General features: G+C 55.1%; 42 protein-coding genes, 1 other RNA gene, 3 pseudogenes and 1 riboswitch (2 of these 47 running past the window's edge). Of the genes and pseudogenes, 15 read left to right on the top strand and 31 right to left on the bottom strand.

The window, feature by feature from the left end; translation table 11 throughout:
• Positions 1-419 carry the 5' end (the start) of a 3-isopropylmalate dehydratase large subunit gene (gene leuC / locus ABA45_RS10095; protein ID WP_048385828.1) on the bottom strand. 1,000 nt of this gene lie to the left of the window's left edge, so the window shows 419 of its 1,419 coding nt (coding positions 1-419); its start codon is at positions 417-419; its stop codon lies beyond the left edge, outside the window.
• A gap of 222 nt (positions 420-641) precedes the next feature.
• On the opposite strand from leuC, the gene ABA45_RS10100 reads away from it, so the two are divergent.
• Positions 642-1,529 (top strand): LysR family transcriptional regulator, encoded by an 888-nt coding sequence (locus ABA45_RS10100; protein WP_048388940.1) that lies wholly within the window; start codon positions 642-644, stop codon positions 1,527-1,529.
• A 63-nt stretch (positions 1,530-1,592) separates the two neighbouring features.
• Here ABA45_RS10100 and ABA45_RS10105 read toward each other — a convergent pair whose 3' ends face one another.
• From ABA45_RS10105 to ABA45_RS10150, 10 genes are all read right to left on the bottom strand, one after another.
• Positions 1,593-2,765, bottom strand: a complete 1,173-nt coding sequence (locus ABA45_RS10105; protein WP_048385829.1) for an MFS transporter — start codon at positions 2,763-2,765, stop codon at positions 1,593-1,595.
• A 141-nt stretch (positions 2,766-2,906) separates the two neighbouring features.
• Positions 2,907-4,001, bottom strand: coding sequence for a chorismate synthase (gene aroC / locus ABA45_RS10110; protein ID WP_048385831.1), 1,095 nt, complete (start codon positions 3,999-4,001; stop codon positions 2,907-2,909).
• 47 nt (positions 4,002-4,048) lie between these two features.
• Entirely contained in the window at positions 4,049-4,951 is a 903-nt protein-coding gene (prmB, locus tag ABA45_RS10115; protein WP_048388943.1) for a 50S ribosomal protein L3 N(5)-glutamine methyltransferase, read from the bottom strand.
• A 79-nt stretch (positions 4,952-5,030) separates the two neighbouring features.
• Entirely contained in the window at positions 5,031-6,290 is a 1,260-nt protein-coding gene (locus ABA45_RS10120) for a patatin-like phospholipase family protein (protein WP_048385833.1), read from the bottom strand.
• A 4-nt stretch (positions 6,291-6,294) separates the two neighbouring features.
• The gene (locus tag ABA45_RS10125; RefSeq protein ID WP_048385835.1) at positions 6,295-7,158 is read right to left on the bottom strand and encodes a DUF4892 domain-containing protein; all 864 of its coding nucleotides are present in this window, start codon (positions 7,156-7,158) and stop codon (positions 6,295-6,297) included.
• Positions 7,159-7,226: 68 nt separating this feature from the next.
• On the bottom strand, positions 7,227-8,147 hold the full coding sequence (locus ABA45_RS10130; protein ID WP_048385837.1) for an alpha/beta fold hydrolase: 921 nt from the start codon (positions 8,145-8,147) through the stop codon (positions 7,227-7,229).
• 8 nt (positions 8,148-8,155) lie between these two features.
• Entirely contained in the window at positions 8,156-8,506 is a 351-nt protein-coding gene (locus ABA45_RS10135) for a PilZ domain-containing protein (RefSeq protein ID WP_048385839.1), read from the bottom strand.
• 134 nt (positions 8,507-8,640) lie between these two features.
• Positions 8,641-9,663, bottom strand: coding sequence for a DNA polymerase (locus tag ABA45_RS10140; protein ID WP_048385841.1), 1,023 nt, complete (start codon positions 9,661-9,663; stop codon positions 8,641-8,643).
• Complete coding sequence (locus ABA45_RS10145) at positions 9,572-11,809, bottom strand: transglutaminase TgpA family protein (protein WP_053076165.1); 2,238 nt, start codon at positions 11,807-11,809, stop codon at positions 9,572-9,574. The genes ABA45_RS10140 and ABA45_RS10145 overlap by 92 nt, the downstream gene beginning before the upstream one ends.
• Positions 11,806-12,855 (bottom strand): DUF58 domain-containing protein, encoded by a 1,050-nt coding sequence (locus tag ABA45_RS10150; RefSeq protein WP_048385845.1) that lies wholly within the window; start codon positions 12,853-12,855, stop codon positions 11,806-11,808. The genes ABA45_RS10145 and ABA45_RS10150 overlap by 4 nt, the downstream gene beginning before the upstream one ends.
• A 101-nt stretch (positions 12,856-12,956) precedes the next feature.
• Between ABA45_RS10150 and pabB the strand changes: the two genes are divergently transcribed.
• Positions 12,957-14,360: an aminodeoxychorismate synthase component I gene (pabB, locus tag ABA45_RS10155; protein WP_048388945.1), complete on the top strand. Its 1,404-nt coding sequence runs from the start codon at positions 12,957-12,959 to the stop codon at positions 14,358-14,360.
• Between the two features lie 77 nt (positions 14,361-14,437).
• On the opposite strand, the gene thrH is transcribed toward pabB, so the two are convergent.
• The 6 genes from thrH to ABA45_RS10185 form a co-directional block, all read right to left on the bottom strand.
• The gene (gene thrH, locus ABA45_RS10160) at positions 14,438-15,052 is read right to left on the bottom strand and encodes a bifunctional phosphoserine phosphatase/homoserine phosphotransferase ThrH (protein WP_048385847.1); all 615 of its coding nucleotides are present in this window, start codon (positions 15,050-15,052) and stop codon (positions 14,438-14,440) included.
• Between the two features lie 120 nt (positions 15,053-15,172).
• On the bottom strand, positions 15,173-16,150 hold the full coding sequence (gene cysB, locus ABA45_RS10165; RefSeq protein ID WP_048385849.1) for an HTH-type transcriptional regulator CysB: 978 nt from the start codon (positions 16,148-16,150) through the stop codon (positions 15,173-15,175).
• Positions 16,151-16,268: 118 nt separating this feature from the next.
• Positions 16,269-18,398, bottom strand: coding sequence for an ATP-dependent DNA helicase DinG (gene dinG, locus ABA45_RS10170; protein WP_048385851.1), 2,130 nt, complete (start codon positions 18,396-18,398; stop codon positions 16,269-16,271).
• Entirely contained in the window at positions 18,398-19,162 is a 765-nt protein-coding gene (locus ABA45_RS10175; RefSeq protein ID WP_048385853.1) for a general secretion pathway protein GspB, read from the bottom strand. The genes dinG and ABA45_RS10175 overlap by 1 nt, the downstream gene beginning before the upstream one ends.
• A gap of 3 nt (positions 19,163-19,165) precedes the next feature.
• Positions 19,166-20,950, bottom strand: a complete 1,785-nt coding sequence (locus ABA45_RS10180; RefSeq protein ID WP_048385854.1) for an ExeA family protein — start codon at positions 20,948-20,950, stop codon at positions 19,166-19,168.
• A gap of 63 nt (positions 20,951-21,013) precedes the next feature.
• Positions 21,014-21,862, bottom strand: a complete 849-nt coding sequence (locus ABA45_RS10185; RefSeq protein ID WP_048385855.1) for an MlaA family lipoprotein — start codon at positions 21,860-21,862, stop codon at positions 21,014-21,016.
• 41 nt (positions 21,863-21,903) lie between these two features.
• Between ABA45_RS10185 and ABA45_RS10190 the strand changes: the two genes are divergently transcribed.
• Positions 21,904-22,311: an acyl-CoA thioesterase gene (locus ABA45_RS10190; protein ID WP_048385856.1), complete on the top strand. Its 408-nt coding sequence runs from the start codon at positions 21,904-21,906 to the stop codon at positions 22,309-22,311.
• A gap of 58 nt (positions 22,312-22,369) precedes the next feature.
• Here ABA45_RS10190 and ABA45_RS10195 read toward each other — a convergent pair whose 3' ends face one another.
• From ABA45_RS10195 to ffs, 14 genes are all read right to left on the bottom strand, one after another.
• A complete protein-coding gene (locus ABA45_RS10195) occupies positions 22,370-23,491 on the bottom strand; it encodes a beta-ketoacyl-ACP synthase III (protein ID WP_048385857.1) in 1,122 nt (373 codons plus the stop codon).
• Positions 23,492-23,573: 82 nt separating this feature from the next.
• A complete protein-coding gene (hrpA, locus tag ABA45_RS10200) occupies positions 23,574-27,569 on the bottom strand; it encodes an ATP-dependent RNA helicase HrpA (RefSeq protein ID WP_084708320.1) in 3,996 nt (1,331 codons plus the stop codon).
• Positions 27,550-29,226, bottom strand: a complete 1,677-nt coding sequence (locus ABA45_RS10205; RefSeq protein ID WP_048388949.1) for an AMP-binding protein — start codon at positions 29,224-29,226, stop codon at positions 27,550-27,552. Before ABA45_RS10205 ends, hrpA begins: the two co-directional genes overlap by 20 nt.
• 191 nt (positions 29,227-29,417) lie before the next feature.
• On the bottom strand, positions 29,418-30,596 hold the full coding sequence (locus ABA45_RS10210; protein ID WP_048385858.1) for a vWA domain-containing protein: 1,179 nt from the start codon (positions 30,594-30,596) through the stop codon (positions 29,418-29,420).
• Between the two features lie 110 nt (positions 30,597-30,706).
• The gene (locus tag ABA45_RS10215; RefSeq protein WP_048385860.1) at positions 30,707-31,549 is read right to left on the bottom strand and encodes an AAA family ATPase; all 843 of its coding nucleotides are present in this window, start codon (positions 31,547-31,549) and stop codon (positions 30,707-30,709) included.
• 17 nt (positions 31,550-31,566) lie between these two features.
• A complete protein-coding gene (locus tag ABA45_RS10220) occupies positions 31,567-33,825 on the bottom strand; it encodes a VWA domain-containing protein (RefSeq protein WP_048385862.1) in 2,259 nt (752 codons plus the stop codon).
• Positions 33,826-33,897: 72 nt separating this feature from the next.
• Complete coding sequence (locus ABA45_RS10225) at positions 33,898-34,236, bottom strand: hypothetical protein (RefSeq protein WP_048385864.1); 339 nt, start codon at positions 34,234-34,236, stop codon at positions 33,898-33,900.
• Complete coding sequence (locus ABA45_RS10230; protein WP_048385867.1) at positions 34,236-34,685, bottom strand: YcgN family cysteine cluster protein; 450 nt, start codon at positions 34,683-34,685, stop codon at positions 34,236-34,238. Before ABA45_RS10230 ends, ABA45_RS10225 begins: the two co-directional genes overlap by 1 nt.
• Entirely contained in the window at positions 34,682-34,978 is a 297-nt protein-coding gene (locus ABA45_RS10235; protein ID WP_048385869.1) for a YcgL domain-containing protein, read from the bottom strand. Before ABA45_RS10235 ends, ABA45_RS10230 begins: the two co-directional genes overlap by 4 nt.
• Positions 34,975-36,123, bottom strand: a complete 1,149-nt coding sequence (locus tag ABA45_RS10240) for a ribonuclease D (RefSeq protein ID WP_048385871.1) — start codon at positions 36,121-36,123, stop codon at positions 34,975-34,977. Before ABA45_RS10240 ends, ABA45_RS10235 begins: the two co-directional genes overlap by 4 nt.
• Positions 36,124-36,147: 24 nt before the next feature.
• Positions 36,148-36,750 carry a recombination mediator RecR gene (gene recR / locus ABA45_RS10245; protein WP_048385873.1) on the bottom strand — a complete coding sequence of 201 codons (603 nt, stop codon included), beginning with the start codon at positions 36,748-36,750 and terminating at the stop codon, positions 36,148-36,150.
• A gap of 23 nt (positions 36,751-36,773) precedes the next feature.
• Positions 36,774-37,097 (bottom strand): YbaB/EbfC family nucleoid-associated protein, encoded by a 324-nt coding sequence (locus ABA45_RS10250; protein WP_048385874.1) that lies wholly within the window; start codon positions 37,095-37,097, stop codon positions 36,774-36,776.
• Positions 37,098-37,101: 4 nt separating this feature from the next.
• Positions 37,102-39,078 carry a DNA polymerase III subunit gamma/tau gene (dnaX, locus tag ABA45_RS10255; protein WP_048385876.1) on the bottom strand — a complete coding sequence of 659 codons (1,977 nt, stop codon included), beginning with the start codon at positions 39,076-39,078 and terminating at the stop codon, positions 37,102-37,104.
• Between the two features lie 198 nt (positions 39,079-39,276).
• An RNA gene (gene ffs, locus ABA45_RS18570) (signal recognition particle sRNA small type) lies at positions 39,277-39,373 on the bottom strand.
• A gap of 175 nt (positions 39,374-39,548) precedes the next feature.
• Between ffs and prsK the strand changes: the two genes are divergently transcribed.
• From prsK to ABA45_RS10315, 12 genes and pseudogenes are all read left to right on the top strand, one after another.
• Positions 39,549-41,624 (top strand): XrtA/PEP-CTERM system histidine kinase PrsK, encoded by a 2,076-nt coding sequence (gene prsK / locus ABA45_RS10260; protein WP_048385879.1) that lies wholly within the window; start codon positions 39,549-39,551, stop codon positions 41,622-41,624.
• Positions 41,625-41,792: 168 nt separating this feature from the next.
• On the top strand, positions 41,793-43,172 hold the full coding sequence (gene prsR, locus ABA45_RS10265; protein WP_084708321.1) for a PEP-CTERM-box response regulator transcription factor: 1,380 nt from the start codon (positions 41,793-41,795) through the stop codon (positions 43,170-43,172).
• Between the two features lie 155 nt (positions 43,173-43,327).
• Entirely contained in the window at positions 43,328-45,757 is a 2,430-nt protein-coding gene (locus tag ABA45_RS10270; protein ID WP_048385881.1) for a tetratricopeptide repeat protein, read from the top strand.
• 194 nt (positions 45,758-45,951) lie between these two features.
• Positions 45,952-46,034, top strand: a riboswitch (cyclic di-GMP riboswitch).
• A 41-nt stretch (positions 46,035-46,075) separates the two neighbouring features.
• Entirely contained in the window at positions 46,076-46,798 is a 723-nt protein-coding gene (locus ABA45_RS18295; protein ID WP_053076166.1) for a PEP-CTERM sorting domain-containing protein, read from the top strand.
• A 1,060-nt stretch (positions 46,799-47,858) separates the two neighbouring features.
• Positions 47,859-48,500 carry a PEP-CTERM sorting domain-containing protein gene (locus ABA45_RS19385; RefSeq protein ID WP_048385883.1) on the top strand — a complete coding sequence of 214 codons (642 nt, stop codon included), beginning with the start codon at positions 47,859-47,861 and terminating at the stop codon, positions 48,498-48,500.
• Positions 48,501-48,617: 117 nt separating this feature from the next.
• Positions 48,618-49,328: pseudogene (locus tag ABA45_RS10285) on the top strand (exosortase/archaeosortase family protein).
• Between the two features lie 855 nt (positions 49,329-50,183).
• Positions 50,184-51,552 (top strand): annotated as a pseudogene (ltrA, locus tag ABA45_RS10290) (group II intron reverse transcriptase/maturase).
• Positions 51,553-52,551: 999 nt separating this feature from the next.
• Positions 52,552-52,650: pseudogene (locus ABA45_RS19780) on the top strand (PEP-CTERM sorting domain-containing protein); the annotation flags it as partial.
• Positions 52,651-52,767: 117 nt separating this feature from the next.
• Positions 52,768-54,216, top strand: coding sequence for an exosortase/archaeosortase family protein (locus ABA45_RS10300; protein ID WP_048385887.1), 1,449 nt, complete (start codon positions 52,768-52,770; stop codon positions 54,214-54,216).
• Positions 54,213-55,151, top strand: a complete 939-nt coding sequence (locus ABA45_RS10305) for a phosphotransferase (protein WP_227506006.1) — start codon at positions 54,213-54,215, stop codon at positions 55,149-55,151. Before ABA45_RS10300 ends, ABA45_RS10305 begins: the two co-directional genes overlap by 4 nt.
• 44 nt (positions 55,152-55,195) lie before the next feature.
• Positions 55,196-56,602 (top strand): mannose-1-phosphate guanylyltransferase/mannose-6-phosphate isomerase, encoded by a 1,407-nt coding sequence (locus ABA45_RS10310; RefSeq protein WP_048388958.1) that lies wholly within the window; start codon positions 55,196-55,198, stop codon positions 56,600-56,602.
• A 33-nt stretch (positions 56,603-56,635) separates the two neighbouring features.
• Positions 56,636-57,671, top strand: the 5' portion of a protein-coding gene (locus ABA45_RS10315) for a glycosyltransferase (protein ID WP_084708322.1). 107 nt of this gene lie beyond the right edge of the window; only the first 1,036 of its 1,143 coding nucleotides appear in the window; its start codon is at positions 56,636-56,638; its stop codon lies off the right edge, out of view.

Genomic DNA, 57,671 nt, shown 5'->3' on the forward strand with positions numbered 1-57,671 from the left:
GCGCCGTGGGTCGAGGTATGGGAATCACCGCAGACAATGGTCATACCGGGCAAGGTTGCACCCTGCTCGGGCCCGATCACGTGCACTATGCCCTGGCGCTGGTCTTTAATCTTGAATTCGAGAATGCCGAACTCGTCGCAGTTGCTGTCCAGGGTTTCTACCTGAATGCGCGACACCGGGTCTACAATGCCGTCGATTCCCATGGCGCGGTCAGTGGTAGGCACATTATGGTCGGGCGTTGCCAGATTGGCATCAATCCGCCAAGGCTTTCGGTTGGCCAGGCGCAGACCTTCAAACGCCTGCGGCGACGTCACTTCGTGCAGCAGGTGGCGGTCAATGTAAATAAGCGCAGAGCCGTCATCACGCTGTTTTACCAGATGATCGTCCCACAATTTGTCGTACAAGGTTTTACCCGCCATGATCGCTCTCTCATCGTTTTTGGGTTTTAAACAAAACTCATCGCCGTAGGTGCGGCTATTCGCTTTAGAATTCTGATTGTTTAAACAGTTTAAAGTGCCTGACCAATAACCTCAATTCATGTTTTTTATACATAGCATTCCTGTTTGGAATACTATTAAGTAGAATGAAACGCTTCAAGGTGTTCTAAAAAGCACTTTTAGCCGACGGCAGTCATGGTACTTATGGATTCCAACACATTGCGCGCCTTTCTGGCCATTGTTGACCAGGGCTCGTTCTCTGAAGCCGCCGAGCAGCTGCACATTACCCAACCTGCCATTAGTAAGCGGCTGGCCGCTCTGGAGGTCCAGCTCGGCGCCGAACTGGTTGATCGCAGCCAGCGCCAGCTTAAGTTAACCGACGCCGGCGCTCGGCTACTGCCCCATGCCAGGCGAATTCTGGATGAAATCCACAACGCCCGAATTGCCCTGTCGCCAAGCACCCGCGAAGTTGCTGGTGAACTACAGATTATTGCCAGCCATCACATTGGCCTGCACCACCTGCCAAGCTGGCTGCGGCGTTTCAAACGCGACCATCCGCAAGTCACCCTTGATCTTCAATTTATGGAATCAGACGCCGCTTACGCCCAGATGCGCAAACGCGGCGCCGAACTGGCGTTTGTGACCCTGAGCGATGGTATAGACTCGAACTTTAAGGTATACGCCCAATGGCCAGACCCAATGGCGTTTGTGGTTGGGCCGGAGCATCCGCTGGCAGCGCTGGAACAGCCTACTCTGGCGGACTTGTCTGGCCACGCGGCGCTATTGCCAGACACCAGCACGGGAACTTACCGGTTAGTCAGCCGGCTATTTATGGAGGCCAACCTGCCGTTAAGCTCACAAATGCCCACAAATTACCTGGAAACCCTGAAAATGATGACCAGTGTGGGTCTTGGCTGGAGCGTCTTGCCAGTGCGCATGCTGGACAGCAGCCTGCGGGTAGTGCCGGTGGCACATTCAGTGGCGCGGCTGATGGGTGCTATTGGCCTGTCAGGAAGAAACTTGAGCGGTGCCGCCCAAGCTCTGCTGGCGATTGTGGAACAACAGGAAGAAGCCCGGCGCGGTAACCGTTAAAGCAGGGGACAGACTTGAAGTCTGTTCCCTATCCTCAGATTTCCGGCAAAGCGGGGACGGATTTCAAATCTGTCCCCTACCTCTCTCCAGCTCAGGCGGCGGGGGCGGTGGTCGCAAACCGCGCCAGGCCGCGGCGAACGCCAAGGCGGTGACAACCGCGCTGCCCAGAAAGGCCGCGGAGGTATCAATGCCGTCTACCAGGAACCCCGCACCCCAGGCACCCAAAGCCCCACCGGCACCAAATGTTAAACCGCTATAAAGTGCCTGCCCCTGGCCATGGTGATGGCGGCCAAAAAAGCCTTGAATGTACTGCACCGACACCGCATGTAACGCGCCGTAAGACGCCGCATGCAACAGCTGGGCAAATATCAGCACAGGCAGCACCGACGCCATTTCCGCAATCAGCAACCAGCGCAGCAGGCTCAGCAGCAACGCCGCCAGCACAATGTTTCGCACGCTGAAACGCGCGCCCAGGCGATGCATTACCATAAACAACACAATTTCGGCGATGACCCCCAGTGACCACAACAGACCAATGGCCAGCTTGCCGTAATCGTGCAACTGCAGGTGAATACTGAAAAACGTGTAGTAAGAGCCGTGGGCCACTTGCAGCAAAAAGTTCATGACAAAAAACGCAATTACCGCAGGATGAGTCAAAATGGCCTTCAAGCTGCCCCTCGGGGACTTTTGGATGCGAACGATTTTTTCAACCGGAAGCATCCAGGCCGACACCGCAATGCCGGCAAACAGCGGAATCAGCAACATCGGCAAATAGCGAATATCCACCCATTCCAGAAGTACGCCAATCAACGCCACGGCGGCAATAAAACCCACCGAACCCCACAAACGGATTTTGCCGTATTGGTTCCGCTGCGAACCCAGAACCTGAAGGGTGATGACTTCGTAAAGAGGGAGCACCGCGTTCCAGAAAAAAGTGAACGCCAACATAACCAGCAGCAGGCCAGTGAAACCGGGCTCTAAGAACACGCCAGCAAAACACAGAGAACCGGTGATGGTTCCGAAGCGAACCAGGCGCACTCTTTGCCCTGTGCGATCGCCCAAATAGCCCCACACGCTGGGAGCCACAATTTTGGTAAGCTGGATGGTCGCCATCAAACTGGCGATTTGCAGATAAGAAAAGCCGCGGCCATCAAGGTAAAGCGACCAGTAAGGCAGCATGCCGCCCAGCAGGGCGAAGAACCAGAAATACAAATTCGACAGGCGCCAGTGCGTCACTGTTATCCCTTACCTTTGATTCGCGCCGCTACCTTTCAGTACCATTTTCAAGCCAGTAGGGACAAATTTGAAATCCGTCCCTGATGAGCGAGGAATGGGGACGGATTTCAAATTTGTCCCCGATGTCTCATCTCTGGAGCATTAAAGCTGAGGCAGTACCGGGGTGGTTACCCGCACGTCGGCGTTCTGGCCGCGATGGCGCAAATAGTGGTCCATTAGCACAATGGCCATCATCGCCTCGGCGATGGGCGTCGCGCGAATGCCCACGCAGGGGTCGTGGCGGCCGGTGGTGATAATCTCGACCGGGTTGCCGTCAACATCAATACTCCGGCCCGGCAAGCGCAGGCTGGAGGTCGGCTTGAGCGCGATGCTTGCCAGAATAGGCTGGCCGGAGGAAATACCCCCCAGAATGCCACCGGCTTGATTAGACAAAAACCCTTCCGGTGTCATTTCGTCACGGTGTTGAGTACCTTTTTGGTCAATACAACCAAAGCCGGCACCAATTTCAACGCCTTTTACCGCGTTAATGCTCATCAAAGCGTGGGCAAGGTCTGCGTCTAGCCGGTCAAACACCGGCTCGCCCAGCCCCGGTGGTACGCCTTCGGCTACCACGTTAATACGGGCCCCAATAGAGTTGCCTTCTTTGACCAACGCCTTCATGTAGGCTTCCATTTCCGGCACTTTGCTGGAATCCGGGCAGAAAAACGGATTCTGGTGCACTTGCTCCCAATCCAGGGTCTCGGCTTTTATCGGGCCTAATTGGCTCAGATAGCCACGCACGGTAATGCCTAGGCGATGCAGCAGGAATTTCCGCGCTACGGCGCCGGCGGCCACACGCATGGCGGTCTCGCGGGCCGAAGAGCGTCCACCACCGCGATAATCCCGCTCACCAAATTTGTGGTGATAGGTGTAATCGGCATGGGCCGGGCGAAACTGGGTGGCAATTTTTGAATAATCTTTAGAGCGCTGATCGATATTTTCAATCAGCAGACCAATAGGCGTGCCGGTGGTGCGGCCTTCGAATACGCCGGAAAGAATGCGCACTTCATCGGCTTCGCGGCGCTGGGTGGTGTAGCGCGACGTGCCCGGTTTGCGGCGATCAAGATCGTACTGCATGTCTTCTTCACACAGCTCCAGTCCCGGCGGACAGCCATCAATCACACACCCCAGAGCGGCCCCGTGGCTTTCACCAAACGTGGTCACCGTGAACAGCTTGCCAAATGTGTTTCCAGACATAATTCAGTATCTTATCAAGTTGTTATAAAAAAAGTGTAAAGATTTTTTCAGCTGTTCAACAGATATTTACGCAAGTCTTTAGCGACAATAGCGAGCACACCGTCGCCGCCGTTTTCAAACTCCAGCCAGGTCAGCGGCAGCTGAGGATAGGCCGCATCCAGCTCTGGCCAGCTGTTACCAACTTCCACAATTAACAGGCCGTTGTCGGTCAGCCGATCAGCCGCTCCGGCCAATATGCGATGGGCAATCTCCAGGCCGTCTTCACCGGCCGCCAGGCCCAATACTGGCTCATGGCCGAACTCCACAGGCATGTCGGCCAGATCCCGTGCATTGACGTAAGGCGGGTTACTCAGAATCACATCGTAACGTTCATTCAGATTGCTGAACACATCCGATTGCACGGTACGCACCCGCTCGCCCAATTGATGCAAGGCAATATTGGAATCGGCCACCGCCAGCGCGTCGGTGGAAATATCCGCCAGGTCAACCTCGGCGCTGTCAAACACCGTGGCTGCGGCAATACCAATGCAGCCGCTGCCGGTACACAAATCCAGAATACGCTCAACATAAACATCACCCAGCCAGGGCTGCAAGCCATTTTCCAGCAGCTCTGCCAGCGGTGAACGCGGCACCAGCACCCGCGGGTCTACGTTAAATGGCAGTCCCATAAACCAGGCTTCGCCCAACAGATAAGCCAGCGGAACCTGCTCTTCTACCCGGCGCTCTATGCGCTCCAAAATCAGCTCGCGCTCTTCGTGCACCAGGCGCGCATCCAGAAACAGGTTATTGTTTTCCAGCGGCAAATTCAGGCTACGCATAACCAGCTGTACCGCTTCGTCCCAAACGTTGTCGGTGCCATGGCCAAAGTACAGCGGCGACTTGGCAAAACGGGAGCAGGCGTAACGCAAAAAGTCGCGTACGGTGGCCAAATCATCAACGGGGCTGGTCACGGCAAAAGAGTCCTGTCTGAACGGAAAATGGGCAAATAGTATACGTGTTTTAGCTGTCTTGCGCGCGGCATAAACCGGCTTAAACCGCGAGCGGGCCTGAGCTGCTGTGGTCTTGCTCATAGCGGTCCAAAGCCGCTGCCATGCGCTCGCGACCCAGCTGAATCAGCTCTGGTGCTTTGTGAAAATCATAGCTGCGGCATACGTTTTTGGGAACATTTACCAACAGGTCAGGCGGGTAGCCAGCAATTTTGTACTGTACCAACACGCTTTGCATGGTTTCAATGGCCAGGTTCATCACCTCGAACTTGCCAATACCCAGCTTTTCCCAATTAATGGTCTGACCTTCGTCCTGAGTTTTGCTGGTGCTTGTCGGCTCGGCTGATTTCAGGCTTTGTGCCGCTTCTTCTTCGGCCTGCTTACGCTGTTTTTTGGCGTTCTGCTTTTGCACTTCGCGGTTGATTTTATCTTCCGCGGGCTCACCGTCGACTTTACCGCCGGCCAACCCTTTCAGCGTATCCCAGTCAAACCAGCGCGAGGCTTTTTCACGCATTGCGCTCATCCACTCTTCACTGTCGTCATCATCGTCGAGGCTGGTAAAAGCCGCATCCGACAGGCGCTGGCTGCGCTCTTCTTCACCCGCCAGGTTCACCGCAACAATCAGGTCGGCATGGGCCGAAATGGTCGGAATGATCGGCAGCGGATTCAGGGTGGCGCCGTCAACCAGCACCCGGCCGTTCAGTACCAGCGGCGTCACCACACCGGGAATGGCCACCGACGCGCGTATGGCCTGGTCCAGCGGGCCTTCCTGAAACCAGATTTCTTTATGGCCCAGAAGGTCTGTGGCTACCGACGTAAACGCAATGGGCAAGTCTTCTATGCGCGTATCGCCTAGAATGTCGCTGACAATAGAAAAGATTTTCTCACCGCGAATAGCGCCCACCGCACTGAAGGTTACGTCCAGTAGCTTAAGCACATCGAACTGCCCTAATCCCGTTACCCAGTCTTTATACTGCTGCAATTTTCCCGCAGCGTACATGCCCCCCACCAGGGCTCCCATAGAGCAGCCGGATATCGCGATAATTTCATAGCCGCGCTCGTTAAGCACTTCAATGGCACCAATATGGGCATACCCGCGGGCACCGCCGCTGCCCAAGGCGAGGGCAACGGTAGCGCGCTTTTGCCGAGGCGCCAGCTTTTTGTCTTTGCCGGTTTCCGACGCAGCAGCAGAAGCCAGACCGCCGCTTTCGACCACCACGGAACTGCTGCTCGCGGCGGTTTTCACAGAACCTGCCGTCAGGCTTTTGTCAGCAACCGTCTTGTCATCGTTTTTAGATGTCATGACATCACCTTGAAATCACCACAATTTCCACACGGTTGCCTTTGCGCTTCGGATCTGACTGAATAATGCTCGGCCCCACCACCACTAACTGCTGGCGTTCCTTCACAATGCCGGTTTGCACCAGCAAATCAGACATCGATTCACCGGCCGCGCGGGCGCGAGCCATGGCGTCTTCCAACGGCTCGCTGCCTTCCAGATCCGAGTAGGTGATCAGCATCACGGTACTGCCGTCGGCATCGGCCCAGTCCCGTAACATGCGGCGGTCCTGTGATTGCCAGTCAAAGCGCACAATAAAGCCGTCTTGCCAGGCCACCGTCAAGGGCCCGCGAATGCGACTTTCCAGGGATCCCAGGCCCGGCACCACGGCGCCTGAGCCAACCTCGAAGTGCTCTACCCAGACGTATTCGCTCTGGTTACCGCGGGTAACCGTGTATACCAGAGTCAGCCAGCGCTGGCCGTCTTCACTGACCGTGCCCGCCACCAGGTAATCCTGTGCAGTGTCGCGGCCAAGCAGCATGGATTTGTCAAAAATCTGATTGGCCCACACGTTGCTGCGACCGCAACGCACGCCCGAGCATTCAAACAAGATGTTAGCTCCAGAGTCCAGCAGCGCCTGACGATAGTGATTCAACGCATTCACCCGGCTGGCGTCTGTATTAATGCGATACAGCAGACTGTTGCCGGATACCGGCAGCCGTGCCATCACATCGGACCGAATTTCACTGTTAATTTCCCGCACCGGGCTGAACAGAACAAGATGCCCGCCCGACTCCAGCGGCCGGGTTTCTTCTAGCTGTGACAAAGGAAACGGCTCTGGAGCTGTCTCCGGAAATGCAGCCAGTGCCTGTTTGCTGGCAACAGCGAGCATCGCTCCAAGTGTTAACGTAGCTCCAATAACAAAACTTTTCGCACATTGACTATGCAACACAGCATCACCTATTGATTCAAAAATCGTTTAACAGCCTCGGTCACCGGACGGGTATCTCCATCCAGATGACAGTGGTGGCCGCCGGGAACATCAACCTGCTGAAAATCTTTAATCACTTGGGCGCGGATGTGGGTAGTGTCGGCGTTGTCTGCCAACAATCCGGATTGAGCCCGCACAAATAACGTTGGTGTGCTCAGCGCCGCTAAGGACGCCAACACCTGCTGTTCTGACAACATCAGCGACGACGGGTGCCGCAACCGCGCATCGGTGCGCCACAACCAGCCGCTTTCCACTTTTTGCATATTACGAGGTACCAGGGCCAGAGCCGCTTCCGGGCTCAAAGGACTCAGGCCGCCGGCCCGTACCTTCGCCGCTGTCGCTAAGTCCCGATACAACGCCGGCTTGCTAGAACCCGCCAGACGTTTGCTGATGGAACGGCGCAACTGGGGAATCACATCGTGTTCGTGACGGCTGAGCGCGCCCAGGCTGTCAATCAGCACCAGTTTGCGCACCCGCTCGGGGAACGCCGCAGCGTAAAGCGCTGCAACAATGCCGCCAAGAGAATGCCCAACCAAGTCCAACGGAGTCTTGTCAGCGTCAAAGTGACGTTCAATCAATTCGGCAAGATCCGCTACGTAATCCATCAACACATAATGTTGCCCCGGCGGACGATGGCCAGAACGGCCGTGGCCTGCAAAATCAAACGCGTAAACGTCGCCAACATCGGTCAGTTCCGGTGCCAGATGGGTAAATGTATCGCTGTTATCAAGCCAGCCGTGCAGCAACAGCATCGGCCGCAAGCTCGCGGCTTCGGGCTGTGCAGGCCAGCTTAAGCCCGCCAGCGTGATGTGCTCTAGTGGCCATAGCGCTTCCCGCCCGGCGGCAAATTCTGTACCTGTATCCGCCAACGCGGCAGCAGCTTCGGTCATCGGGTACCTCAGAGTGTATGAGTGGGGCGGTCAGAACTCAGCGAACCCGCCAAATACGACTCGATTTTGGTTCTGGCCAATTCGGCGTCAACACTAAACTGTACGCCAATACCGGCCGCGCGGTTCCCTTGTGCGCCTTTTGGTGTAATCCAGATAACCTTGCCAGACACCGGCAACTTCTCCGGTTCATCCATCAGATTGAGCAGCAAAAACACTTCGTCACCAAGCTGATACTGCTTTTGGGTGGGAATAAACAGGCCACCTTGGCGGATATAAGGCATATACGCAGCGTAGAGTACTGCTTTGTCTTTAATGGTCAGGGTTAATATGCCACTGCGATTTCCGAATCCGGGCCCCATAACAAATACCTTGTCTGTGGTGTATCAAATAACGTTTCGGCAAACGTATCAATAAATATTGGTTAATCATAACAGTAGCGAGACCGATGCGGGAATTTCAGGCTCTTCAAGCAACATTAGCCTGCGCGACTACCTCAACCGGCACGCTGTCGTTTGGGCATCAGTTGTTGCCACGCCAGCAGCAGCCGGCTGGCTTCCAGCTCCGGGTTGGCATTGTATACAACGGCTTCACGCCCTTCACGCACCATGCCCAGCAATTCATGGGCGCGCCAGGGCGGATTGCAGCCGGCCAGGAAGCGCAGCATGTCCGCGGCTTCGTGGTGCGCCGGCTCACCCCCGGCGCTCAGCCGGGCCAGGTCGGCCGCCCAGCCTTCAAACAGCCACAGGGTTTCAGCAAGCCCTAGTGCTTTAAAAGCTTTGGCAGCATCGGCCAGGGTCACCTGGTTTTTCATAAAATCGCGAAAACCGCAGAAAGCCGCGTCATGCAGCGCTATGAAGCCGCTGTTCAGATAATCCAAAGCCAGCCTCGGGGCATTACCAGCCAACATCAACGCTTTCGCCACCGAAGTGCTATCTGGCTGATTTTCAGGTGGTAGCAGAGCCAGTTGGCCCACCAGCCAGCGTTCGGCTTCAGCTGCCACGGGTACCGGCAACGTATGAGTCTGACAGCGCGAGCGAATCGTCGGCAACAACGGCCGGCCGCTTTCCTGTAACAGCAACAGCACGGTATCACCGCTGGGTTCTTCCAGAGTTTTCAGCAAGGCATTGGCAGCGTTGATATTGAGCTGGTCGGCGCGATCGATAATCGCGATTTTACGATGACCTACCTGAGGTGACGCAGAAGCAAAATTAATCAATTCCCTGATTTGAACAATGCGTACCATGCGCGATTTTTCAGGGGCGTATACCCGCACATCGGGATGGCTGCCGGCACGTTTCAGTTCACACTGTTTGCAGTGGCCACAGGCTTGTGGCATTCCCTGCGGGTCGGTTTGCAGCTGATCACACAGCAACAAAACGGCAACCGCATCTGCCCAGGCACGTTTACCAACACCGCGCTCGCCATTAATAATCAGTGCGTGTGGCAGCCGCGACTCCGTCAGCTGTTTCTGCACGCTGCGCCAGGCTTTTGCCAGCCAGGGCATATCGGTCGCCATATCGGTGTCCTGGTGTATCAATCCGTTGCCTCGCTGCTCGCTTAGAATGATTCGCTCGATTGCGCGGGAGACCCGCCTGCCGGCGCTGCCGTTTCATACCAGCCAGCAAGCGCCGCAGAAGGCGGATATCCGACGCCGGCTGCGCAACTGCATCAGCCGCTTGACGACTATAGTAATGAGTATTGACCACACCGGCAAAAACTCTGGCAGAATCCGCCAGCGCCGGTTCCGCCCGTGCCAGCCGATCAGCCAGCCCCAGGGGCGTTTCACCCTGGCGTACGGGTACACCAACACCCTCGCAAAACCTTTGCCAACGCTGAAATTGGCGCGCCACGCCGATAAGGCGACCGCCCTGCCGGCCACGCCAGGCACTGATCAACCCGGCCAACATCAGTGCGACCGCCACAGTGCCGGCGCTAATATAACCCAGGTCCCGCATGGTAAGGCCACCGGGCAAGCGCGACAGCAGGTCCATCTGGCTCTGGCCCTGATACCCTACCACCCAGCGTTGCCACTGATAATTGATGCGGTCCAGCTGCAGGCTGGCCCAAGTCAGCAGCGGCAAGTTGCCGTACTTTTGCGGCGACAACCAGCTGTTTTCCAGAAACGAACCTTCTTCCGCCATCGCCTCCCGCAGGCCGGATTCAATACGCGACGGCGCAATCGCCGCGGTCGGGTCAAGCCGAATCCAACCCGCACCCTCAAACCAGCCCTCTACCCAGGCGTGGGCGTCGTACTGACGCACAATCAGGTAATCGTCGCCAGCTCCCGATTCACCGCCCTGATACCCAACCACTACCCGCGCCGGAATACCGGCAGCACGCAGCACAAAAGTCATGGCACCTGCGTAATGGGCGCAAAAACCGCGTTTTACATCGAACAACAAGGCATCAATACCGTTATCCGGCATCACGGGCGGCCGCAGAGTATAAAAGTAGGGCTGCTCGCGAAAACGCTGCAGCAGCGCAGCTGCTATTCCACGGTCGTCATACTGGCTGCGCAGTTCATCAGCCAAAGCCCTCGCCTGCGGATTGCCTCGGCCGGGCAGTTGCAATAATTGACGACGCTGCGCCGGTGGGAGTTGCACGTCGGGGTTAACTGGAGGCGCCTCCAGGGCCAGGCGATAGCGCACACTGGTGTCCGCGGGGCGACGGAAGCGAAACAGATCTTGGTCTATTTCTTCAATATTGGGCGATGCCGCTACCGAATCCGCCAGCACGAACGCCCAACTCTGATCGGTGGGTTCCAGCAATATTTCGTATTGGTTTGCGGCCAGGGGCCCGGAAACGCCTTCGATTTCAACCCGTCCCAAACGCCGGAAAGCTGGTTGGGCAGACTGTTTCCAGGTTGCGCCGTCAAGATAATCCAGCGTCAGGCCGCGCCAATAGAGTTGCGCCTGGGGTGGTGCCTGCCCGCCGAAGCTCACACGAAACGCACGCTCGCTGCTCTGGGCCAGGTTGGAAATATCGCCTGGGGTCATCTGGTCGCTTATCCCGCTTCGGGCCTGGCCCGACACCAGCGGAACGCTCCACAGCGGCGCCATGCGCGGAAAGAACACAAACAGCACAATCACCACCGGCAGCATTTTTAGCAGCAAACCCGCCAGGCGGCGGCCGCCAGAGCGCACGCCCGCAGGCAGTTCAGGCGCGTTCAGCACCTGCAAACCCAGCAGCAGTAACACCACCGCGGTAAAATTTAACAGGGTCCAATGTATGGCTTGATGAAACAAAAAATTCACCGCAGCCATGTACAGCAATATGAAAAACAGCACGTAAAAATCGCGGGCGCAGCGGGTTTCAAGCCACTTAAGCGCCACGCACAGCACAAAAAATGACGCGGCAGTGTCTACCGTGAACTGGCTTTTTACGGTGGCCACGTACAATCCGCCCAACACCACTACCAACCCCGTTCGCCACCCTCGCCCAGGTAAGCGAACACGGCCCAGGCGTGCCAGCCAGCGCCAAGCCATAAGCGCAACACACACCACCAACAGCCAGGCCGGCAGTCGGTCCCACTGTGGCACCAGCAATAGTGTAAATGCAGCAACCAGCCATAAAAGCGCCTTGCCAGGCAGTTGCGCAGTCTGCACTTGTACGCCTGAACCGAGGATTGGCGAAGGCTGCTTGTTACGTCGGCGGAGGGTCATTGCGGGCTCCCGCTGCTGGCGACATCCAGCGATTCCAGGTCAGCGCCAGTGGATTTCAAGCGACTGCCAAAGCGGCGAGGCTCTTTGTCACGGGGTTTCTCTCGTCCCCACACCGCCAGTGCGCGCTGACATCTCACTGCATGGGCCGCGCCACTGTCTGGTTCTATCAGCTGCCCCGGCAAACTCAGTCCATAGCGCACATCCAAACGTTGGCGGTCATCCACCAGAAACGCCAGATAACTTAAACGCATTTCGCTACTTGCGCCTATAAACGCTTGAAAGTCCAACCATTGCGGGTCACCGGTTTGCCCTTGCCAGTCTGCCACTACCAACTGCCCGGTCCGGGCAAATCGTTTCCACAGTACGCGCTGGCTGGAATCGCCTTCGCGCCAGGGCCGTAAATCGGCGCTGTCTGAACCGGCCTGAACACTCGCCACCGCCTCGTTTTCGCCGTCCTCGGCTGTGGCGCTCAGTTCGGGCACAGTGATGGGTTTTGCAAAGGCCAAGCCGGCTGACACCGGCCGCAACCAGGACCAAGCTTTCAACAGCCCAAAAGGATAACGGGTTTCTATTCGAATTCGGTCCGGGCGCACATAACCACGGCGCGGCGCCCAAACCAGCACAGACACATCACGACTTTGGCCGGCTGGTACACTCACCCACACCGGCAAAGAACCCCCGCTGCTAACATGCACCGCAATGGCGTCGTCTTTACCAGCGGTCAGGCGCAAGCTGAACGGCACTGTGCCACCAGCAACCGCCTCTCCCGCCCGGCTCAATGCCAGAGTCAAACCTGCCAGATTACGGTGGGTCTGATGCATAGCGCCGACAAACACTCCGCCAAGGACAAAGGTCAGCATATAAATCAGACTGTTTTGATAGTTGATGCCGGTAATCAGCATAATCAGTAGAAGAGCACCGAACATCACGCCGGCACCGGTAGGCAAAATGAACAGATTTTTCTGGCTGAACGTCTGGCGATCAGATCTGGGCAGGCGTCGATTCACCCAGCGCTGCCAAAAACCATCGATTGTCGGTTTCTTCATTGTCATAAATCCAGTATACGTAACAGCCTTTCGCGAATCGCCAGCGTATAGACAAATCGTCGAAGAAATTTTCCCTTAAAAGAATGCGAGAGGTTTTCCCCTTGATAGCGGCTACACCCATCAGCGCTGATCAATTTGCCCGGCTTCAGGCCCATGCCAGCCAATGCAGCGACTTTATTTGCCTGGGAGCTCCCGGAGCGGAAACTGGCCGCGGTGAACGCTTTGGTTTCACCGCACTGGCAGCCCAGACCTTAGCGCTCACATGCAGCGATGTATACGCCGACAAAGCCGCTCTGGCCCGTACTGCGCACTTTATGGAAAAACAGCTAGCGCAGATGGAAAGTCAGCATTCGCAGGTTGACGAGCCGGCGTCGCAAACGACACCCTGGCTAAATGGCGGCTGGCTGGGTTTTGCCAGTTACGAGTTGGGGTATCGGAATTTGAAAGCTCCGACGAATACGGCATCAACCACTTCACCCAGCGCCGACCTCAATCCATTGCCCGCCATGCAAGCCGGTTTGTACCTGTGGATGGCCAGCTGCGATCGGCAAAACGAACAATATTACCTGTGGATTCATCCGCGGTGCGCAACGGCAACTCGGGCGCAACTTGCGGACTGGCAACAAAAAACCGCAGCTTCGCCCCTGCCCCAACAACACTGGCGCATGACCCAAGCCTTTGCGCCACGGCAATCAGCGGCAGATTTCATGGCCGGCGTTGAACGGGTGAAAGCGTACATTTTGGCGGGTGACTGCTATCAGGCCAATTTATCCCAGCAGTTCAGCGGGCAATACCTGGGCGACCCCTGGCGCGCCTATCAGGCCCTTGCCAGCGCGCACCCTACGCCCTACGGCGCCTTTTTACGGCTTGGCGACCAGGCCATTGTCTCGGCCTCGCCGGAGCGTTTTCTTCAGATCAGCGGCGATACCGTGCGGACCAGCCCCATCAAAGGCACGCGGCCACGGGGCAAAAATACCGAGCAGGATCGCGCCCTAGCGCAGGAATTGATGGATTCAGAAAAAGACCGGGCAGAAAATCTGATGATTGTGGATCTGCTACGCAACGATCTAGGCCTGAACGCGGCCACGGGGTCTGTGCGTGTGGATAAACTGTTTGCGCTGGAGTCTTACCGCAATGTGCACCACTTGGTAAGCCACATTCGCGCAACTCTGGCGCCCGGAGTATCACCGCTGCAGGCATTTTTCGATGCTTTTCCGGGTGGTTCAATTACCGGCGCGCCAAAAATTCGCGCCATGGAAATTATTCAGGAACTGGAGCCGCACTGGCGCGGCCCTTACTGCGGCTCAGTATTCCATCGCAACTTCGACGGCCAGCTAGACAGCAGCATCGCCATTCGCACCCTGGTGTGCGACAACACCGGGACCATTCATTGCTGGGGCGGCGGCGGCATCGTCTCGGATTCAGAAGCCGAGAGCGAATATCAGGAAACCCTGACCAAAGTAAAACCGCTGATGGACTGCCTGGAAAAAGAAGGCGGGCTGTAGGTATGAGGTATATAGGTAGGAGGTATATAGGCCCGCCCTCAAACAACACAAATCCCGGTTCCAGATTTAAAAAGCAATCAGGCGCTGTGCACCAGGCTGGCCTTCAAGAATTCCTGTTTCAAATCGTCAAACGTCTGCACGGCCGGGAACTGCGGAAATTCGTTGATCACATTTTGCGGCGCGTGGAACAAAATACCGGCTTCAGCCTGCGCCAGCATGGTGGTATCGTTGTACGAATCGCCGGCGGCAATCACCCGGTAATTCAGCAGCTGGAAGGCGCGAACCGACTGGCGTTTGGGGTCACGCTGGCGCAGCAGGTAGTTGGTAATCTGGCCGTTGTCCGCTACTTCCAGTTTGTGGCACAACAGCGCAGGATAGCCCAGCTTGGCCATCAACGGCATGGCAAATTCGTAGAAAGTGTCTGACAGAATCACTACCTGAAAGCGCTCTCGCAGCCAGTCCAGAAATTCTGCTGCACCGGGCAGCGGGTCCAGCCCGCCAATAACTTCCTGAATTTGTGGCAGGCCGTATCCGTGTTGGTCTAACAGCTTCAGGCGCTGCTTCATCAATACGTTGTAATCAGGAATATCGCGGGTGGTTGCCTTGAGTTCTTCAATGCCGGTTTTCTCCGCAAACGCAATCCAGATTTCTGGGATCAATACTCCTTCAAGATCAAGACATGCCAGTTCCACAGTGCTCTCCTGTATTATCTATAAGGGAAGATTCGGTTGCAGTCACAGTGCCCCGCACCCGCATTGGTTCGCTATGTTAGAAAAAACTGCCCAGAACTGCATCGCTCTGCAAACAACCCGTCAGAGCACGGGTAGCTCTACATTCTCGAACAGCGCTTCAATCTCAGCGCGGTTGCTCTGTTTAGACACAACCTGATCCACTACGTCGCGGGTCAAGTGGGGAGCAAAGCGCTGGATGAAATCGTACATGTAGCCACGTAAAAATGTGCCCTTGCGAAAGCCAATATGGGTAATGCTGCTGTCGAAGAGCTTGCTGGCGTCTATCACAACCAAGTCAGTGTCTACTTTCGGGTCGAACGCCATGCTGGCAATAATACCCACGCCAAGTCCCAGACGCACGTAAGTTTTGATCACATCGGCGTCGGCCGCAGTGAACACCACCTTGGGAGTCAGCCTTGCGCTTTTAAAGGCTTCATCAAGCCGCGAGCGGCCGGTAAAGCCGAATACATAGGTTACCAGGGAATATTCCGCCAACCTTGAGAGGGTAAGCTCCGGTTCCGCTGCCAGCGGGTGGTCTTTGGGCACCACGATGCAGCGATTCCAGCGGTAACAAGGCATCATGATCAGGTCGTTGAACATTTCCATGCCTTCGGTGGCAATGGCGAAATCGGCCGTTCCGGTGGCGGCCATTTCTGAAATCTGGGTGGGCGTACCCTGGTTCATGTGCAGAGACACATCTGGATAGGCGTCCAAAAACCCACGAATTACCGGCGGTAAGGCGTAGCGTGCCTGGGTGTGGGTTGTTGCTATGCTTAAGTCACCGGCGCGCTGATTGCTAAATTCCTGGGCAATCTTTTTGATACCCTCGGCGCGGCGTAAAATTTCGCCGGCTTCGCGCACAATAATCTCGCCGCCCGGGGTAATGCGGGTCAGATGCTTGCCACTGCGGGCAAAAATTTCAAGCCCCAGTTCGTCTTCTAGCAGGCGAATCTGCTTGGAAATACCCGGCTGCGACGTAAACAAACTCTGCGCAGTAGCGGACACGTTCAAGTCGTGGTGCGCAACCTCCCAGATGTAGCGTAGCTGTTGTAGTTTCATTAGCTGGGTTGCTCCTTGGACGACCGGCGCAACGGGCCGATTCGCACTCACTGATTTAAAGGTTGATGACTTACATTTTACGCATAAGAAAATTATTTTTCATTCTTTTTTAGAATAATTAATACTCAATCACCCGTCGAAACGGCGGCAGCGAATCCAGCAACAGCTGGCCATAGCGCCGCGCCACAATGCGCCGGTCCAGAATGGTCACCCGCCCGGTGTCTTCCTCGGTGCGCAGCAAGCGCCCTACTGCCTGAACCAGCTTAATAGAAGCTTCTGGCACGGTAATCTCCATAAACGGATTACCACCGCGCTGGGTCACCCACTCCGCCAGGCTGGCATCAATTGGGTCATCGGGTACTGAAAACGGCAAACGAGTAATGACCACGTGGTGCAGATACTTACCCGGCAGGTCTATGCCCTCGGCAAAACTGGCAACACCAAACAACACGCTAGGCCGGCCGTCATCCACCCGCGCGCAGTGTTGGCGCAGCACTTCGCCTTTGGCCATGTCGTCCTGGGTAATAATCAGCCCGGGGTAGTCACCGGCTAAAGCGTCTCTTACCTGATGCATCTGCCGCCGCGACGTAAACAACACCAGAGTTGCAGTTTCCCCTTGCCACAGCGTGGGCAGGCGTTCAATCAGCTCTTCCAGAAAACCGTCGTCAGTGGGCATGGCCTTCATGGCCGGCACTTCCACCGTGGCCATCTGCTGGTAACGGAACGAGCTGGGCACCACCAGGTAGCGGGCGTCTTCCGGCAATCCCGCGCGGGAGCGAAGGCGATCAAATTTACCCAACGCAGTCAGCGTGGCGCTGGTTAATACAGAACCGTAGGCCCGCGACCACAGCCGCGTATACAGCAGGTCGTCGGCTAAAACCGGCGAGCTGTAAAGAGTGATGTCCTCGCCGTGGTCCCAGCGCTGGCGCACTGTCCAGCGTGCCGGCGGCGGGCTTTTTGTTTCCTCGCACCAGGCCGCCCACAAGCGCAGCTGCTCTTCGGAGCGGCTGTGAAACGAACCAATCACCGGATACCAGGATTCTGCCGTTTCACGGTCAATATCGTGGGTTTTGCGCTCGTCAAAGGCACCCTGGAGTTCTTCAGCCAGAGCGCCCAAATGGCGCGAAAAATTAGCGCTGGCAATGCGCGCTTCCGCCGCCAGTTCCGCCATGTCGTCCGGCAGCTGACCTTCGGGATAGCGCCACTGGGCCGAGCGGCGCTCGTCGTTGAATTCCCAAGTAATATTGTGTTCGCAGTATTCGTATACCCGGGTGACCACCAGATCGACTTCCCGCGCGGCTTCGCTGATGCGCTCCAGAGTTTTTGCCCCCTGGGTGCCCGGGCTCAGGTAAGGCTGCATTTTTACCAGCATCTGCGACAGCTGTTTTAACCAGCTGCGAGTAGAGTTCAATGAAATAGATGCGGCAAAGTGATTCAGCGCTTTGTCTGGCAGGTGGTGGGCTTCGTCAAATATAAACAGGGCGTTTTCCGGCTCTGGCAGTATCGCACCGCCGCCCAAGGCCAGATCCGCCAGCACCAGGTCGTGGTTGGCTACGACTATATCGGCTGCGTCCAGATCTTTGCGGGCTTCAAAAAACGCACAGCTGTCAAAATAACTGCAGTGGCGATTGGTGCACTGGCGATGGTCGGTGGTTACCTGGCGCCAGATATCGTCCGGAATCTGCTCCGGCCAGTGGTCGCGGTCGCCGTCCCACTTGCGCCCGCCGTAGCTGGCCAGCATTTCCTCGAAAAACGCGCGGGTACCGGGTTCCTCTTTACCCGGTGCATCCAGCAAAAACAGCGGCATGGTGTCACTGTCGCCATTGCCTTCGTCGTGCAAGCGACCTTCCAACCGAGACAGGCACAAATAGCGGCCACGGCCTTTAGCCAGGGTCCAGTTTATATCCAGCTTGCTGTGTTTTTTCAGGTCTGGCAGGTCTTTCAGAACTATCTGGTCTTGCAGCGCCACCGTGGCAGTGGAAATTACCAGAGTTTTGTTCAGGGCTTTAGCCACCGGAATAGCGGCAATCAGGTAGGCCAGAGTTTTACCGGTACCGGTACCGGCTTCTACCACGCAGGCCGAAGGCGGTGACGTACGCTGGCCATCGTTGTCGGTGATGTCGCCCATATAGCGGGCTATTTCGGCAATCATCAGGCGCTGGCCATAACGCGCGCGCACCTCCTTACCCGCCAACATATCGCGGTAAGCCTGCTGGATTTGCTGTTTGGTCTGTTCGCTCAGGGCCATCAGCGCGGGCTCATCCAGTCGCGCATTATACCCAGTCGAAATTGTTGCCCTTGCCTGCTTAACACCACGCCATCCTCAGTAATTTCTTCCACCCGCAGGCCTTCAAAGCTATCGCCCGGCCGCAGATTCTGGTTATTGATCATTACCCTGCGGGCCTGTGGCACCGAGGCAAATATGTGACTGTTTACCGTCAAATCCGGCACGCTGCGCTGGAACGACAACGGCAGCTCAACCAAGTGCGGAACACGCACCCCATCTGCGCTGCTTGCAGACGCCTCGGCGCCCGAGGAACCCAGCGGGCCAATCTGGCCCCAACCCTGGTTATTGCGATCAACCACACCGCTGTTGCCGTAGCCCGACGGCACAATCACCGTTGGTGATTGATACTCTGAAAAAAACGCTGATTGAACGTCTGCAGGCTGCGGCGCTGAAAACTCGTCCACAAGGCGCTCTTTAACAAGGCTCTCGTCAACAAGAATCTTTGCCGTAACACCCTCGCCCATTGCCGGCGCAGAAATTACAGCAACAGCAGCCAGCGTTTGTTCCGGCGCAGCCAGGTTCGTCACGGCGTCGTCTTGCGAGGGCCAAAACACATAGGCCAGTATCCCGGCATTTAGCAGCAAACCCGCTGCCAACAATGCCTGAACCGGCCAATGCCGCTTTGGCGGGAAATGAATAAGCTGCAGTTGGCGCCCCAAATCCGGCACTTTGCCTTGATGGCGCTCGCTCTCCGATTTACGCAGCGCATCTAATATATACGACATGCGCTAACCCTCCGGCGGCGCGGACGCCGCTGTATTAGTGGTCAGAGCGTCGCTTTTGCCTTGCAGGCGCGGCACCGCTGCGTTTAGGTCATTGTGCATCTGTATAACCGTCATGGTGCCGGCCACACCGTCTTCGGTCAAACCCTTCCGGCTCTGGTACCAGCGCACTTGGTCTTTGCTGGAGCGCCGCTTTAGCTCGGCATTGAGTGCGTCGTCGTCAGCGGTCAAACGGTCCACCAATTCCATCATGCGCGCGCTCAACCACAGGTTTTCGCCGTTGTCGCCGCTGAAAGGGCTGTTTGGGCGCAGGTATTCCGGGTACTGCCACAATACTCGATAGTGCCCGAACCATAGCGGTTCCAGATCGCTAAAGGCAACGCTCACCGGCCCCTGCTGCGTCAGCAGGTCGGCCTGCTGCTGATGCAAACGCCGCAATACCACGTAGCGGTCGCCAGTATCACTGGCGCCGCTTTGCAAGCGGTTCTCTGATTCGTCCCTTAATCCGCCCCTTAATCTTAATATGGCCGGCCGGTCAATCAGCTCCAGGCTAAGCCGGGTTCCGGTGCGCTCCAGGCAGCCAAGCCCCTCAGCCCGGGCAAAAAAACAGGCTATGGGCGCTTGTTGCGGCTGATAATCAATCTGCCAGGCGCCAAATAACTGCACAAACGCCGCCGAAAGTTCGAGACTGTGTACCTGTAGTTCAAACTTCGTCAGTCCATCAGCACTGCCGGCTGTTTCGGCAACCGTTGCCGGCGCGGCCGTATCGCGTTTTATACGCCCACTGCGCGGAGTCACTTCGTCGTCCGCTGGTGCCGATGCTGCTACTGGGCTTTGTTCAGCAGCCGGGGAGGCAATAAGCCCGTCAAAATCGCCATTACTCCATCGCTGTACGGCCCACAGGGTTAACACCACGGCCAACAAAAGGGACGCCAAAAGCGGGCCGAGGCTTCGGAGCCTGGATACTCCCAGCCCGCTGTAAGGATGGCTGCCGCGAACCTCTCTCGCCGCAATGCGGATGTGAACCGCAGTAATTTCGTGTTCGCTCTCGGCGTAGGCGCCCAACAACGCGCGATCACTGATCAGGTTAATCAGTCGCGGTATGCCCTGGCTTTCACGGAATAAGCGCCGCCTGGCAGCGCGGCTAAACAATTCGCCGCGCACACCGGCAACACTGAGCCGGTAACGCAAATACGCGGCCAACTCCTGGCGATTGATCGCTTTAAGGTGATAACGCGCCGTGATGCGCTGATTCAGCTGCCGCAGCTGCGGTAACGCAAGAATGGTTTGCAGCTCGGGCTGGCCCAGCAGCACAATCTGCAACAGTTTCTTCTCGGCGGTTTCCAGGTTGGTCAGCAGGCGCAACTGTTCGAGCACACCCGCTGACAAATTCTGTGCCTCGTCAATAATTAGAACTTTGTGCCGACCGTCAGCGTGGGCTTGAAGCAGATGGTGGTTGATCAGGTCTACCAGCTGTTTGATGCTGGCGTCGTCGCGGTGGGGTATTTCCAACTCGTCGCAGATCACCATCAGCATTTCAGCGGCAGACAGACGCGGGTTGATAATCAACGCAATATCGGCATTTTGCGGCGCATTTTCAATAAAACAGCGGCAAATGGTGGTTTTTCCTGTCCCCACTTCCCCAGTAATCACAATAAAACCACCCTGCCCGGGAATGCCATACATCAGGTGCGCGAGGGCTTCTTTATGACGCTCACTGAGGTACAAATAGCGCGGGTCAGGCGCTATGGAAAAGGGGGGCTCGCGAAAACCGAAGAAGTCGTAATACATGAATACGCTAATATCCCGTTTGGCTAATTCATGAACCTGTTGAGCGAGAGGCCCCTTAACTCATTAGAAGTCATCAAGCATCAGGTCGTCACTGTCGTCGGCGGCAAACGGATCCCGCTGTACCTTGCCGTCGTTAATCAGGAATTCACGGCGCTGCATATATGCATTGCGAAAAAACACGTAACGGTCACCGGAAATCAGCTTTTCAACCGGAATCAAGTCAGCCCGCACATCTACCAGCTGCAAGCCACGAGCGTACCCGTTGTATGGATTTTCAATGTCGTCCCAGCTGGATGGCAACAAAAAGCTGTCAACACCAAAGCCTGCAAAATCTCGCGGGTTGGATGGCCCCAGCACGGGCAGCATTAAGTAGGAGCCTGCGCCCGTACCCCAGTGGCCCAGGGTTTGGCCGAAATCTTCCGGACGCTCGGGCAAGTCCCAGGCGGTGGCCACATCAAACACGCCCGCTAGCCCGAATACCGTGTTAAAGGTAAAACGACCTGCAGCCACGACGGCCGACTCCAGCTTGAGCTGCAGCACGCTGTTGGTAAAATTGCCAAGTTCACCCAAATTACTGAACACATTGGTAACGCCACGGTCCGCGAACTCCGGCATAATCGCACGGTAAGTTTGGGCGATCGGCTTCAGCAACCAGCGATCCAGACTTTCGTTAAACGCAAACACCTTGCGGTTCCAGTTTTCATAGGGATCACGCTTGTGCTTGCTAGAGTTCGTCGTCAAAGACGCAGATTCAGTCACCCCTTCACTTACCCTTTGGCCTGTGGTTTGTATCGATTCCTGGGCCTGGGCCTGGGCTTGGCCGGATGCGAATAACAGCATCAAAGCCAGCGTTATCGAGGCACCACAGGGAAGCACAAACCGTGAGTAGGGCCGTAGACTAAATTGAATCATATTAAGCTCTTTGCATTCTATATTTATAAACGGAGAAATCGATGTCGGTACCGGGAAATCTTGTCAGCACAATCACCGCTCCCCTGCGCTGGGGTGATATGGACGCCTACGGGCACGCCAACAACACAGTGTACTTCCGCTTCTTTGAGGAAGCTCGGATTGTCTGGCTGGCCGACATCAAAATCGGCATGAATGGTCCTACTGGGCCCATCATTATTAAGACGAGCGCGACCTTTCTAAAGGAATTGAAGCACCCCGCCAACTTGGTGATTACCACCTACGCCGACAAAGCCGGCAACACCAGCCTTGACACCTACCACGAGATAAAAGGCGCCGAAAGCGGGCAACTGTACGCAGAGGGGTACGCAAAGCTGGTATGGTTTGATCACAACACCCGCAGTTCCTGCCCTTTGCCGGACGCCCTACGCGCACTTGCCACAAACGCCTGAACGGCATGAATGCTTTAACACAAAAAAGCGATGGGGGAATCACCCGTCGCTTTTTTTCTCAACGGCGGCGCACAACCACGCTGCCAATAGAATAGCCGGCGCCAAACGAGCATATTACACCAACATCTCCGGGCACCAGGTCGTCTTTGTTCAGGTGGAAGGCAATGATGGAACCGGCGGAGCTGGTGTTGGCGTATTCATCCAAAATCACCGGTGCCTCATCTTCGGTAGCATCGCGGCCCAAAACCCGGCGCGCAATCAGATGGTTCATGCTCAGGTTAGCCTGGTGCAGCCACATCCGTCGCAGTTGACCGGGCGTCAGCCCAAGGCTCTGCAGATGATTCTGAATGGTATCGGCGACCAGCGGTGACACTTCCTTGAACACCTTGCGACCCTGCTGCACAAACAACTTGTCTAGCTGACCAATACCGCTGTCGTCGGCACGGTTCAAAAAACCGAAATTGTTGCGGATGGCGTTGGAGTACAGTGTTTTCAGATTAGTACCCAAAATCTCAAAGCCGGCGGCCGGCGCTACCGCGTCTTCCCGCTCCACCAAAATAGCGGTGCAGGCATCGCCAAATATAAAGTGGCTGTTGCGGTCGCCAAAATTCAGGTGGCCGGAACAGATTTCAGGGCTAACCACCAGCACCGCGCGGGCAGTGCCGTTTTCCACCGAATTCACCGCGGCCTGCAAGCCAAACGTGGCAGAGCTGCACGCCACATTCATATCGTAAGCAAAACCCTGAACGCCCAACGCGTTCTGAACTTCGATCGACACCGCCGGGTAGGCCCGCTGCAAGTTGGAACAAGCCACAATCACCGCGTCTACGTCATCCGCTGTTTTACCCGCTTGCTGCAGGGCCTCGCGACAGGCCGCTACCGCCATATCGCACTGCACCGAAGGCTGATCGTTGGCGCGGTCCGGAATATTCGGCTTCATCCGCTTGGGGTCCAAAATGCCCTCTTTATCAATGACGTGGCGGCGCTTTATACCGGACGCTTTTTCAATAAAGGCCGAAGACGAATGTTCCAGGGCCGTTTGTTCACCGCGTGCGATCGCATCGGCATGCTCGGCGTTGTGCAGGTCTACGTACTGATTGAATGTTGCAACCAGCTCGTCATTGCTGATGATTGCCGGTGGTGTGTACAGACCGGTTCCACTGATGATGGCTTTAATCACGCTAATCCCATGTTATGGTGAAAATCTGAAAGGTAAAAAGAAAAAATAGTACCACAGACACAGGCGTTTGCCCGCGCTCCCATTACACCCGTGTAGCCTGCCATTGTTTATCAAGGCGCTTGATGGACACCGTCATCTGCGTACCCAACTGCTGAGCGAAAAACGATACCCGGTATTCTTCCAGCATCCAGCGGTACAATTCAAGCTCCGGGTCTTTAACACCCTGGCGTTGCTGCTCAACCAGTTTGCTGGCATAACGCGCCCACAACAGTTCGATGGTATGCAGAAACTCCCGCTCGCGGCCCATCTCCCGGGGCATCTTCTCGAACCGTGCCAAAGCCGCTTCAAAATAACGCCCGAACTGGGCCAGAGATTGCGCCGGTGTTTTTACCAAAAACCCCGGATAAACAAGATTTTGCATCTGAAACTTAATGTCAGCCATGGAATTCGCCAAGGCCAGATTAATCTTTCCCTTCAGCCGTTTTGCCACCTGTTGGTAGCCGTGCATAGCCTGGTGAAGGTGCTCCACCGCGGTTTCGAGCGCTGGAATGAAATCACCCCGGTGCTGATTGAAACACGCATCGAACGCCTCCGGGCTGCGTGGCAATGAACCACCCAAGAAGTGCTGCATGGCGGTCGATAGCAACAAATCGTCCAGCAAAATCCGCGCCTGCCCTACCGGCGCGAACATCAGCGCCGCCTGTTTGAATTTCGGCAGCTTGCGCTCCAAATCATCCAGAGTGTTGCCGAAACGATTCAGAATCAGCCGCGCGATGGCCTTGCGGGTAATGGTTTCTGCCGTTAACGAGTCCAGACAGCGGGTTTGCCGCACGTCTTTTCCCAGGTCTTCCAGGGCCAGGTAAACCGTCACTTGCATACCGCCTTTTTCGGTTTGCACATGCTGCGCCAAGGTGCCGAACTGCCAGCTGGCATGAGTCGCCGTGGGGGTCTCGTCTTTGCTGTCGGTGGCAGTAATCGACGCCAGAGCCTGTTCGGCTTTGGCCTCAAGCTGGTTCTGCAAATCAACGGTTTCACGGCTTTCCGCGATAACGGTGCCTTTGTCCCCGGTCACCCGCAGATTCATTCGCAGGTGCCGCGGAAGATCGTTTTGCTGCCAGGACTGCGGGTCTATCTGCACCCCGGTCATGCGTCGCAGCTGCGCGCCCAGTTGCAACGCCAGCGGCTCATTAGAAGGCTGCAGGTTGGCCAAAGCTGCGTCGATAAAATCCGGCACCGGCACAAAATTACGCCTCAGGGATTTCGGCAGCCCTTTCACCAGTGCAATACACTTTTCCCGCAACAAACCGGGTACCAGCCATTCCAGGCGACGCGCCGGAATCTGTTTCAATGCCATCAATGGCACCCGAAGAGTCACGCCGTCACGCTCGCTGGTGGGCTCAAACTCGTAATCCAGCGGGTACCTCACCCCCTCCCACTCCAAAAAATCCGGATAGAGGGCATCCGCCTGGGCATCCAGCGGGCGCTGAAGCACGTCTTGTTCGGTCAGCTCCAGAGCTTTCAGCTCGGCCGCTTCCAGATTTTTCCACCAGTGCTCGAAATGGCGACCGCTGACGATGTCGGCCGGCAAACGCTGATCGTAAAAGGCCACCAGGGTTTCGTCATCTACCAGCAAATCCCGGCGACGGGTTTTCTTTTCCAGGTCTTCGACCGATTCCAGCATTAACCGGTTAAGTTCGATAAACGGCGCCCCTGAGCGGTATTCGCCATCTACTAACGCATGGCGAATAAACAAGTCGCGGCAGGCGGCCGGGTCAATGTCGCTGTAAACAATGGCGCGGCGCGGAACAATATCCAGGCCATACAGGGTGATTTTTTCAAAACCCATCACTTGGGCACGCTTTTGCTCCCAGTGCGGCTCAAAATAGTGATGCTTGACCACGTGGGCCGCCAAGGGCTCTATCCATTGGGGCTGAATAGACGCCACCATGCGCCCGAACACCCGGCTGGTTTCCACAATTTCAGTGGCTACAATCCACTTGGGTGCGGTTTTCGCTACTTTCGAGCCCGGGAATATCAGCAACTTGCGATTGCGCGTGGCCATGTATTCGCGATTTTCAAACTTTGTTGCCACTTGCCCCAACAAACCCGCCAACACCGCGGTGTGCACCGACTGATAGCTGGCAGCCTGAGGGTTCAGCTTAAGCTTCTGTTCGCGGCAAATCAGCGTCAGTTGGCGGTGCACATCACGCCATTCGCGCATGCGCATCCAGCTCAAAAAGCTTTTTTGACAGACTTTTTTCAGCTGATTTAGCGACAGTTCCTGGCGCTGCTCTTCGTAAAAATTCCAGATATTCAGCAGGGTAACAAAGTCGGATTCTTTGTCGTTGAACGGCGTATGAGCCTGGTCGGCCTGCTGCTGTTTGTCTTGCGGCCTGTCGCGGGGGTCTTGCACGCTCAGCCCGGCAATAATGATCAGCAGTTCACTCAGGCTTCCCTGCTCCGCAGAGGTCACCAGCATGCGCGCCAGACGCGGGTCTAGAGGCAGGCGCGACATGGTGCGACCAGCCGCAGTTACCCGGCGCTTGTCGGTGACCGCTCCCAGCTCTTCAAGCAGTTTGTAGCCATCGTTTATCTGGCGATTATCCGGCGATTCCAAAAACGGAAAGTGACGAATATCACCCAGGCCCGAGGTGGCCATCTGCAAAATCACCGAGGCAAGATTGGTGCGTAGAATTTCGGGGTCGGTGTATTCCGGACGATTGATAAAATCGTTTTCGTCATACAGGCGAAAACAGATGCCCGGCGCTACCCGCCCACAGCGACCGGCGCGCTGGTTGGCGCTGGCTTGGGAAATCGGTTCTATAGGCAAGCGCTGAATTTTGGAGCGCACGCTGTAGCGGCTGATGCGCGCCACACCGGTGTCAATCACGTAGCGAATGCCCGGCACCGTCAGCGACGTTTCTGCCACGTTGGTAGACAACACCAGACGCCGGCCGCGGTGGTTTTGGAACACCCGGTTCTGTTCCTGATTGCTGAGCCGCGAATACAGCGGCAACACTTCGGTGTGCCGCAACTCCGCGTGGCGCAGCACGTTGCTCAAGGAACGAATTTCCCGCTCGCCGGGCATGAACACCAATACATCGCCCGGAGGCTCGCTGGCGCTGCGTTCGTGCTGCTCAATTTCTTCCAGTGCCTGCAAGATGCCGTCGAACCAGCCCTGATCGCGGTCATCGTCATCGCCTACTAATGGGCGATAGCGCACTTCTACCGGAAAGGTACGACCGCTGACTTCAATCACCGGGGCGTTATTAAAGAATTCACTAAAACGCCCCAGCTCGATGGTGGCGGAGGTGATAATGATTTTGAGGTCAGGCCGCTTTGGCAGCAGCTGTTTCAGATACCCCAGCAGAAAGTCGATGTTCAGACTCCGCTCGTGGGCTTCGTCGATAATCAGCGTGTCATAACGGTCTAAAAACGGGTCGTGCTGGACTTCCGCCAGCAGTATGCCGTCAGTCATCACTTTCAAACGGGAATCTTCAGAGGTGGTATCGGTAAAACGAATCTGGTAACCCACTTGCCGGCCAGTCTGTTCACCCAGCTCTTCGGCAATGCGCGCCGCTACGCTGCGCGCAGCGATACGACGAGGCTGGGTGTGGCCAATCAAACCTCGAATACCGAGGCCCGCATTCATACAAATTTTTGGGATCTGGGTAGTTTTACCAGAGCCGGTTTCACCGGCAATGATCACCACCTGGTTGTCTGCAATAGCGGCGGCTATGTCGTCTACCCGCTCCGAAACCGGCAGGCCCTTAGGGAAACTGGCCGGTTTGTGCAAGCGCTGGCGAGACTGCACTTTTTCTTGCCCGGCTTGCAGCCAGCGGCCAATTTTTTCCAACTCTTTGGTGCCAGGACGGCCTTTGGCTCGGGCGAGAGCTCGGGTTATGCGGGCGGCTTCAAGCTGAGCACAAACACCAAGCTGTTCTGTAATGCCATGAACAGCGGCACGAACAGCCGCGCGCGAGTCAGCGAGTGTTGCCGCGCTGGGTTCAGGGGGCGTTGCCGCTCCCGCCGCGTCAGAAAGCGTGTCTATGTTAGGTTTAGTGATTACTTGCTTCATCCCTTAGTTCGCGGCGCAGTACTTTGCCAACGTTGGTTTTTGGCAACTCGGTACGGAATTCAAAATGCCGCGGCACTTTGTAAGCGGTCAGGCGTTCACGACAGAACTCTTTCAGCTCACCGGCAGTCACACCGTCTTTGGAGGCAATCAGATACACCTTTACGGCTTCACCGCTTTTTTCGTCAGGGATGCCCACCGCAGCACATTCCAGCACGTTAGGGTGGCCGCTGATCACGTCTTCGACTTCATTGGGAAAGACATTAAAGCCAGAAACAATAATCATGTCCTTTTTACGGTCCACAATGCGAATGTAGCCATCTTCTTGGATAACAGCCACGTCACCGGTCCGCAAATAGCCATCGTCGGTCATGGATTTACGTGTGTCATCCGGGCGCTGCCAGTAACCGCGCATGACCTGCGGACCCTTAACACAAAGCTCGCCGCGCTCACCAAAGGGCGTTTCATTGTTATCGTCATCCACGGTTTTCAGCAAGGTACCCGGCAGCGGCAAACCAATGGTGCCCAGTTGAATAGCGCTGCGCGGGTTAAAGCTCACCACCGGAGAGGTTTCAGTCATGCCATAACCTTCACAAATTTCGCAGCCGGTCACCTGCTTCCAGGTTTTAGCCGCCTTGGACGTAAGCGCCATGCCGCCGGAAGCTGTCAGCTTCAGATTGCTAAAATCCAGCTTACAGAATTCTTCGTTATTACACAGCGAAACAAACAGCGTGTTTAAACCCAGAAACGCGGTGAATTCATGATCTTGCAGCTCTTTCACAAAGGCGTCTATATCCCTCGGGTTGGGAATCAGCACGTTGTGGGCACCGGCTTCCAACATGGTGCCGCAGTTCAGAGTGAACGAGTAAATGTGATACAGCGGCAGCGGTGCAATCACCACTTCTTTGCCTTCAACAATGTTGTCTTCCAGCATCGGCCGAATCTGCAGCAGGTTTGCCACCAGATTGCCGTGGGTCAGCATGGCGCCTTTGGCCACGCCAGTCGTGCCACCGGTATACTGCAGCACGGCGATATCGTCCTGTTTGCATTCAACCGGAGTGAACTTCTCGCGGGCACCGGCTGCCAGCACCGCGGGTAATTGGTGGGCATGAGGCAGATTGTACGCAGGCACCATCTTCTTGACGTGCTTGACCACCATGTTCATCAGCGTGCGCTTGAAGGTCGAATGCATATCCGCCACTTCGGTCACAATCACGTGCTCAATGCTGGTATCGGGCAGCACTTTTTCTACGTTGGCAGCCATATTAGCCAGCACCACCAGCGCTTTTGCACCCGAATCATTAAACTGGTGTTCCATTTCACGGGGGGTATACAGCGGGTTGGTGTTCACCACTATCAGCCCAGCGCGCATGGCACCAAAGATAACCACCAAATACTGGCACACGTTCGGCATTTGAATGGCAATGCGGTCACCCGGCTTCAGGTTGGTTTTGTTCTGCAGCCAGGCTGCAAAATTACGGCTTTGAACATCCAGATCTTTATAACTGAGGGTAACACCAACGGCAGATACTGCTGGGCGATCCGCGTACTTAGTCACTGCCTGGTTGAACACGTCAACCATGCTGGAGTATTTTGCTGAATCGACACCCAGGGCTATACCCTGTGGGTACTTATCCTGATAGAACTGTTCGAAACTCATCATTACTCGAACTCCTGTCTGGGCTTTTCTAGTTATAATATTTGGCCTGTCAAGTCGTGCGACCGAGTTTCTTTTCTGAAATCAAGTCGACAAAAGTCTAAGTCGCAGAATTGACGCAAGAATAGCAGTTTTGAGCGCAAGCAAATAGCAGTTTCTACCCACCACCTTGTTCATTTTCCTGCAAATTACGGCTATTTACTCAGCTGTTTCATGGCGCCTTCCAAGCCTTCCACCGTCAAGGGATACATCTGGTTATCCACAAGCTGACGGGCCATGGCCATAGAGCCGCCCTGCGCCCAGAAGGCCTCTGGCAGGGGATTCAGCCAAACCACTTTGCGGAAATGATCGGTAATACGTTGAAACCAGGTGGAGCCGGATTCTTGATTCCAGTGCTCGATGGAGCCGCCCGGATGGCTTATTTCATACGGCGCCATAGTGGCGTCCCCGACAAAAATAACCTTGTAATCCGAGCTGTATTTATTCAGCAGGTCCCAGGTCGGCGTTACCTCGTTGGTGCGCCGAACGTTCTGGGTCCACACGCCCTCGTAAATGAAGTTGTGAAAATAAAAATACTCCATATGCTTGAATTCCAGCCGCGCCGCTGAAAACAGCTCTTCACATTCGCGAATGTGCGGGTCCATAGAGCCGCCCACATCAAAAAAGATCAGCACTTTTACCGCGTTGTGGCGCTCAGGCACCATCTTCAAATCAAGGTATCCGGCGTTACGGGCGGTGGAACGAATGGTGTCGTCCATGTCCAGGGTATCTGCCGCGCCCTGACGGGCAAATTTGCGCAACCGGCGCAACGCCACTTTGATGTTGCGAATACCCAGGGTAACGCTGTCATCCAGGTCTTTAAACTCGCGTTTTTCCCACACTTTTACCGCGCGACCGTGGCGGCCTGTTTTCTGGCCGATACGAAAGCCTTCCGGATTGTAACCATTCGCACCAAAGGGCGAGGTGCCGCCGGTGCCAATCCATTTGTTACCGCCGGCGTGGCGCTCTTTTTGCTCTTCCATGCGTTTTTTGAATGTTTCAATCAATTCTTCCAGGCCACCCAAGGAATCAATTTTGGCCTTTTCTTCATCGCTCAGATGTTTTTCAAACTCGGCCCGCAGCCAATCATCGGGAATCAACGATTGCAACAACTCATCCAGGTGCTCAATGCCCTCAAAATACACTTTAAAAGCACGGTCGAATTTATCGTAGTGGCGCTCGTCTTTAACCAGGCACAGGCGCGCCAGATAATAGAATTCTTCCATGTCAGCGAAGGCCAGGCGGTGCTGCAGAGCTTCCAGCAAATCGAGAAACTCTCGCAGGCTCGCCGGCACCTTCGCCCGTCGCACTTCCAGAAAAAAATTAATCAGCATAAAACCCTACCTTTAAACCACCGCACGAACGCATCGGGCCAAAACAGTCTTAATAGCTACTGACAAGCACACCCCACAAGAGTTCTGCACTCTTGCGAAACTCGCCACCATCAGCCGCGGCGGCGCGCCATAAACGCCAGCTTCTGCAGCAGATGAACATCCTGCTCGTTTTTCACCAGCGCACCGTACAGCGGTGGCAAAGCACTGCTGCTGTCTTTCTGGTGCAGCATCTTGGCAGACAGCTCATCGGCCATTAGCAGCTTCAGCCAGTCAATCAGCTCAGAAGTAGACGGCTTTTTCTTCAGGCCGGGCACCTTGCGCACGTCAAAAAACACTTCCAGAGCATCACGTACTACCTGCTGCTGAAGACCCGGAAAGTGAACATCGACAATGTTTTGCATGGTGCCTTGGTCCGGAAAGCTGATGTAGTGGAAAAAGCAGCGACGCAGGAAGGCGTCGGGCAGTTCTTTTTCGTTGTTGCTGGTGATCACAATGATCGGCCGATACTTCGCCCTTACGAACTGCTGGGTCTCGTAAACGTAGAACTCCATGCGGTCGAGTTCCTGCAACAGATCGTTGGGGAACTCAATGTCGGCCTTGTCGATTTCATCAATCAACAGCACTACCTGCTCTTCGGATTCGAAAGCTTCCCACAACTTGCCGGGAATAATGTAATTGCTGATGTCTTTTACTTTCTCATCGCCCAGCTGGGAATCCCGCAGACGCGACACCGCGTCGTATTCGTACAGGCCCTGCTGAGCTTTGGTGGTGGACTTGATGTGCCAGGGAATCAAACGCTTGCCCAAAGCCGCCGCTATTTCTTCCGCCAACAGGGTTTTGCCGGTGCCGGGCTCACCTTTAATCAGCAACGGGCGCTGCAGTGTAATAGCCGCATTCACAGCCATTTGCAGGTCTTCGGTGGCGACGTATTTATCGGTGCCGGTAAATTTCATGTGCTGGGTCCTGTAGGTTACTTCTTGCGATCATTGTCGGGCGTATTTTTTGGCTCAGGCGCGCCGCCTTCGCTAGCGCCTTTGTCAGTTTCTGTGTCTGGCAGGTCATCAAATTCAGACAGGTCAAAGTCGTCCAAGCCAAACTCGTCATCGGCCGATTCTTCTAGGTCAACGTCATCCAGCGCCGCATCCAGCTCGTCATCAGGGACCGACAGATCGAAATCGTCATCAAAAGCCAAAGGTTCAGGTTCAGGTTCACTCTCTTCCGGCTCTATCAGCGGTATGTCATCTTCGGGCAGCGGTTCAGGTTCGCTGGGCTCGGGCAAGTCCTCGGCAGTCGTATCCGGCTCTGGCTCAACGCTAGGCACTGGGATTTCGTCAACCACGAGCTCTGCAGCGAGTTCGGGTTCTAGCTCTGGCACCTTTTCAAGCTCAGGCTCCGGCTCAGGCTGAAGTTCCGGCACTGATTCTAACTCTGGCTCTGGCTCAACCAGTTCGTCCGGGCTTAATTCCGGTACAGTTTCAGGCTCGTCAATATCGGTAATCACCGGCACGGCAGCCACTTCCGGGGCTGCTGCGGGCGCAGCAGGTTCTGCTTCCACGTCCGCTTCAGCATCGCTTTCGTCGGTGTTTTTGCGCTTGCGCAGCAACAGCCAGATCAACAAGGCCAGCACCAACAGAGCACCCGCGCCGGCCGCAATCATCCACGGCGCTATTGCCAAATCTGCGTTTTCGGGTTCTGCCGGCTCGGACTGGTCCAATTCAGCAACGTCTATTGGCTGTATCAGTTGTACAGCTTCTTCTGGGGTAAGCTCGGGCTCTGCGACAGGTTCGCTGGCAACTGCAGACGCGGGCGCCTCATCAACCGCAGGCGCAGCAGTAGGCTGCGGCTCGGGCTTGGCAGGAGCGGCGGTTTTGAAAGGATTAGCGGCGTCTATTTCAAGCGCAAACAGTGGCGCGTCTGCGGCGGAAGCTTCGGCACCGGCGGCAGGTTCAAAACGGGTGGTTCCGGAGAACTTGCGCGCAAAGGTGCTGCTGCGCGCTTCAACTACCACCTGGTACTGGCCAGCGGTCGGCATTTCAGCAATGTTATAGCGATACACGCCATCTGCTGGCGGGCTCTGCTCTGACAACACCTTGGTACCGCTACGGCCATCTTCATTTGACAGTGTCAGGTCAACGGTCAGCACACTCAGAAAATCGGCATTTGTAATCGGTTCTTCACCGTCAAAAAGCCCGATTCGAATCGCCAGTGGCTTCTCTATTGAAAAGATGCCGGGAATGGGACTCACAATCATCCGCAAGTCACTCACCACGCTTACCCGGCTACCCTCGCCTAGCTGGCCGTCCAGGCTCCAGCGCCCGGCTACGGGGTCGGTTACGGTAATCAGGTCATACCCCGGTTCGCGGGCCCAGCGAATATTGTCCGGGTGCTGCTGCAAGGTGGTCGCGGCTGCACCGGGCGCTTTCAAAGCCAGGGCGCGGTTGTCAGATGTTTCATTGTCGCCCCAGAAAATCAGCGCGGTGTATTCAGTTACGCTGGCGTCTACCATAAAGCCGTCGTCATCTATGGGCGTCTGTTCTTGTGGCACGGCGGCGTTAAAAGCATCCAGAAAAGCACGGCTCAAATCGTTGGCGTTTTCCGCCACGTGAAAGCTACCGTTTGAGTCGGAGGCCAGTTTACGCAGAAACTCGGTGTCTGCCTCGGCCGACAGCGCTACCGCGTGAAAACGCGCGCCCTGCTGTTTCAACGGCGGAACCAAAGTGTCAAGAATGCGGTTAGCCTCGACTTTATTAGCACTGGGGTTTCGGCTGATATCCACCTTGCCGTCGGTAAGCACGATAAAGTGAGTGTTACTCAGTACGCCACCGGTAAAGTAACCATCACTGGCGGTTTCGATGGCCGCACCCAAATTGGTACGCATGGCCACAGAATTGATCGCGTCGCTTTGCGCAATCGCCATTTCACGCCAGGCATCACTAACTTCGCGATGGGGCACTAGCATGTTGACATACTGGCCGAAGGTCCACACACCGGCCGTGGCGCCATCGGGCAGCAATCGGGCCAGCAAACGCACCGCCGGGCGGCGCAGGTTTTGCGGATCGTTTTGCTTCATGGAGCCGGAAACATCAACAATAATTCGCACGTCCACCGCGCCCGGCAACTGCGGACTATCCGCTTGCTCTGCTTGAGCCTGAGCCACGCCCGAAAACGCCGCCAGCGTAATAACAAGCGCGAGCCACAGTGTTTTGTGCGTTACCAGAGTTGATTTCATGAAGCGTCCCACCACGTTTTCCCTGTGTAAAACAGCCGTAAAATGAACAGCCGCCGATTTATTGTTAAATTTTCAGCGTTTCATCCGATAACGCACCAAGTCCAGAATCCACACCAGCAGCAAAACCATGCCGGCCAGCGCAAGATTTAACAAGGCAGCGCTGGCCGCAACGCTGTCACCCAGAATCAGTTCATAACCGCCGTACAACCATGCCGGAATCCACCAACCGGCTATATCTATAGACTCCACCGGTGCCGCCAGAATAGCCGCCAACGCAGCTAGCAACAGTGTACGCAACCCGTAAAACGGCAAAAACCGCAACAACCGCTGCATCATCCATAAAAACAACACCAGCCCTACACCGTAGGCGGCCCAAAACAGCCAGTACACGTTCTGTAATTCCGCATCCATTATGTCATTACCCAGTGAATAATATGTTCTTCCCAGTCTTGCTCTGCCACGGCCGCCTCTGACACCACCTTACCGCGCACTGACACGCCCGCATCGTGCACGGATTGCGGATCACCACTGCGCAGCGGGTGCCAATCGGCCAATGGGCGACCGTCTGCCAGAGTTCGATAGGCGCAGGTATAGGGCAGCCAGTGATAATCCGGCAAGGTTTGCGGCGTAATCAATGTGCATCCGGGTACTTTTTTCAACCGTTCAGAGTAAACCGTGCAACCGCAGGTATCAGTATCCATGTACTGGCACACTAAATCCGTATGGTATACCTCACCGGTGTCTTCATCTTCCAGCTTATTCAGGCAACACTTCCCGCAACCGTCGCAGAGAGACTCCCACTCGGTCGGTGTCATTTCGTGCAGGCGTTTACGCTGCCAGAATGGCACCTGGGCAATCATCGGTTGCGCTGCCCCAGCTTCATCTTGAACTCAACAATTGCCATGTCCTGTTCTTCCGGCATCTGAAGGAAAAAGCCTTTGTCGGCAATCCCCGCCAAAACCTTTTCGGCGCTGGTGCGAGCCAATTTTCGCTCGGGCGTCAAGACCACATCCATAGCGTGCACCGGCTTGCCAAACAAGGTGCGCAGGGCTTCCGGCAAGTCATCCCAAAGGTGACCTCGGCGCACATACAGATAAGTGTCGGGTTTTTTGCTGCTGCGAAAAACAGAAACAAAGTCGTGGGTTTTGGTCACGAAAGCAGTTCCTCGATTGCGCCCCGAACCGGAGCCAGTATCTGGCCGCGCCAGCCTTCAAAAAACGGGTTACCCGCCAGCTGTTGTTGCTGCACAACGGCTTCCAGGCGTTTGCGCGGCGCCAGCAATTCTATCGGAATATCAGCCGATTCCGCAGCACGCACAAAGTGTTTTTTCAACTGCTTGTAAAAGCCCTGTTGGTCTCGGGTCAAAGGTGCTGGAATCGGCTCTATGGCAACATCATCGGCGGCATCTGCTTTTGCAATCAGCGCCAGCAGAGTATCACCGTGGCGTCGAACCTGGCCGGATGCCAGGCCCTGAATGTTCGACAAAGCGTCCAGAGTTTTGGGCTGCATCTCGGCCATTGCCAGCAACAAAGGGTCTGCCATTACCCAATTGCGGGGCTTGTCTTGGCGATGACATTCGCGCTCACGCCAACTAACCAACGCCTGAAGCACCTGTTGCTGCGGGGCGCTTAGAGGCCAACCGCCGCGCAGCTTTAAATAATGTCGGGTGGAATCGTCTTGGCTTGCCAGGTCGGCAGCAAAGCGCGCGGATTCTTCCACCAAAGCCTGCTGAAGCCCGCGCCCGGCCAAAACTTCTTGCAGCCAGTCATAAACCGGCTTTAAAAAGCGCACATCATCAATGGCGTAACGCTGCTGCAAATCGCTCAAAGGCCGTGAAATCCAGTTAGAGCGGGTCAGCGTTTTGTCCAGGCTTTCACCGAACAGGCTTTCAACCAATTTGGCGTAACCCATTGAAAACCCGAGCCCGGCAAATGCCACGCCCAGCTGCAGATCAATGACACCCTGCATGGGAATACCCAGCCAATGGCGGAACAATTCCAGATCTTCACTCACCGCGTACAGCAGTTTCAAACGTTGGTCGTCTTCCAGAGCCGCGCGAAAACCGGCAGAGGCTTCTGCCACTTCCGGGTCCACCAGGCGAAATTGATCGGCCAGCCCAAGCTGCACCAGGCCCGGAATGGGGTAATAGGTGCTTACCCGCTCGAATTCGGTATCGAGAGTCAAAGGCCCTGTGGGCTGCGCCGCCAGCCAGTCATCCAGCTGCTCAGGGGTTTCCAGCCATAGTACCGGTTCGGATGGCACAGGCGCTGTTAGCCGGGGAAGTTCATTCGCATTCATAAAGTTGCCTGATCGGGAAATGGCTTAGCCAGCTAAGGGTTTGCGGCCGCGGAAAGCGTGGGTCAGGGTAAAACCGTCGACATAACCCAACTCGCCACCCACAGGAATGCCGTGGGCCAACCGGGTAATCAGTACGTTGTTATCGGCTAGGCGGTCGGCAATGTAGTACGCCGTAGCTTCGCCTTCCACCGTGGGATTGGTGGCCAGTATTAACTCGGTTACGCCTTCATCGCGCACCCGGTGAACCAGCCGATCAATACCAATCTGCTCCGGCCCAATGCCATCAATGGGGGACAAGTGCCCCATCAGCACAAAATAGCCGGCGCGGTAATCGCCGGCCTGCTCGATGGCCAGCAAGTCTGACGGGCTTTCCACCACGCACAGCACACCGGTGTTGCGCTCCGGGTTTTCGCAAATGCCGCACACGTCGGTGTCGGCAAAATTCTGACAGCGATCACAGCGGCGCACGCCATCCATAGCCCGGCCCAAAGCATCACCCAGGCGGCTACCGCCACTGCGGGCGCGTTCCAGCAAATGAAAAGCCATACGCTGGGCGGTTTTTTGGCCCACGCCAGGTAGCACCCGCAAGCTTTCAACCAACTCATCCACCAGAGGACTGAACGCCATAATAATCCCAAAAGTTCAATAATTCAGAAAGGCATCTTAAAGCCGGGAGGAAGACCCATACCCGACATCATGCCAGACATTTTGTCTTTCTGATTGGCTTCCACACGGCGCACGGCGTCATTCACCGCCGCCGCCAGCAAGTCTTCAAGAATGTCTTTTTCTTCGCTCATCAAAGACGGATCAATCTCCACTTTACAAACGTCGTGGCGGCCGTTCATTACCACCCTCACAAGCCCCGCACCGGATTCGCCAGTCACTTCTGTTTTGGCGATTTCTTCTTGGGCTTTTTGCATGTTTTCTTGCATTTTTTGGGCTTTTTTCATCAGTTCGCCCATGTTATCCGTCATAACGTTATCTCCTGTTTGAGCCAGCCGGGCTCTTTATATCGGCCTGACTCGTGTCGTTGGCCGGGCGCTTTTTGGGGACTTCAATCGGTCGAATACTGTCTTCCACAACACGGGCAGCAAATCGATCCACAATCGATTGTACCAGCGGGTCAGTGCGAATGGCCTGCTCCGCCGCCTGCTGCCGAATCTTACGCTGGCGCTCTTCATAGGCAGCCGGCGTATCGTCTGGCTGCCCTCTTTCTATACGTAATTCAGTGGCGGCGCCAAAGCGATTTCTCAAGGCGGCCAGAATTTTTTCTTCGTGGCGGGCGTTCAGCAGCCGCGCGTGGCCCTCATCAATGGTCAGCAGCACGTCATTGCCTTGGTGCAGCATAGAGCCGTGGCTGGCCAGATTCCCGGGCATGCCCGCAATATTCAGGCTGCGAAAATCCCGCTGCCAAACAAATTCACCCGCCGGTAATGTCTCCTCCGCTACCTCTGGCTGCATTGGCAATTCACTGGCCAATGGCAGTGGCTGGTCATCAGGCTGCGGTTTTAGCTGAACAGCAGACTGCGGCTCTAACTGATTCTGCTGAGCTGGCTGATGCTCGGGCTCTGCCGGCAGCGGCTGTTGCTCTGGGGCAGAAGCCTCAAACGCTTCATCAGCGCCGTAAAGGGCACCGTCGTCAGGGTAATCTACGTCTGTGCCAGGCTGAGGCTCCCAAGGTGGAATCGACTCAACCGGCATTCGTGCTGCTGCTGGCGGCGGCGCCGAAGCTGCCGGGGCTTCAGGCTCCGGCTTTGCGAGTACTGGCGTTGCAGGTTGATTCGAACTGGCAGTAACAGGGTCTGGTTCATCGCGGTTTCCGGCCGGTGCCGACTCCGCAGCAATCGCCGCGGGCGGTTCCCGGCGAGCAGTTCCGGGCCGGAATGCCAACATACGCAGCAGCGTCATTTCGAATCCCATGCGCGCGTCCGGCGTTATCGCCAGATCTTTGCGCCCCATCAACGCCACTTGGTAAAACAGTTGCGCGTCTTCGGCACTCAGCTTTTTGGCCAACGTCTGAATCTGGCGGGCGTCGCCCAAGGCGTTGTCTGCACTGCCAGGCACTACCTGCTCCATCGTCACCCGATGGAACAGCGACAACAGGTCCGCCAGAATTACCCCGTAATCCGGCGCAAAATCAGCAATACGGCTAATTTCCGTCAACAACGCAGGGCCATCACGGGCAACCAAAGTGCCCACCAAGCTTTCGATATCACGTTGATTAATTGTACCCAGCATGGAACTGACATCGCTCGCCGCCAGTTGCTGGTTACCAAACGCAATTGCCTGATCTGTCAGGCTCAGGGCATCGCGCATACTGCCGTCCGCTGCACGCGCCAGAAGCCACAGGGCCGGTTCTTCAAAAGGAATTTTTTCAGCGGTCAGTACGTGATTCAAATGGCCGGCGATGTGTTCCGGTGTCATCCGCTTCAAATTAAACTGCAAACAGCGCGATAACACCGTCACCGGCAGTTTTTGGGGATCGGTGGTGGCCAACAGGAATTTAACGTGCTCTGGCGGCTCTTCCAGAGTTTTCAAAAAGGCGTTGAACGACTGATTGGTGAGCATGTGCACTTCATCAATCAGGTACACCTTGAAACGCCCGCGGCTGGGCGAATACTGCACGTTGTCGGTCAGCTCACGCATGTCGTCAACGCCGGTACGCGAAGCCGCGTCTATTTCGATCAGATCAACAAAGCGGCCTTCCTGAATTTCGCGACAGCTGCCGCACACACCGCAAGGTTTCGCGGTAATGCCGGTTTCACAGTTTAAACAGCGGGCCAACAGGCGGCCGATGGTGGTTTTCCCCACACCACGGGTGCCGGTAAATAAATAGGCATGGTGCAAGCGCTGACTTTCCAGCGCGTGGATTAATGCCTGAAGCACGTGTTCCTGCCCCACCATGTCTTCGAAGGTGCGAGGGCGCCATTTACGGGCAAGTACCTGGTAGCTCATAGTTCGCCAATTGCCGTGAAAAATAGCCTTAAGTCTAGCATGGATGCTAAAACCGAAAAACAGAGGGTATAGGTAATGAAGAATGAATAAAGCGTAATCGAGAAAGTAGCAAAAAAATAGCACTTATAAAACAGAGAGAAAGGCAATAGCGGAAAAAACGTGGGGGGGGGGGGGGGGGGGGGCTAAAATAGGTGGTGGCCCCACTAGCGACACTCCGGCACACATATCGACCGCTGCGGCTGCTCCCTTCCGGGTCTGACCGGGTTCACGGTTTCATGTTGCGAAGGCACCAATGGAGCCACCATAACGGCGTTTCAGAACGTTTACCTGAAAGCGGCACGCATAGTAACAAACGCCACGGGGTACTACAAGGCCGAGCGGGCTCGCCCAACCGAGCGTTTTAATTTACTCTTCATCTAGCCTGCGTTAATAGTCACCAGCAGCCGCCAGAACAAAACCCGGAAGAGTCCATGTTTAACGATTTCAACGCCCTCAGCCACGCCGTTGCGTTTATCACTTACGGCCTACTGGCAATTCTGATTGCCGCCCGCTACATGCGCCGCAATTCCGATCGAGCTCTGTTCTTTGCCGCGCTGGTATCCACCTTGTGGGCAGCAGCTCTGGTGACACAGTCCATCTGGGGATTCCCGGATTTTGCCGTGCGTTACTTGCTGGAACTGCTGCGCGACGGCGCCTGGATCGCACTTATTTTCACCCTGCTAGGCAGCGCATTGCCAAACGACGGCACCGCACGAAAAATTAAACAAATGTTGGCAGGCGCCGTTATTGGCGTGTTGGTGATACTGCTACTGGCGAGCGCCGCTGAACACTTTGACGTAAACCACATATTTTTCGGCAAAACAAAAATAGTAGGCCAGTTGGCGCTGTCGCTGATTGGCCTGCTACTGATCGAACAAATCTGGCGCAATTCCCTTGGCTTTCGTCGCTACAGCATCAAATACATGTGCACCGGCGTAGCCACCATCTTCATCTTCGATTTTGTGATGTACGCCGATGCCCTGCTGTTTGGCCAGATCAACCCGAACTTCTGGGACGCCCGCGGGCTCGCAAATGCACTGCTGGTGCCGCTGTTTGCGGTAAACGTGGTTAACACCCGCAGACAGCCCATAGACTTCCGGGTATCACGGCGTGCCGCCTTTCACGCGGGCACTCTGCTGTTCGCCGGCGCCTATCTGGTATTTCTGTCGGTTGCCGGCTACTACATCAAAACCGTGGGCGGCAGCTGGGGCGACGCCCTACGCATTCTATTCTTCACCCTGGCACTGGTGTTTCTGGCTACCCTACTGCTTTCGCGCCGGCTGCGAGCCCGCATGATGGTTGCCATCAGCCAGAATTTTTTTGACTACAAATACGACTACCGCAATGAGTGGCTAAAAATGACCAAAGAGCTGGCCAACCTGACCGACTCGCCGCCCCTGCCGGAACGGGTTATCCGCATTCTGGCAGACCTGGTAGAAGGCAACGCAGGCGCCATCTGGCTGCAAGACGACCAGAACCGCTATCAGTTAAAAGCCACCATCAACATGAACTTCGATCGTCACACCCTGATTGACCCCAATGACGACCTGGTGCGCTATTTCCGCGATAAAGAATGGATCATAGACCTGAACGTCTACAAAGCAGATCCGGTTGCCTATGACTTATTAGAAGTGCCAGACATTATCATCCAATGCCCTAGTGGCTGGCTGATCATCCCCCTTTACTCAGGCAACGAGCTGTATGGTATGGCACTGATCGGCGCGCCCCTTACCCAGGTAGAACTGAATTGGGAGAACTTCGATCTAATCCGCGTGGTTGCCCGCCAAACCGGTAACCTGCTGGCCCAAGCCGATGCCCAGAACGCACTCACGCGGGCCATGCAGTTTGAAGCCGTCAGCAAAGCGTCTGCCTTCATGCTGCACGATTTGAAAACCGTGATCGCGCAACTGTCCCTGCTGGTCAAAAACGCGCCAAGGCACCGCGACAACCCAGCATTTATTGATGACATGATTCAAACCGCCGACCACGTGGTGAACAAAATGTCGAACCTAGTCACCCACATCCAAAAGCCTCAGGACAGCCAGGGGCAAGCCGCAGAAATGATCAACCTGACAGACCTTCTCACTAGCGCCATATCCGACGCCAGCAGGCGCAACCCGCAACCGCATTTTGATTACCGAAACGGCGACGTGTGGATAAGGGCAGGCGCCGAACAACTGGGCACCGTAATAGGCCATTTGCTGCGCAACGCCCAGGACGCCACGCCGCGAGATGGCGACATAACCGTCACTTTAAAAGTCGCCCGCGGCACCGCCGTGGTATTTATTCAGGATTCCGGCAGCGGCATGACCGAAGAATTCATCCGCAACCGCCTGTTCAAGCCCTTCGAAAGCACCAAGGGGCTGACAGGCATGGGCATAGGGGTTTACCAAACCCGGGAATACTTACTGGAGCTTGGTGGAAGCATTGATGTCACCAGCGAGGCAGGCGTGGGTTCGTGCTTTTCAATGCGCCTGCCGCTGGCCGACGCCGCAACGTCAACTTAAACACCAGCCGCAACAAAAAAAAGCCAGACGGGCGAATGAAAATGTGACTCTTAACAATGCATGTGTATGCAAAAGCAAGAATTGGCACACACAATCGTTGCAAAATGCGGCCTTTGAGTTAAGACTTCAAAACGTAGACACACGCGCTCACAAGGAATAAACACACCCGTGACAAGACAATTACTGATTGTAGAGGACGACCCGGGTCTGCAAAGCCAGATGCGCTGGTGCTTCACTGACAACCTGCAAGTGTCTGTTGCCGCCGACCGCGAAACCGCCCTGGCCCTGCTGCGACGACTGGAACCTGAAGTGGTAACCCTGGACCTGGGCCTGCCTCCAGACCCAGGCGGAAGCACCGAAGGCTTCGCCCTGCTGGAAGACATACTGCGCCTGGCACCTATGACCAAAGTCATTGTAGTGACTGGCCGTGAAGAAAAAGAAAACGCCGTAAAAGCCATCGGCATGGGCGCCGCCGACTTCTACCAAAAACCGGTAGACGCCGACATCCTCAGCTTTGTGGTTAACCGGGCGTTCCGCCTGGCCGAGCTGGAAAAAGAAAACCTCGAGCTGGCAAGCCGCGACAACACCAGCGTGAAAGGCATTATCGCAGCCAGCCCGCAAATGCTGGCGGTGTGCCGCACCCTGGAAAAAGTAGCGCCAACCGACATCACCACCCTGATCAACGGCGAAACCGGCACCGGCAAAGAAGTACTGGCCCGCGCCCTGCATGACCTTAGCCCGCGGGCGCACATGCCCTTCGCCGCCATTAACTGCGCGGCCATTCCAGATAACCTGCTGGAGAGCGAGTTGTTCGGCTATGAAAAAGGCGCATTCACCGGCGCCACTCAAAGCAAAAAAGGCAAAATTGAAAGCGCCAACGGCGGCACCCTGTTTCTAGATGAAATTGGCGACATGCCCATGGCGCTACAAGCCAAACTGCTGCGTTTCCTGCAGGAACGAGTGGTAGACCGAGTCGGGTCACTAAAACCCACGCCCGTAGACGTACGCGTGGTGTGTGCTACCCACCGCAATGTCAACGAACTGATTCAGGAAGGCACCTTCCGCGAAGACCTTTACTACCGCATCAGCGAAATCACCCTGGATCTGCCCGCGGTGCGTGACCGCGACGGCGACGCCTTGGTCATCGCCCAATCACTGTTGAAAAGTCTGAGCAAACAACTAGACCGGCCCGGCCTGAGCTTCTGTGACGACGCCATAAGCGCCATTGAGACCTACCCCTGGCCCGGCAACGTGCGCGAAATGATCAACAAAATAAAACGCTCGGTGATTATGGCCGACGGCAAACGCATCACTATAGATGATCTTCAGCTGCCCCTAAGCACAGACAACACAGACGCCAACGAAAGCCAACTGAACCTGCGCAAAGTACGAGAAAACGCCGAACGCGCTGCCATCGTTCAAGCCCTGCGCACCAGCAACTTCAACATGGCGCAAGCATCCCGACTTCTAGGGGTTACCCGCCCCACCCTGTACAACCTGACTGACAAATACCGGATTAACACCTCAGTCGAGGCTGCGGAAAGCTAACCCAAGTATCGAGGACGGGGACGGAGCCAGAGACGAACTTCAAATCCGTCCTCTACGCTAAAAGTTAAACCGAGGACAGATTTCAAATCTGTTCCCCTACCCAAACTTAGGGACAGATTTCAAATCTGCCCCTACCTTCATCGGAGCCATAAACGATGTCGATAACAACACCAAAGAAAAAACTCCCACGGCTGATCCTGCTGGGCACTCTTATACTGCCCTTGCTGAGCGCCTGTAACAGCGGCCCGGATACCTCCGAAGCGCTGTCGCACCTGAGTCGCGCAGACACCTACGCCGAGCAGGGCCAGTTCCGCTCGGCTATTCTCGAAATCAAAAACGCTATCCAGACCGAGCCAGACAACGTCAGCCACATTGCCCGGCTGGGCGAACTCTACTTGGAACTGGGCGCCAACAAACAGGCCGTTGAGCTGCTGGAGCCCTGGCTGAAAGACTACCCGCAAGCGGTGGCCCTGCCTTTGGCCCGGGCCTATGTGGAAGAACGCAAACACCTGTCTGCCATCGAAACCCTGGCACTGGCAAACCCCGAAAGCTCTGATGAAAAACTCGAAGCGTCCCTGATCGAAGCCAAAGCCATGCGCTTGTCTGGCGACGTAGACGGAGCAATCACCGCCTACCGAGACATTAGCGCCAATTACTCAACCAGCGTGGATGCGATAACCGGTCTAATAGAGACCCATATTCAACAAGGCAATGCCCGCACGGCGCTCGGGGCCGCCAACGATTGGTTGGCCAGCCACGAAACCACGCCAGCCGTTCTCTATCTGAAAGGCCTGGCCCAATACCAGCTTGATGAACTGGAGCCCGCCACCGCCACACTCACCGACGCCGTTACCCAAATGCCGGCATCCGACATATTCATGCCATTAAGAGGCAAGTTACTGTCGCTGTTGTCACGGGTGTTGACTGAACAGGGCAAAATCACCGAAGCCCAGGTATACAGCCGCATCCTGGCCGAACAAACCGACTCAGGCTCCCGCGAACAGAGCAAAGCCGTTATCGCCGCCATTCAAGCTGGCAACTTTGACGAAGCCAAAACCATGCTGCGGGACATGCGCAAGCTAGACCCCGACAACGAACAGCTGGCCTTAATGTTGGGCACCCTGTCTGCAGGTACCGGTGAATTGGAAGAAGGCGCCGAATTGCTGTCTGGAAATCTGGACCCGGAAACCACCCCAACCCGCTTTATTCGGGCCTCTACCATGGCCCAGATTGACGTGGGCGAACGGGAAGAAGCACTCGCCACTCTGGAACGTGCCGTAAAAGCCCGCCCCAACGACAACGATCTGCTGGCCATGCACGGCGTTCTGGCCCTGAGCATGCCCGGCCAGGAAGCCGCGGGCGTCACCAGTTTGAGCAAAGCCATTAGCAACGAACCCGATCGCACCCGTTTAAGGATTGCGCTGGCCCGGCACTACATCAATAACCAGCAAACCGAACAGGCCTTGGGCCAATTGCGGATGGCGTTTACCGCCCAGCCAGCAGATTGGGCAAGCACAGCTATCTATTTAAGCCTGCTGATCGACAGCGGTGAAACCCGCGAAGCCGAAGACGTACGCGATTCGCTGGTCAATGGCTACGGCAACGAGCCTCAAGCGCTCCTGCTGGCGGCAATCGCCGACGGGCGCATGGGTAACTCCGACTTCGCTTTGATTCGCCTTGAGCAACTGACAGTAGACAACCCAGATATGCAGCAGGCGCGCCTGGCCCTGGCAAGCCTGTATGCCTCGACCAACAGCCCAGACAAAGCCGTTGAACAACTCCTGGCCGCCGCCGTTATAACCCCGGAGGTGATCGGACCGCTTCAGCAGGCCGGCCAGATTTACGCTACCACCCACAGCGTGGAAGAAGTTCAACAGTGGCTGGGCACCGTTGCTGAAACGCATCCGCCACTGGCACCAAACGCCAGCTTGTTGTCTGCGTTAATCCACATACAACAAAGCGATGTAAAACATGCACGAACGATTCTTGAGCCAATGGCCAACGAAGATAACCCCATCGGCTACAGAGCCTACGGACAGCTATTGGCCGCAGAATCTGTTATCAGCGCACAGGCCGAAGATTACTCAACGGCCCTGGCTAAAGCAGCAGAAGCCATTGCCATTCAGCCCGAAAACGTCGGCTTCGCACTGCTGCCTGCCCGCATACTCATCACTCAGGGTAAAAATGCTGAGGCGCTAGAAGCACTTCAAGCCGCCGCAGAAACCCACAACAACCACGTCGCCATTCTAATGGCCCAGGCCGACCTGCAAATGAACCAACAGCAGGATCAGGCAGCAACCGAGTTGTATGAACAAGTTGTGTTAACGCAGCCTAACAACGTGGTGGCGCTGAACAACCTGGCTTGGCTACTACGTGAAAAGAACAACAGCCGCGCCGTAGAACTCGCCAGCCGCGCCAGCGAGCTGGCGCCCGAAGCGCCAGACATACTCGACACCCACGGATGGGTTCTGCACCTGGGCGGTAACCACGCAGAGGCCAAGCCCATCATTGAGAAGGCCTTGGCGCTAGCGCCAGACAACGCAGAAATTCAGGGACACTTGAAAGCCATTAACGAGGCACTGTAAAGCAACCTGACACTCCGCAGGTTAGCTAGCAAAACCAAAAAAGCCGCTGAACCCACTATTCAGCGGCTTTTTTGATGCGAATGTCAGGTTTCTTTACAGGCACAAAATCAGAACGTAAAAAAACCTTTAATAAACAATGAATTTGAAAGTTGGCACAGTAATCGCTTCATATTGCATAGGGAAAAGGCAAGAGCCTGACCAGAAGCCAAACCATTTGCGAAGATGGGACGGAAAGCCAAGGGTCTCAACAAGAAGAAGAGATAGCCTGGTTGCAAGGCGAACTATACGGAATTAGAGCTAAACAACCGGAGAGCACCTATGAAATTTAAAACAACTCTTTGCGTAGCAGCATTATGCTTGGCTTCAGCAGCAGCCCACGCGGTGCCAAGCTTGGGCACCATCCTTTCGAATGGCACCTACAATGGCGTCACTGATACTGGTCTCGAATCAGTTGTGCTGACAGACACTAGCAACAACAACGATGATATTACGGCTTTTTTGTTTCTTGAACTGGCAGGATTCAGAAACAACAACAACTTTGGCATCTACAGTTTTTCCTATGATGGGTCCGGCAACGTGGTTGTTGGTGATACGCTTGAGCTGTTCTCAGGATCGCAAAGCCCGGGTACCGGCGGCTTCACCACAGATGCGACCGTGGAATTTGACTTGCTCGCAGGAACTGCCACCAACGCATCAACCAATGTTGTTGCCAACATCGGTAAAAACTTTGGTTTTTATCTGGCCAATACCGTTAACAATAACGGCTTTACCTGGTACAGCCACACCTCACTAAACTCGGACGGCTTTGACCATATGCTCATGTTTGATACGTCAAGCAACTCAGTGTCTGGCCTAAGCGGTAGCGATGTGGTTCTTGCCTTCGAAGATCTTTGCAATACCAACTGCAGCAACGATGGTGATTACAATGACATGGTCGTAGGCATCTCCGACGTAATCCCGGTCCCCGAGCCCGGCACCCTGGCCCTCCTCGGCCTTGGCCTTGCAGGACTTGGCGCAGCTCGCCGTCGTCAGAAAGCCTGATTTCGGTTGAGTAGTAAGAAGCCAGCTTCGGCTGGCTTTTTTTATTTTAAATTTGTGTATTTCCAATTCTGAATAACCAGCACTTTCCTCAGCACTATCAACACCCCCCCCTAAAAACGAACGTCGACTTTCTTTACGCTATCGCTCATTACCTTACATTACCTCGACCTATTGATTTTAAGACTTGTCATGGGGAACTCACGCAACTTGAACGAGCGATAGATCTATGCGGCTGCCGAGAACGAAAATCCCTCTGTAAAGGTGACATCGTTGTATTCCCTAGCGAATTACGCTCCCCATGCAAGAACTGCAAAATCACGACAGTCACGGCGTCGACATTTTATACACTTACCATAACCTCGCACTCGCGATTACTTTTTAACCGATTCTACCCTTCTGTATTTTGTGTATTTTTGTAACTTGACCGCTATATTGCTTTCTGAAGCTACTAGCCGCTTAGGGTTAAGTGAAAAAGTCAGCTTCGGCTGGCTTTTTTATGGGCCAAAACCAGACTAGGGACAGATTTCAAATCTGTCCCTGCCTTGCTTATCGAGCAGGCACTGGCGCCGGAAAGTGTGGAGATGCAGGAGCACCTGAATACTGTAAAGCAATCTATGTAAAATTTTCTGACACTACCTCAAAACGCCCCACTTATAAGGGCTGCTGAACCACACGTTCAGCAGCCCTTTTTTTATGGCGTATCAGGTTTTTTTACACAGACCCAGGAAGCGGCTCGCACCAACGTAACCCCCCTAAGCATGATCAAACCAAGCTCCAGACAGGCCAGAGCCGGAAAGATCTCGTTTTACATGGCACAGCAAACCCCCATGGCCGCCTCAACACAAATACTGGTGTCGACATTTTATACATATATCCCAGAATCGCTCTTTTTTTCAGTCTTAAATATACTCTAACCTACTGTATTAAATGTTAATTAATAACTTGGCCTTTTTTTTGCTAGCAATACATCAAGTCTAAAGCTGCCCAAAGTTAAGACTCAAAACCTCCCGGCTCAAATCATTTTTGGCGCAGAGATCAACAAAACCACAGGTGAATCATCATGAAAAAAGTACAACTGAGAACCGCACTCCTTACAGGCGTTGTAGCTGCTGCCGTTTTGAGCGTGAGCTCGCTAGCAAACGCAAATCTTCTTACTAATGGTAGTTTCGAAGACCCAGGGGTTTCTGGATCTACGTTCCTGACAAGTCTGCCAGGATGGGGCTCAACTGGAAAAGTAGAGCTTTGGAACCGTGACATTGGCGCTCAACCGAGGGGACCTGCCCCATACGATGGATCCCAGTACCTCGAGTTAAACTCTACGAATGGCGGCCCTTACTCAATTTTCCAAAGCTTTGATTCAGTAATCGGAAGCATCTATGAGGTGTCTTTCGCTTACAGCGCAAGAGCAAACACCAACCCAGCAGAAGAGTTCAGCTTTTACCTCGGAGACGAAAGTGATAACGGAGACACATTTAACATCGTTAATGGGCCAAGAGGAGACTGGTCTCTCGCCACTTACAATTTTATGGCGACATCAGAAACTTCTAAGATAGCGTTCAAAGCCATCGTTCCATCCACTGGCACCATAGGGAACTTTCTGGACAACGTCATCGTTACTGACGTTCCAGAGCCTGGCACACTAGCTCTTCTGGGCCTCGGCATTGCCGGCCTGGGCGCAGCCCGTCGTCGTCAGAAAGCCTGATTGTTCAGCATTGAAAAAGGCCAGCTTCAGCTGGCTTTTTTTTGTCTTGTTTTTGTGTTTGCCCAAACCTGAAAGCCCAGTATGCTGAACACGTTTATAACACTCGGTGGACGCGCAATGTTACGGAAAACACTACAAAATATCCCAGTAGCAAAACCCTATTTGCTGGCTACTGCGATCTCTGTTTTGATCTTCTTGCCCACCTGGGTCAGGCTTGGCGAGGCTTGGCTAGAATTCGAACAAGTCCTCGCCCACGGCCTCGCAACCGCACTCATTTTTCTGTGGTTGGTTATCACCCACCCGCCGGCGCCAAATAAAGCGTTAACCCATCAGCAAAGGCCCTTTTACAAAACCGGCGCACTGGCCTTAATTGTGATCACCCTGGGCTGGGCCGCGCTGGAACCTGCCCGCATCGACACCCTCGCCTATTTTGCCCTGCCCGCGGGCATCGCTGGCGTAACCTGGGCGTTACTGGGCTAGCAGCGCCTAATCAGCTTTTTGCCTTACATTCTGGTTTTGTCACTATCGTTACCGTTCTGGACCGATTTAGTACCGGCACTCGTCCACCTTGCAAGCGCCGTAGTGGGTACCTGGGTGCGCTGGATGGATATGCCAGCACTCATAGAAGGCAACAGCATTACCGTGCCCTTCGGCCGGCTGGTCATTGAAGACGGCTGCTCCGGTACTCGCTACTTCGCCATCACTATCCTGCTGGACGCCATGACATCTATATTGAACGACAGTCCCAGAGCCAGGCACCTTGACTCTTCTAGGTCTTGGTATTGTAGGCCTTGGCGCAGCCCGTCGGCGCCAGAAGTCTTGATTTAATCAGGCCTGAAAAAAGCCAGCTTCGGCTGGCTTTTTTTGTTTTAAATTTGTGTATTTCCAATTCTGAATAACCAGCACCTGCCTCAGTACTATCAAAACCCCAGTAAAAAGCGTCGACTTTCTTTACGCTGTCGCTCATTACCTCAACCTATTGATTTTAAAACTTGCCATGGGGAACTCGCGCAACTTGAACGAGCGATAGATCTATACAGCTGCCGAGAACGAAAATCCCTCTGTAAAGGTGACATCGTTGTATTCCCTAGCGAATTACGTTCCCCATGCAAAAACTGCAAAATCACGACAGGCACGGCGTCGACATTTTATACACTTACCGTACCCTCGCACTGGCGATTACTTTTTAACCGATTCTACCCTTTTGTATTTCGTGTACTTTTATAACTTGACCGCTATATTGCTTTCTGAAGCTACTAGCCGCTTAGGGTTAAGTGAAAAAGTCAGCTTCGGCTGGTTTTTTTTGTGCGCCCGGCACGGGCGCACTCCTGGAGGTGCAAGTCCTCCCGTAAGCTGGCCACAGCGAACGAAGTGAAGCGCAACTGAGGAAGGGTGACCGACCGTGGGGAGGAAGCGTGGAGCGTAAACCGTGAGCCGATGAACAAGAATCGGATATGAGGCACTGCTAAGCAGGGCGAGCGGGCAAGAAGCCGCGAAGCTCTTGTGGCCAAAGCGAGGTGGTGTATATCCGGCGGTTGTGCGGTGAAGGAGTGTGTTCTTACCCGGGGAGATCTCGCCTCATGCCTGAAAGGGCGACGTGGAAACACGGAGCGAGAAGTCAGCAGAGGCCATAGTAGCTCCACCACGGAGCGAAGGGCCGAACGAGAAGGAGCGTCAAACGACTTGACGATGAGGTCTGCCAGGCATCAGATGCCCGCATACGCGGGGCGGGTCACGCAACGGGAAGGTGAAGCCTTGCCGTTGCGTGTCCCGCGATGAAACAGAACTCCCGCGTCGAGATCCGAAGGGCGCAGAGCGAAGCCTGCTAGAACAGGCGTTCGCGCGAGAGAATATGCAACGGGCATGGAAGCGCGTAAAGGCGAACAAAGGCGCCGCAGGTGTCGACGGTCTGGATATCAGCCAAATCGCCGAACACCTGAGATGGGCTTGGCCTGACCTTCGGCAGCAACTGCTGGAAGGCACGTACCGGCCACAGCCTGTCCGTCGGGTAGGTATACCGAAACCGGACGGAAGTGAGCGGGAACTGGGTATCCCCACCGTGACCGACCGTCTGATTCAACAAGCACTGCTGCACGTGCTGCAACCTCTGATTGATCCTACCTTCAGCGAGCACAGTCGCGGCTTTCGCCCGGGCCGCCGTGCCCACGATGCCGTTCTGTCCGCCCAGCGATACGTCCAGCAAGGCCGCCACATTGTGGTTGATGTGGATTTGTCCAAGTTCTTTGATCGCGTCAATCACGACATTCTGATCGACCGCCTGAGGAAACGCGTGAACGACCCCGGTCTGATCCGGCTGGTTCGCGCCTACCTGAACGCGGGGATTATGGAGGGTGGTGTGATCACCCGGCGAGTGGACGGGACGCCGCAAGGCGGCCCCCTATCGCCGCTGCTGGCCAACGTGCTGCTGGATGAAGTGGATCGGGAGCTGGAACGCCGAGGGCACTGTTTTGCCCGATACGCCGATGACTGCAACGTTTACGTGCGCAGCCAGAAGGCGGGAGAGCGGGTGATGCGGCTGCTGAGGCGCTGCTACGACACACTGCATTTGAAGATTAACGAATCCAAGAGTGCAGTGACGAGCGTGTTTGGACGCAAGTTCCTTGGCTATGCTTTATGGCAGAGTCCGAACGGCGACGTCCGCCGTGCGGTCTCAGCGAAGGCATTGCAAGCGTTCAAGTTGCGGATCCGGCAACTGACTCGACGTTCGGGAGGGCGCAGCATGGAACAAGTGGTGGAGAAGCTTCGACGCTATCTGCTGGGCTGGAAAGGTTACTTCAAGCTGTCGCAAACTCCACGCATCTGGCGCTCGCTGGATGGATGGATACGTCGGCGTTTGAGGGCTATGCAGCTTAAGCAGTGGCGACGAGGTAAGACGATCTATCGGGAGCTGATGCGTCTGGGTGCAAATCCCTGGGTGGCACAATCGGTAGCGGCTCTGAGCCGGCGCTGGTGGCACAATAGCTTGTCTGCTATCCACAACGTGTTGACGGTTGCCTATTTCGATCGGCTAGGTGTGCCAAGACTCTCATGACCTCAACGTCTCGAACCGCCCGGTGCGGACCCGCATGCCGGGTGGTGTGGGAGGGGCGGAGCCTCATGGCTCCCCCCTATCCCGATATGTTCAAAAATTGAGCTTTATACAGTCGAAACACGCAGCATCCATTCAACCTACCTGGAAAGCCCATGCTTTTCCCGATCGTTCTTGCAGGCGTCGAAATTATTGACGCAACAAATAATCGCAAGCTCCCGTAGCGATGGCGACTTCAAACCCTATTGCTAACATTACCGCCCCGACTGGTCCTCGCAAAATTAACCTGAACATTAACTGTCGAAATAATTGACACCTTGTGTAATGGCTATGACCGAAAAATACTTCATATTATTGATTTTATGGTATTTATGTTATTCAGGCATCATGTTTGCTTAAATCTAGTTGCGCGAATAATAACGCAAAAGTAAAAAGTTAACTCAGGCCAAACCAGTCCGCAAGGTTGGTACGGAAAGTTACAGACCTGCAAAGCCAGATGTTTGAACTACATAACGTTTACCAAAGGACTAAATCATGATCAAAAAATTAATGTGTGCATGCGCCTTGTCGGCGGTTTCTAGTGTTGCATCTGCGGCGATTATCAGCTTTGACTTTACTGGCGGTAGCAATGCTTTCGGCGACCCCTTACTATTTTCGCAAGATGGCTTAGACCTTTCAGTATCAGGAAATCCGGGTGTCGCTGTAGACAGAGACTCAGGATTGGGCGTATTGAGCAGCCTGTTTGACACCAGTTATCAAGTTGACGGTTTTGGTCCTGACGACACGTTATCAATGGTGTTTGGCGAATCCGTTACACTGTTATCGGTTCTGTTCGGAGCGGTCGGAGCGAATGATGACTTTACTTTGGCCGTGAATGGCACTTTATTAAGTAGAGACATTCCAAATGGAAATTTGTTCGACTTCAGCAGTTTTAACTTTTTCAGTACTTCGTTCGATTTCAGCGTTGCCGGTTTTAATGATGACTACTATATCAGTGGTATCAACGTAAGAACCGTTGATGTTCCCGAGCCCGGCACTCTTGCCCTACTAGGCCTAGGCCTGGCAGGTCTGGGCGTAGCCCGTCGTCGTCAGAAAGCCTGATTGTTCAGCATTGCAAAAGGCCAGCTTCAGCTGGCCTTTTTTTATCTTGTTTTTGTGTTTGCCCAAGTCTGAATACCCAGTATCCTGAATACCGTTACAACACCCGGTGGACGCGCGATGTTACGGAAAACACTACAAAATATACCGGTAGCAAAACCCTATTTGCTGGCTACCGCAATCGCAGTTTTGATCTTCTTGCCCACCTGGGTCAGGCTTGCCGAAGCTTGGCTAGAATTCGAACAAGTCCTCGCCCACGGCCTGGCAACCGCACTCATTTTTCTCTGGTTGGTTATCACCCACCCGCCGGCGCCCAATAAAGCGTTAACCCATCAGCAAAGGCCCTTTTACAAAACCGGCGCACTGGCCTTAATTGTGATCACCCTGGGCTGGGCCGTGCTCGAACTTGCCCGCATCGACACCCTCGCCTATTTTGCCCTGCCCGCGGGCATCGCTGGCGTAACCTGGGCGTTACTGGGCTGGCAGCGCCTAATCAGCTTTTTGCCCTACATTCTGGTTTTGTCACTATCGTTACCTTTCTGGGCCGATTTAGTACCGGCACTAGTGCATCTTGCAAGCGCAGTAGTAGGCACCTGGGTGCGCTGGATGGATATGCCAGCACTCATAGAAGGTAACAGCATTACCGTGCCCTTCGGCCGGCTGGTCATTGAAGACGGCTGCTCCGGTATTCGCTACTTCGCCATTTCTATTCTGCTAGCTGCCATGACATCCATCCTGAACGATTACCGCTGGCGCGGCTGGCTTGTCAGCCTGGCCGTCGCCATTACCCTGGCGCTCATCGTAAACTGGGTTCGCATCACCATCCTGGTGGTAGTCGGCTATCAATCCGAAATGCAAAGCGACCTACTGAAAGACCACGAACTGATGGGCTGGTTGGTATACGGCGCCTTCATCATCCCGGTTATGTACTTCTCACCGGTCATGAAGCGCAACCCCGACAGCCAAGCCCAGCCAGCAAACGTCAATAAAAAAGGCTACATCGCCATCGCCGTTGCCGTGCTGCTCGGCCCCGCTGCCCTAACGCTGGCAACCACCACCACAACCACCCAACCCGGGCTCTGGTCGTTGAACATCGCGAACGGCTCAAAAGCCGAACTGCAGTCGCTACCGATTCCCTTAAGCATGCCGGAAGCCTTAAACCAGCAAGCCTGGCGCACCGCAGGCACTCGGGTATTATTGGCGCAAAGCCAGCGCACCAGCGCCGACAACAAGCTGGTGCCTTACCTACCAGCACAGTTCAACCACTCACAATGGCTGCGCGAGAGCAATCAACAGCCCGGCGCAACGGTTTATCGCAACATACTCACCCGGAAACAGGTGGTTATGGCGCAGTGGTATCAAGTGGGTGACTACCGTGCCGACAGCTACCGCAACGCCAAACTGCTGCAGATACCGGCGCTGCTTCAGGGTGCAACGCGCTTTGCGCTGGTGACCCTTCAAGCCTCTTGCCAGCAGCGAAGTTGTGAAAACGCTTACAACGCCGTCATTAACCAAAAAACGACGCTACAGGCCCAATCCTTCACGCTGACAAACGACCGTTCCCCATGAGCACAAACCAGGGCGATATGCGCGGCAAACCAGGCAACAACGCAAGCAGCACTGGCACCCTGTCGTCTTACACCTATACAAAGCACACCTTAGAACGCAGCCTAAAGCCAGAGGCGATGGAGCTCATCCGCTGTCGGCACCTTAATATTCAAACAATCCACGTCAAAGCCATCGAACTTGTCAGCTTTAACGAAGCCGAAAACCGCCTAACTACAAAGAAGGTCATCGGTCAGGAGCTGTTTCATACCCTCTGGAACCCAACCAATCTGCTGGGCCGCCTGCAAGGTCACCGGTTGCAAAATCCAGATACTCTGGTCAGTCGCATTACAGAAATCGGCACCTGGCTACGCAAGTATCACGACAGCTCGGCTGGGCTCACACTAGAGGGCGCAGATGGCAGCTGGCTGGCAACAGAATTTGCACAAAAAATTCGCGAAATCCGGGCAAGCAACCTAATACCTGAACTTAAGCTCAAAAAAGTCGAGCAAAAATACAACGCCGAATTGCAGAAACTCACCGCCCCCAACTACCTGGCCTTGAATAACGCCTTCCCGTGCCAAATCCATGGCGACTTTGTGCTTTATAACGTATTGGTAGACAGCCAGCAGAACATGCACACACTGGGTTTCAGCAAAACCCGCGTCTCAAGCAACCTGGAAGACGTGGCGCGTTTCTACAGCACCCTCTGGGCCATCGCTCAAACCAGCCGCACCCGTCATAACCTGTTCCATGAATTACCAGCCAGATTTCTGAAAGCCTACGGATTACGACCTCTTATTGCCGAGAGCGCTTATTTTCAAGCCAATCTGGTATACAATTTCTTGGCTCATCTGGAAGCCCAGCACCGCGGGCGAAAGACGTTTTCGTGGAACACCAACCGTGAAATGAGCCAGATCACCCGCGCGGGTATGAAGTGGATCTACCAGCAAATCTGAAGCTGGCACACAACCGCATCCACCCAGCTTACAAGGTTGCTTTTATGCTTTTCCCAATCGTTCTTGCAGGCGGCAGCGGCTCACGTTTATGGCCGTTATCACGGCAGCTGCACCCCAAGCAATTCCTACCCTTGCTGGGCAAAAGTTCCATGCTACAAGCCACAATAGTGCGCCTGAAGGGCTTGGAGACCGCACCACCAACGATCATCTGTAACAACGAACACCGCTTCCTTGCCGCCGAGCAACTGCGGGCCGCCGGAGTAAACGATGCCAAAGTTCTGCTAGAACCTGTCGGGCGCAATACAGCGCCAGCCATCGCCCTGGCAGCGCTGGCTCTGGTAAAAGGTAACCCAAACGCGGTATTACTGGTGCTGGCGGCCGACCACGTTATAGATGATGAAGCGGCTTTTCGCGCCGCGGTAGAAAACGCCGCTCGCTATGCAGCCCAGGGAAAGCTCGTTACCTTTGGCATAAAGCCAGACATGGCCCACACCGGCTATGGCTACATCCGCGCAGGAAAAACCTTGGGGCCGGGTGCCTGTGAATTAGACGAATTCGTAGAGAAGCCCTCCAAAGAGACCGCACAAAGCTATCTGACAGAAGGAAACTACACCTGGAACAGCGGCATGTTCCTGTTCAGGGCCGACAGATACCTGGAAGAACTTAAGCAGTGGCGGCCAGATATCCTTGAAGCCTGCACACAAGCAATGGCAAACCCCGTGCCGGACCTAACGTTTATTCGAATCAACGAAGAGGCGTTTCGGGCGTGCCCAAGTGAATCCGTCGATTACGCCGTTATGGAGAAAACCGGCGCAGGCGTCGTTATCGAGATGGACGCAGGCTGGAGTGACATCGGATCATGGTCTGCACTTTGGGAAAAACTGGACAAAGATGCGAACGGCAACGCCTGCAACGGCGATGTCATGCTTCACAACGCCAGCAACTCACTGGTTCGCGCCGACCACCGGCTGGTTGCATTGGTCGGCGTTGAAAATCTTATCGTGGTCGAAACCAAAGACGCAATCATGGTTGCCCACAAAGACCACGTAGAAGATGTAAAAGTCCTGGTCGCGTCCATTGAATCAGACAGGCGCCACGAACACATAAACCATCGCGAAGTGTACCGGCCCTGGGGTATGTTTGATTCAATCGACAACGGACACCGCTATCAGGTAAAACGCATCACCGTGAACCCCGGTGCGAAGCTCTCGGTGCAAAAACACCACCACCGGGCAGAACACTGGATTGTGGTCAGCGGAACCGCTATGGTCACCAACGGCGAAAAGCAGTACTTGGTCACCGAGAACCAGTCGACTTACATTCCCATTGGCGAGATTCACAGCCTCGAAAACCCGGGGGTCATTCCTTTGGAATTGATTGAAGTGCAGTCTGGCTCGTATTTGGGCGAAGACGATATTGTGCGCTTACAAGATCAATACGGCAGAGCCTGATGAAACTTTTTGTCCCACAGAGCGACCCTGCCCGTGGCTGATAATCACTTTTCAACCCGCATCCCAACCCGCATCTTGCACGTTACCTTCAATATGGGTTTCGGCGGCACCGAACAGGTTATTCGCCAGCTGGTCACCAACCTGAACCCACAACGGTTCCAGTGCGAAATCGCCTGCATTGACGGCGAAGTCGGCGCCATCGGCAAAGCCATGGAAGCGGACAACGGCATCACTATCCATTCCAGAAAGCGCGGGCCGGGGCTAGACTGGAAAACAATCCTTTGGCTTCGGCGACTCATTAAATCCGGCCGTTTCGACTTTGTGCATTGCCACCAATACTCGCCTTATACCTACGGCTGGTTCGCACACTGGGGCACTGGCGCAAAAGTGGTGTTCACCGAACACGGCCGCTTTCACCCAGACCAACACCGAAAAAAAGCAAGGCTGATCAATCCCATCATTGCGCTCACCTCTCATCGCCTGGTTGCCATATCAGCGGCTACCCGTGAGGCACTGATTGAATACGAATACATGCCAGCGTCCAAAATCAAGGTCATTTACAACGGCATCACGCCACTAACCGTAGAGGAATACCGCAAACAGGAACTCTTGACGGAACTGGGCATTAAACCGGGCGAAGTCGTTATAGGTACCGTAGCAAGACTGGACTCTGTCAAAAACCAACCCATGATGCTGCAAGCCACCCGCGCCCTGATCGACCAAGGTTATAAAGTACGCCTGCTGCTGGTCGGCGACGGCCCCGAACGCGAAAACCTGGAAGCGATAACCCGACAGTTGAATCTCAACAACGCTGTCATTTTTACCGGGTTCCAGTCCAAGCCTGCGGACTACCTCAGTTTGATGGACATATTCCTTCTTCCGTCCTTCACCGAAGGCACCTCTATGACCCTGTTGGAGGCCATGAGCCTTGGCATTCCCACAGTAGCCACTCGAGTGGGAGGCACGCCGGAGATTGTCGAAGACAAAGAAACAGGTTTTCTGATTGAAAGTGATAACCAAGAAGCATTTACCCGCGCCATAAAGAACTTGCTGGACCAGCCAGCCGAGC

Source organism: Marinobacter psychrophilus, from assembly GCF_001043175.1.
GTDB lineage: Bacteria > Pseudomonadota > Gammaproteobacteria > Pseudomonadales > Oleiphilaceae > Marinobacter > Marinobacter psychrophilus.

Bases quoted from the DNA above. Each gene is read 5' to 3' on its own strand.
- ABA45_RS10100 (WP_048388940.1), top strand. From the start codon at position 642: ATGGATTCCAACACATTGCGCGCCTTTCTGGCCATTGTTGACCAGGGC.
- aroC (WP_048385831.1), bottom strand. From the start codon at position 4,001: ATGTCTGGAAACACATTTGGCAAGCTGTTCACGGTGACCACGTTTGGT.
- ABA45_RS10120 (WP_048385833.1), bottom strand. From the start codon at position 6,290: ATGACATCTAAAAACGATGACAAGACGGTTGCTGACAAAAGCCTGACG.
- ABA45_RS10125 (WP_048385835.1), bottom strand. From the start codon at position 7,158: ATGCTCGCTGTTGCCAGCAAACAGGCACTGGCTGCATTTCCGGAGACA.
- ABA45_RS10130 (WP_048385837.1), bottom strand. From the start codon at position 8,147: ATGACCGAAGCTGCTGCCGCGTTGGCGGATACAGGTACAGAATTTGCC.
- ABA45_RS10135 (WP_048385839.1), bottom strand. From the start codon at position 8,506: ATGGGGCCCGGATTCGGAAATCGCAGTGGCATATTAACCCTGACCATT.
- ABA45_RS10140 (WP_048385841.1), bottom strand. From the start codon at position 9,663: ATGGCGACCGATATGCCCTGGCTGGCAAAAGCCTGGCGCAGCGTGCAG.
- ABA45_RS10145 (WP_053076165.1), bottom strand. From the start codon at position 11,809: ATGACCCTCCGCCGACGTAACAAGCAGCCTTCGCCAATCCTCGGTTCA.
- ABA45_RS10150 (WP_048385845.1), bottom strand. From the start codon at position 12,855: ATGAAGAAACCGACAATCGATGGTTTTTGGCAGCGCTGGGTGAATCGA.
- cysB (WP_048385849.1), bottom strand. From the start codon at position 16,150: ATGAAACTACAACAGCTACGCTACATCTGGGAGGTTGCGCACCACGAC.
- dinG (WP_048385851.1), bottom strand. From the start codon at position 18,398: ATGGCCCTGAGCGAACAGACCAAACAGCAAATCCAGCAGGCTTACCGC.
- ABA45_RS10175 (WP_048385853.1), bottom strand. From the start codon at position 19,162: ATGTCGTATATATTAGATGCGCTGCGTAAATCGGAGAGCGAGCGCCAT.
- ABA45_RS10180 (WP_048385854.1), bottom strand. From the start codon at position 20,950: ATGTATTACGACTTCTTCGGTTTTCGCGAGCCCCCCTTTTCCATAGCG.
- ABA45_RS10185 (WP_048385855.1), bottom strand. From the start codon at position 21,862: ATGATTCAATTTAGTCTACGGCCCTACTCACGGTTTGTGCTTCCCTGT.
- ABA45_RS10190 (WP_048385856.1), top strand. From the start codon at position 21,904: ATGTCGGTACCGGGAAATCTTGTCAGCACAATCACCGCTCCCCTGCGC.
- hrpA (WP_084708320.1), bottom strand. From the start codon at position 27,569: ATGAAGCAAGTAATCACTAAACCTAACATAGACACGCTTTCTGACGCG.
- ABA45_RS10205 (WP_048388949.1), bottom strand. From the start codon at position 29,226: ATGAGTTTCGAACAGTTCTATCAGGATAAGTACCCACAGGGTATAGCC.
- ABA45_RS10210 (WP_048385858.1), bottom strand. From the start codon at position 30,596: ATGCTGATTAATTTTTTTCTGGAAGTGCGACGGGCGAAGGTGCCGGCG.
- ABA45_RS10215 (WP_048385860.1), bottom strand. From the start codon at position 31,549: ATGAAATTTACCGGCACCGATAAATACGTCGCCACCGAAGACCTGCAA.
- ABA45_RS10220 (WP_048385862.1), bottom strand. From the start codon at position 33,825: ATGAAATCAACTCTGGTAACGCACAAAACACTGTGGCTCGCGCTTGTT.
- ABA45_RS10225 (WP_048385864.1), bottom strand. From the start codon at position 34,236: ATGGATGCGGAATTACAGAACGTGTACTGGCTGTTTTGGGCCGCCTAC.
- ABA45_RS10230 (WP_048385867.1), bottom strand. From the start codon at position 34,685: ATGATTGCCCAGGTGCCATTCTGGCAGCGTAAACGCCTGCACGAAATG.
- ABA45_RS10240 (WP_048385871.1), bottom strand. From the start codon at position 36,123: ATGAATGCGAATGAACTTCCCCGGCTAACAGCGCCTGTGCCATCCGAA.
- recR (WP_048385873.1), bottom strand. From the start codon at position 36,750: ATGGCGTTCAGTCCTCTGGTGGATGAGTTGGTTGAAAGCTTGCGGGTG.
- ABA45_RS10250 (WP_048385874.1), bottom strand. From the start codon at position 37,097: ATGACGGATAACATGGGCGAACTGATGAAAAAAGCCCAAAAAATGCAA.
- dnaX (WP_048385876.1), bottom strand. From the start codon at position 39,078: ATGAGCTACCAGGTACTTGCCCGTAAATGGCGCCCTCGCACCTTCGAA.
- prsK (WP_048385879.1), top strand. From the start codon at position 39,549: ATGTTTAACGATTTCAACGCCCTCAGCCACGCCGTTGCGTTTATCACT.
- ABA45_RS10270 (WP_048385881.1), top strand. From the start codon at position 43,328: ATGTCGATAACAACACCAAAGAAAAAACTCCCACGGCTGATCCTGCTG.
- ABA45_RS18295 (WP_053076166.1), top strand. From the start codon at position 46,076: ATGAAATTTAAAACAACTCTTTGCGTAGCAGCATTATGCTTGGCTTCA.
- ABA45_RS19385 (WP_048385883.1), top strand. From the start codon at position 47,859: ATGAAAAAAGTACAACTGAGAACCGCACTCCTTACAGGCGTTGTAGCT.
- ABA45_RS10300 (WP_048385887.1), top strand. From the start codon at position 52,768: ATGTTACGGAAAACACTACAAAATATACCGGTAGCAAAACCCTATTTG.
- ABA45_RS10305 (WP_227506006.1), top strand. From the start codon at position 54,213: ATGAGCACAAACCAGGGCGATATGCGCGGCAAACCAGGCAACAACGCA.
- ABA45_RS10310 (WP_048388958.1), top strand. From the start codon at position 55,196: ATGCTTTTCCCAATCGTTCTTGCAGGCGGCAGCGGCTCACGTTTATGG.